Annotated in this window: 55 protein-coding genes and 1 pseudogene (1 of these 56 running past the window's edge); 32 read left to right on the forward strand and 24 right to left on the reverse strand. The window is 73.8% G+C overall.

Annotated features, from left to right (window positions below; genetic code table 11):
- Positions 1 to 78: 78 nt before the first annotated feature.
- From AB0H53_RS18845 to AB0H53_RS18870, 6 genes are all read right to left on the reverse strand, one after another.
- A complete protein-coding gene (locus tag AB0H53_RS18845) occupies positions 79 to 1,845 on the reverse strand; it encodes an AMP-binding protein (protein ID WP_362114101.1) in 1,767 nt (588 codons plus the stop codon).
- Entirely contained in the window at positions 1,842 to 3,872 is a 2,031-nt protein-coding gene (locus AB0H53_RS18850) for an FAD/NAD(P)-binding protein (RefSeq protein ID WP_362114104.1), read from the reverse strand. Before AB0H53_RS18850 ends, AB0H53_RS18845 begins: the two co-directional genes overlap by 4 nt.
- 75 nt (positions 3,873 to 3,947) lie before the next feature.
- Positions 3,948 to 5,222 (reverse strand): methylaspartate mutase, encoded by a 1,275-nt coding sequence (locus AB0H53_RS18855; RefSeq protein WP_362114399.1) that lies wholly within the window; start codon positions 5,220 to 5,222, stop codon positions 3,948 to 3,950.
- A gap of 56 nt (positions 5,223 to 5,278) precedes the next feature.
- Complete coding sequence (locus tag AB0H53_RS18860; protein ID WP_362114107.1) at positions 5,279 to 5,794, reverse strand: cobalamin-dependent protein; 516 nt, start codon at positions 5,792 to 5,794, stop codon at positions 5,279 to 5,281.
- A 276-nt stretch (positions 5,795 to 6,070) separates the two neighbouring features.
- Complete coding sequence (locus AB0H53_RS18865; protein ID WP_362114110.1) at positions 6,071 to 6,487, reverse strand: cupin domain-containing protein; 417 nt, start codon at positions 6,485 to 6,487, stop codon at positions 6,071 to 6,073.
- Positions 6,488 to 6,693: 206 nt separating this feature from the next.
- Complete coding sequence (locus AB0H53_RS18870) at positions 6,694 to 7,611, reverse strand: LysR family transcriptional regulator (RefSeq protein ID WP_362114113.1); 918 nt, start codon at positions 7,609 to 7,611, stop codon at positions 6,694 to 6,696.
- Between the two features lie 258 nt (positions 7,612 to 7,869).
- On the opposite strand from AB0H53_RS18870, the gene AB0H53_RS18875 reads away from it, so the two are divergent.
- Positions 7,870 to 8,481 carry a CGNR zinc finger domain-containing protein gene (locus tag AB0H53_RS18875; RefSeq protein ID WP_362114116.1) on the forward strand — a complete coding sequence of 204 codons (612 nt, stop codon included), beginning with the start codon at positions 7,870 to 7,872 and terminating at the stop codon, positions 8,479 to 8,481.
- A 390-nt stretch (positions 8,482 to 8,871) separates the two neighbouring features.
- On the forward strand, positions 8,872 to 10,269 hold the full coding sequence (locus AB0H53_RS18880) for a vanadium-dependent haloperoxidase (protein ID WP_362114119.1): 1,398 nt from the start codon (positions 8,872 to 8,874) through the stop codon (positions 10,267 to 10,269).
- A 28-nt stretch (positions 10,270 to 10,297) separates the two neighbouring features.
- Here the strand turns inward: AB0H53_RS18880 and AB0H53_RS18885 are convergent, their stop codons facing one another.
- Positions 10,298 to 10,927 (reverse strand): ABATE domain-containing protein, encoded by a 630-nt coding sequence (locus tag AB0H53_RS18885; protein ID WP_362114122.1) that lies wholly within the window; start codon positions 10,925 to 10,927, stop codon positions 10,298 to 10,300.
- Between the two features lie 93 nt (positions 10,928 to 11,020).
- Here AB0H53_RS18885 and AB0H53_RS18890 point away from each other — a divergent pair, with 93 nt between their 5' ends.
- The 3 genes from AB0H53_RS18890 to AB0H53_RS18900 are packed head-to-tail and all read left to right on the forward strand — an operon-like array spanning position 11,021 to position 13,212.
- The gene (locus tag AB0H53_RS18890; RefSeq protein WP_362114125.1) at positions 11,021 to 11,557 is read left to right on the forward strand and encodes an HPP family protein; all 537 of its coding nucleotides are present in this window, start codon (positions 11,021 to 11,023) and stop codon (positions 11,555 to 11,557) included.
- Between the two features lie 9 nt (positions 11,558 to 11,566).
- Positions 11,567 to 12,202 (forward strand): pyridoxamine 5'-phosphate oxidase family protein, encoded by a 636-nt coding sequence (locus AB0H53_RS18895; RefSeq protein ID WP_362114128.1) that lies wholly within the window; start codon positions 11,567 to 11,569, stop codon positions 12,200 to 12,202.
- On the forward strand, positions 12,199 to 13,212 hold the full coding sequence (locus tag AB0H53_RS18900) for a TIGR03571 family LLM class oxidoreductase (protein ID WP_362114131.1): 1,014 nt from the start codon (positions 12,199 to 12,201) through the stop codon (positions 13,210 to 13,212). Before AB0H53_RS18895 ends, AB0H53_RS18900 begins: the two co-directional genes overlap by 4 nt.
- Before the next feature lie 4 nt (positions 13,213 to 13,216).
- On the opposite strand, the gene AB0H53_RS18905 is transcribed toward AB0H53_RS18900, so the two are convergent.
- A complete protein-coding gene (locus tag AB0H53_RS18905; RefSeq protein ID WP_362114134.1) occupies positions 13,217 to 13,861 on the reverse strand; it encodes a vitamin K epoxide reductase family protein in 645 nt (214 codons plus the stop codon).
- Positions 13,862 to 13,866: 5 nt separating this feature from the next.
- Positions 13,867 to 14,370 carry a DUF5949 family protein gene (locus AB0H53_RS18910; protein WP_362114137.1) on the reverse strand — a complete coding sequence of 168 codons (504 nt, stop codon included), beginning with the start codon at positions 14,368 to 14,370 and terminating at the stop codon, positions 13,867 to 13,869.
- 194 nt (positions 14,371 to 14,564) lie between these two features.
- Here AB0H53_RS18910 and AB0H53_RS18915 point away from each other — a divergent pair, with 194 nt between their 5' ends.
- Complete coding sequence (locus AB0H53_RS18915) at positions 14,565 to 14,954, forward strand: tyrosinase family oxidase copper chaperone (protein ID WP_362114140.1); 390 nt, start codon at positions 14,565 to 14,567, stop codon at positions 14,952 to 14,954.
- Complete coding sequence (locus AB0H53_RS18920; RefSeq protein ID WP_362114143.1) at positions 14,938 to 15,804, forward strand: tyrosinase family protein; 867 nt, start codon at positions 14,938 to 14,940, stop codon at positions 15,802 to 15,804. The genes AB0H53_RS18915 and AB0H53_RS18920 overlap by 17 nt, the downstream gene beginning before the upstream one ends.
- Positions 15,805 to 15,879: 75 nt before the next feature.
- On the opposite strand, the gene AB0H53_RS18925 is transcribed toward AB0H53_RS18920, so the two are convergent.
- The 5 genes from AB0H53_RS18925 to AB0H53_RS18945 all read right to left on the reverse strand — a co-directional run bounded on the left by AB0H53_RS18925 (position 15,880) and on the right by AB0H53_RS18945 (position 18,921).
- On the reverse strand, positions 15,880 to 16,260 hold the full coding sequence (locus tag AB0H53_RS18925) for a chaplin (RefSeq protein ID WP_362114146.1): 381 nt from the start codon (positions 16,258 to 16,260) through the stop codon (positions 15,880 to 15,882).
- Between the two features lie 150 nt (positions 16,261 to 16,410).
- Complete coding sequence (locus AB0H53_RS18930; protein ID WP_362114149.1) at positions 16,411 to 16,920, reverse strand: hypothetical protein; 510 nt, start codon at positions 16,918 to 16,920, stop codon at positions 16,411 to 16,413.
- A 213-nt stretch (positions 16,921 to 17,133) separates the two neighbouring features.
- A complete protein-coding gene (locus tag AB0H53_RS18935) occupies positions 17,134 to 17,400 on the reverse strand; it encodes a hypothetical protein (protein ID WP_362114152.1) in 267 nt (88 codons plus the stop codon).
- A gap of 297 nt (positions 17,401 to 17,697) precedes the next feature.
- Complete coding sequence (locus AB0H53_RS18940; RefSeq protein ID WP_362114155.1) at positions 17,698 to 18,363, reverse strand: hypothetical protein; 666 nt, start codon at positions 18,361 to 18,363, stop codon at positions 17,698 to 17,700.
- A gap of 318 nt (positions 18,364 to 18,681) precedes the next feature.
- Entirely contained in the window at positions 18,682 to 18,921 is a 240-nt protein-coding gene (locus tag AB0H53_RS18945) for a chaplin (RefSeq protein WP_362114158.1), read from the reverse strand.
- A 324-nt stretch (positions 18,922 to 19,245) separates the two neighbouring features.
- On the opposite strand from AB0H53_RS18945, the gene AB0H53_RS18950 reads away from it, so the two are divergent.
- The 8 genes from AB0H53_RS18950 (at position 19,246) to AB0H53_RS18985 (ending at position 28,689) form a co-directional block, all read left to right on the forward strand.
- Positions 19,246 to 20,457, forward strand: a complete 1,212-nt coding sequence (locus AB0H53_RS18950) for a glycosyltransferase family 4 protein (protein WP_362114161.1) — start codon at positions 19,246 to 19,248, stop codon at positions 20,455 to 20,457.
- Positions 20,454 to 21,980 (forward strand): exopolysaccharide biosynthesis polyprenyl glycosylphosphotransferase, encoded by a 1,527-nt coding sequence (locus AB0H53_RS18955; RefSeq protein WP_362114164.1) that lies wholly within the window; start codon positions 20,454 to 20,456, stop codon positions 21,978 to 21,980. The genes AB0H53_RS18950 and AB0H53_RS18955 overlap by 4 nt, the downstream gene beginning before the upstream one ends.
- Complete coding sequence (locus tag AB0H53_RS18960; protein ID WP_362114167.1) at positions 21,980 to 23,413, forward strand: O-antigen ligase family protein; 1,434 nt, start codon at positions 21,980 to 21,982, stop codon at positions 23,411 to 23,413. The genes AB0H53_RS18955 and AB0H53_RS18960 overlap by 1 nt, the downstream gene beginning before the upstream one ends.
- Positions 23,406 to 25,091 (forward strand): lipid II flippase MurJ, encoded by a 1,686-nt coding sequence (locus AB0H53_RS18965; protein WP_362114170.1) that lies wholly within the window; start codon positions 23,406 to 23,408, stop codon positions 25,089 to 25,091. The genes AB0H53_RS18960 and AB0H53_RS18965 overlap by 8 nt, the downstream gene beginning before the upstream one ends.
- Complete coding sequence (locus tag AB0H53_RS18970) at positions 25,027 to 25,770, forward strand: polysaccharide deacetylase family protein (RefSeq protein ID WP_362114173.1); 744 nt, start codon at positions 25,027 to 25,029, stop codon at positions 25,768 to 25,770. Before AB0H53_RS18965 ends, AB0H53_RS18970 begins: the two co-directional genes overlap by 65 nt.
- Complete coding sequence (locus tag AB0H53_RS18975) at positions 25,767 to 26,858, forward strand: glycosyltransferase (protein ID WP_362114176.1); 1,092 nt, start codon at positions 25,767 to 25,769, stop codon at positions 26,856 to 26,858. Before AB0H53_RS18970 ends, AB0H53_RS18975 begins: the two co-directional genes overlap by 4 nt.
- Positions 26,855 to 27,541, forward strand: coding sequence for a lipopolysaccharide biosynthesis protein (locus AB0H53_RS18980; protein ID WP_362114179.1), 687 nt, complete (start codon positions 26,855 to 26,857; stop codon positions 27,539 to 27,541). The genes AB0H53_RS18975 and AB0H53_RS18980 overlap by 4 nt, the downstream gene beginning before the upstream one ends.
- Positions 27,542 to 27,615: 74 nt before the next feature.
- Positions 27,616 to 28,689 carry a GNAT family N-acetyltransferase gene (locus AB0H53_RS18985; RefSeq protein WP_362114402.1) on the forward strand — a complete coding sequence of 358 codons (1,074 nt, stop codon included), beginning with the start codon at positions 27,616 to 27,618 and terminating at the stop codon, positions 28,687 to 28,689.
- Here AB0H53_RS18985 and AB0H53_RS18990 read toward each other — a convergent pair.
- From AB0H53_RS18990 to AB0H53_RS19005, 4 genes and pseudogenes are all read right to left on the reverse strand, one after another.
- On the reverse strand, positions 28,677 to 29,990 hold the full coding sequence (locus tag AB0H53_RS18990) for a glycosyl hydrolase (protein ID WP_362114182.1): 1,314 nt from the start codon (positions 29,988 to 29,990) through the stop codon (positions 28,677 to 28,679). The two genes, AB0H53_RS18985 and AB0H53_RS18990, sit on opposite strands and share 13 nt — an antisense overlap.
- Before the next feature lie 252 nt (positions 29,991 to 30,242).
- A pseudogene (locus tag AB0H53_RS18995) lies at positions 30,243 to 30,368 on the reverse strand (chaplin); the annotation flags it as partial.
- 477 nt (positions 30,369 to 30,845) lie between these two features.
- Positions 30,846 to 32,189 carry a cytochrome P450 gene (locus AB0H53_RS19000; protein WP_362114185.1) on the reverse strand — a complete coding sequence of 448 codons (1,344 nt, stop codon included), beginning with the start codon at positions 32,187 to 32,189 and terminating at the stop codon, positions 30,846 to 30,848.
- A 75-nt stretch (positions 32,190 to 32,264) separates the two neighbouring features.
- On the reverse strand, positions 32,265 to 32,645 hold the full coding sequence (locus AB0H53_RS19005) for a DUF6479 family protein (RefSeq protein ID WP_362114188.1): 381 nt from the start codon (positions 32,643 to 32,645) through the stop codon (positions 32,265 to 32,267).
- Positions 32,646 to 32,878: 233 nt separating this feature from the next.
- On the opposite strand from AB0H53_RS19005, the gene AB0H53_RS19010 reads away from it, so the two are divergent.
- Together AB0H53_RS19010 and AB0H53_RS19015 are read left to right on the forward strand one after the other, a co-directional pair.
- Positions 32,879 to 33,271, forward strand: a complete 393-nt coding sequence (locus tag AB0H53_RS19010; protein WP_362114191.1) for a rodlin — start codon at positions 32,879 to 32,881, stop codon at positions 33,269 to 33,271.
- Between the two features lie 142 nt (positions 33,272 to 33,413).
- Positions 33,414 to 33,803 (forward strand): rodlin, encoded by a 390-nt coding sequence (locus AB0H53_RS19015; protein WP_362114194.1) that lies wholly within the window; start codon positions 33,414 to 33,416, stop codon positions 33,801 to 33,803.
- A gap of 460 nt (positions 33,804 to 34,263) precedes the next feature.
- Here the strand turns inward: AB0H53_RS19015 and AB0H53_RS19020 are convergent, their stop codons facing one another.
- Positions 34,264 to 35,940, reverse strand: a complete 1,677-nt coding sequence (locus AB0H53_RS19020; protein WP_362114197.1) for a bifunctional 3'-5' exonuclease/DNA polymerase — start codon at positions 35,938 to 35,940, stop codon at positions 34,264 to 34,266.
- A gap of 182 nt (positions 35,941 to 36,122) precedes the next feature.
- On the opposite strand from AB0H53_RS19020, the gene AB0H53_RS19025 reads away from it, so the two are divergent.
- The gene (locus AB0H53_RS19025; RefSeq protein WP_362114200.1) at positions 36,123 to 37,271 is read left to right on the forward strand and encodes a DUF2786 domain-containing protein; all 1,149 of its coding nucleotides are present in this window, start codon (positions 36,123 to 36,125) and stop codon (positions 37,269 to 37,271) included.
- An 862-nt stretch (positions 37,272 to 38,133) separates the two neighbouring features.
- On the opposite strand, the gene rpsN is transcribed toward AB0H53_RS19025, so the two are convergent.
- Positions 38,134 to 38,439, reverse strand: coding sequence for a 30S ribosomal protein S14 (gene rpsN / locus AB0H53_RS19030; protein WP_362114203.1), 306 nt, complete (start codon positions 38,437 to 38,439; stop codon positions 38,134 to 38,136).
- On the reverse strand, positions 38,439 to 38,675 hold the full coding sequence (rpmB, locus tag AB0H53_RS19035) for a 50S ribosomal protein L28 (protein ID WP_362114206.1): 237 nt from the start codon (positions 38,673 to 38,675) through the stop codon (positions 38,439 to 38,441). The genes rpsN and rpmB overlap by 1 nt, the downstream gene beginning before the upstream one ends.
- 63 nt (positions 38,676 to 38,738) lie before the next feature.
- Between rpmB and rpmG the strand changes: the two genes are divergently transcribed.
- The 5 genes from rpmG to AB0H53_RS19060 all read left to right on the forward strand — a co-directional run bounded on the left by rpmG (position 38,739) and on the right by AB0H53_RS19060 (position 41,142).
- Entirely contained in the window at positions 38,739 to 38,903 is a 165-nt protein-coding gene (rpmG, locus tag AB0H53_RS19040) for a 50S ribosomal protein L33 (protein ID WP_009719228.1), read from the forward strand.
- Between the two features lie 5 nt (positions 38,904 to 38,908).
- Positions 38,909 to 39,166: a type B 50S ribosomal protein L31 gene (locus AB0H53_RS19045; protein ID WP_362114210.1), complete on the forward strand. Its 258-nt coding sequence runs from the start codon at positions 38,909 to 38,911 to the stop codon at positions 39,164 to 39,166.
- Positions 39,166 to 40,290, forward strand: coding sequence for a GTP-binding protein (locus tag AB0H53_RS19050; protein WP_362114213.1), 1,125 nt, complete (start codon positions 39,166 to 39,168; stop codon positions 40,288 to 40,290). The genes AB0H53_RS19045 and AB0H53_RS19050 overlap by 1 nt, the downstream gene beginning before the upstream one ends.
- A gap of 3 nt (positions 40,291 to 40,293) precedes the next feature.
- Positions 40,294 to 40,539: a 30S ribosomal protein S18 gene (gene rpsR / locus AB0H53_RS19055; RefSeq protein ID WP_362114216.1), complete on the forward strand. Its 246-nt coding sequence runs from the start codon at positions 40,294 to 40,296 to the stop codon at positions 40,537 to 40,539.
- A gap of 363 nt (positions 40,540 to 40,902) precedes the next feature.
- Positions 40,903 to 41,142, forward strand: a complete 240-nt coding sequence (locus tag AB0H53_RS19060; RefSeq protein ID WP_362114219.1) for a DUF397 domain-containing protein — start codon at positions 40,903 to 40,905, stop codon at positions 41,140 to 41,142.
- 70 nt (positions 41,143 to 41,212) lie between these two features.
- Here AB0H53_RS19060 and AB0H53_RS19065 read toward each other — a convergent pair whose 3' ends face one another.
- Positions 41,213 to 41,752: an ATP-binding protein gene (locus tag AB0H53_RS19065; protein WP_362114222.1), complete on the reverse strand. Its 540-nt coding sequence runs from the start codon at positions 41,750 to 41,752 to the stop codon at positions 41,213 to 41,215.
- 288 nt (positions 41,753 to 42,040) lie between these two features.
- Between AB0H53_RS19065 and AB0H53_RS19070 the strand changes: the two genes are divergently transcribed.
- The 4 genes from AB0H53_RS19070 (at position 42,041) to AB0H53_RS19085 (ending at position 46,027) form a co-directional block, all read left to right on the forward strand.
- On the forward strand, positions 42,041 to 42,922 hold the full coding sequence (locus AB0H53_RS19070; protein ID WP_362114225.1) for a helix-turn-helix transcriptional regulator: 882 nt from the start codon (positions 42,041 to 42,043) through the stop codon (positions 42,920 to 42,922).
- A 60-nt stretch (positions 42,923 to 42,982) separates the two neighbouring features.
- On the forward strand, positions 42,983 to 44,440 hold the full coding sequence (locus tag AB0H53_RS19075; RefSeq protein ID WP_362114228.1) for an aldehyde dehydrogenase family protein: 1,458 nt from the start codon (positions 42,983 to 42,985) through the stop codon (positions 44,438 to 44,440).
- An 87-nt stretch (positions 44,441 to 44,527) separates the two neighbouring features.
- Positions 44,528 to 45,064, forward strand: coding sequence for a DinB family protein (locus AB0H53_RS19080; RefSeq protein ID WP_362114231.1), 537 nt, complete (start codon positions 44,528 to 44,530; stop codon positions 45,062 to 45,064).
- A gap of 270 nt (positions 45,065 to 45,334) precedes the next feature.
- Positions 45,335 to 46,027, forward strand: a complete 693-nt coding sequence (locus AB0H53_RS19085) for a VTT domain-containing protein (RefSeq protein WP_362114234.1) — start codon at positions 45,335 to 45,337, stop codon at positions 46,025 to 46,027.
- A 161-nt stretch (positions 46,028 to 46,188) separates the two neighbouring features.
- Here AB0H53_RS19085 and AB0H53_RS19090 read toward each other — a convergent pair whose 3' ends face one another.
- Positions 46,189 to 47,862, reverse strand: coding sequence for a threonine/serine exporter family protein (locus tag AB0H53_RS19090; protein WP_362114237.1), 1,674 nt, complete (start codon positions 47,860 to 47,862; stop codon positions 46,189 to 46,191).
- A 100-nt stretch (positions 47,863 to 47,962) separates the two neighbouring features.
- Positions 47,963 to 48,457, reverse strand: a complete 495-nt coding sequence (locus AB0H53_RS19095; protein WP_019888410.1) for an inorganic diphosphatase — start codon at positions 48,455 to 48,457, stop codon at positions 47,963 to 47,965.
- Positions 48,458 to 48,613: 156 nt separating this feature from the next.
- On the opposite strand from AB0H53_RS19095, the gene dacB reads away from it, so the two are divergent.
- The 5 genes from dacB to ftsH all read left to right on the forward strand — a co-directional run.
- Positions 48,614 to 50,062, forward strand: a complete 1,449-nt coding sequence (dacB, locus tag AB0H53_RS19100) for a D-alanyl-D-alanine carboxypeptidase/D-alanyl-D-alanine-endopeptidase (RefSeq protein WP_362114240.1) — start codon at positions 48,614 to 48,616, stop codon at positions 50,060 to 50,062.
- 140 nt (positions 50,063 to 50,202) lie between these two features.
- Complete coding sequence (locus tag AB0H53_RS19105; protein WP_362114243.1) at positions 50,203 to 51,318, forward strand: zinc-dependent metalloprotease; 1,116 nt, start codon at positions 50,203 to 50,205, stop codon at positions 51,316 to 51,318.
- A 237-nt stretch (positions 51,319 to 51,555) separates the two neighbouring features.
- On the forward strand, positions 51,556 to 52,617 hold the full coding sequence (tilS, locus tag AB0H53_RS19110; protein ID WP_362114246.1) for a tRNA lysidine(34) synthetase TilS: 1,062 nt from the start codon (positions 51,556 to 51,558) through the stop codon (positions 52,615 to 52,617).
- Positions 52,618 to 52,658: 41 nt separating this feature from the next.
- Positions 52,659 to 53,198, forward strand: coding sequence for a hypoxanthine phosphoribosyltransferase (gene hpt / locus AB0H53_RS19115; protein ID WP_362114405.1), 540 nt, complete (start codon positions 52,659 to 52,661; stop codon positions 53,196 to 53,198).
- A 169-nt stretch (positions 53,199 to 53,367) separates the two neighbouring features.
- On the forward strand, positions 53,368 to 54,545 hold the 5' portion of the coding sequence (gene ftsH / locus AB0H53_RS19120; protein WP_362114249.1) for an ATP-dependent zinc metalloprotease FtsH. It continues 865 nt past the right edge of the window; the window shows 1,178 of its 2,043 coding nt (coding positions 1-1,178); the start codon lies at positions 53,368 to 53,370; the stop codon falls past the right edge of the window.

The raw sequence follows: 54,545 nt of genomic DNA on the forward strand, positions 1-54,545 counted from the left end.
CGGCCGGGCGGCGCGGAGCGGCCGGGCGGGCCTTCCCGTACCGCGCCCGGGGGCGCCGCCCGGGCGGCGCCCCCGGCGTCAGCCCAGCTCCTGTGCCTCTTCCACGTGGTACTCGACGCCGTCACCGGCCGGCCGGTCGCGCAGTTCGGCGCGGCGGACCTTGCCGGAGGTGGTCCGGGGCAGGGACGGTACGAACTCGACCACCCGTACCCACTTCTCGGGCGGCAGCTCGGCCCGTACCCGGTCCAGGATCCGCCGGGCGGTCTCCTCACCCGCCGGGTGCTCCGCGGCGGGGACCACATAGGCCTTGGGGGCCCACAGGCCGACCGGGTGGGGGACCGGGACCACGGCGGCGTCGGCCACCGCCGGGTGGCGCAGCAGTACGTCCTCCAGCTCACGCGGCGAGATCCGGTGGTCGAACGCCTTGAACATGTCGTCCGCGCGCGCCAGATAGGTCAAGGCGCCGTCCGGCGCCCTGACCGCCAGGTCGCCGGTGTGGTAGAAACCGCCGGCCAGCGCCTTGGCGGTCCGGGCCTCGTCACCCACGTAACCGCGCATCACCCCCAGCGGACGGTCCGCCAGGTCCAGGCAGATCTCGCCCGGTTCACCGTCCGGGACGGGCCGGCCGGTCTCCGGGTCGAGCAGTACCACCGTGTAGCCGGGCAGCGGGAAGCCCATGCTGCCGGGGGCGGCGGGGCGGCTCGGTGGGTTGCCGATCTGACCGGTGGTCTCGGTCTGCCCGTAGCCGTCGCGCAGGTCGACCCCCCATTCCCGGGCGACCAGTTCGATCAGCGACGGCTCCAGCGGCTCGCCGGCCGCGACCGCCTCGCGCAGCGCGGGTGGCCGGGGGCCGAGACCGTGCGCCGCCATGCCGCGCCAGACGGTGGGAGGCGCGCAGAAGGTCGTGACCCGGCGGGTGCGCAGGACGTCGAGCACCTCCGCCGGGGTGCTGCGCGCCGCGTCCAGGGCGACGACGGTCGCCTCCGCGTTCCACGGGACGAACAGCGAGCTCCACGCGTGCTTGGCCCAGCCGGGCGCGGAGATGTTCAGGTGCACGTCGCCCGGCCGCACGCCGTTCCAGTACATGCCGGACAGGTGACCGACCGGGTAGCTGACGTGGGTGTGCTCCACCATCTTCGGCTTCGACGTGGTGCCGGAGGTGAAGTAGCGGAACAGCGGGTCGTCCGCGCGGGTGGGCCCGTCGGGCACGAAGTCCTCGGACGCGTCCGCCGCGCGCTCGTACGGCAGCCACCCCTCGGCAGGCCCGCCGACGCTGATGCCCGTCCAGCCGCCGGGCGCACCGGTGAAACGGTCCGTCAGGCCCGCCTCGGCGATCACGTACCGCACCCCGCCGCGCAGCAGCCGGTCGGCGATCTCGGCGGCGGTCGCCGTGGTGTAGGTGGGGATGACGATCGCGCCGAGCTTGATGGCGGCGAGCATCGTCTCCCACACCTCGGCCCGGTTGCCCAGCATCAGCAGCAGGGGGTCGCCGCGGCGCACACCCGTCGCGCGCAGCCAGTTGGCCACCCGCGCGGACCGCCGGGCCAGCTCCCCGTACCCGATCAGCCGGTCGGTGCCGGGGTCGCCGGGGCCGACGATCCGCAGCGCGGGCCTGTCCTGCCGGGCGGCGACGGTGTCGAAGTAGTCCAGCGCCCAGTTGAACTCGGTGGCGCGCGGCCAGCGGAACTCGGCGACGGCCTTGGCCAGGTCGGTGCGGTGCAGCAGCAGGACGTCCCTGGCGCGCAGGAACTCCTCCGCGGCCGGGACGGCCGGCCCGGCGGCGGGCGCGGGCCCGCTCACGGGCGCCGGTGCCGGTCCGGTCGGTTCCGTCGGTTCCGTGCTCATACCGCGTCACCCCGCCGTGCGCCGACCACGCCCGAGTCCGTGCCCGCCTGCCTCGGGATGAACACCGGCTCGTCCGAAGCGGGCACCGGGGCCTCGACCGGACGCAGCGCGTCCACCGCGATGGCGTCGGCGTCCCGGTAGAAGAGGGTGTTGACCCCCGGGCGGCTGCTGCCGACCTGGGTGAACCAGCGGGTGTGCTCGGTGGGGATGCCGATGGCGTACAGATCGCCGCGTACCCGGCCCTCCGCGTCCACGACGTGGAACGGGCTGACGGTGACGTCCATGCCACCGGTGACCACGCCGGTGCCGGCCGGTCCCTCGATCACGTACTCGCGCACCATGCCCTCGCCGACGAGCTGCCGGGTCAGCGGGGAGGTGTCACGGCGCAGGTCGGGGGTGGGGATACGGGCGTCGATCAGCGTGTGCACCAGCCGGCCCGAGCCGGCCACCTGCGGCGAGCCGACCCGGAAGGCGCCGGCCCGTTCGTCGGCCTCGAACCGCGTTCCCGGACCCGCCACCTCCACCACGCCCTGCCGGATCAGCGCCCGAAGCTGCTCGACCCGGGACATCGGGGGGCCGGCCGACAGCAGGGCGTTGACCGGCAGGAAGCGGCGGTGGAAGAAGTCGGTGTGCGACTCGGGCAGCAGCCCGCCGTAGTCGACGGCCTCCCGCACCACGTTGCGGATGTCGCGCAGCACGTCCAGCGCCGACTTCAGCGGACCGTCCAGCGTGCCCAGCTCGGCCGCCGCGAGGTCCTCGTCCATCACCTCCAGCAGCCGCTCGCGGAACCGCCCGGGCGACGCGAACCGCTCGTCACCGAACGGCCGGGCCAGCGCGTCGAGGTCGATCGGCGGTACCCCGTCGAGACCCGCCGAGGCCAGCAGCGGACGGCGGTCCAGGCCGGCGCGCAGCGCGGCGGCGTGCTCCTCGGCGAACGCCTCCGCGGCGGCCGGGCCGCGCGAGGTGCGCACGTGCGTGACGTAGTAGACGTGCTCGACCTCCTGCAGGAGCAGGGGAAGGACGTCCTCGGCGAAGTCGAGCTGGTCGTTCCCGGTCGCGGCCCGGCGGGCGGCCCGGGCCGCCAGGAGGGCGTCGCGGGTGAGGAAGAGCGCCTTGTGGCTGAAGTCGGGGCGTTTCTGGTTGCGGCCGCGCGCCGGGATCGGCAGACCGCTGCGCGAACCGGCGACGATCCTCGGCTCCCGGCCGCTCGCCCGGTACACCAGGGTCCCGTCCTCGCCGGTGTGGAACTCGCCGCCGCGGCCGACGGTCAGCGACAGCATCACGTCGTAGAAGGACAGGCCGAGGCCCCGGATGCCGACCGCGCTGCCGGCCGGGATGGTGTCCTCGCCGAGCGGCATGTCGGCCGCCGAGTCACCGCACAGGTAACGGGTGCCGGGGGTGCGCGCGGTGAAGTCGAGCATGTCGCGCTCGAAGTCGTCCGGCGCGTTGCGGGGGTGGCCGGTGGCGAGGACGACGCGGTCGGCCTCCAGCAGGTACGGAGCCGTGTCCAGGGTGAGCAGGTACCCGCTGCCGGAGCCGGTGCGCAGCGCCGTCACACGGCCGGTGACCGGGACGAGTTCGACGTGCGGCGGCAGGCTGTCGGCGATGGTCCGGTACACGTCGGCGAGGTACTCGCCGTAGCGCACCCGCGGGGCGTAGTCGTCGGGGCCCAGGGGCTCCTCGCCCGACTCGGCGGCGCGCTGGGCGATCCACTGGCCGAGTGACGGACCGGCGCCGGGGCGGGCGGGGCCGCCGTCCGGGTCCCCGGAGTACATGGTCACCTGGCTGATGACGGTGTTCATGGTGAACCAGTCGTCCTGGTCGGTGCGCCACACCCGGCCGGCGCCGACCTCCGTCGCGTCGATGAGGTGGACGCGCACCGGGCGGGGTGCGCCGCCGGCCGCCTGCCCGGCCGCGGCCTCGGCCGTCGCGTGGACGGCGAGCCGTTCCAGGACGGAGATGCCGCGCGGGCCGCTGCCGATGATGACGAGGACGAGTGGGCGCGTATCGGATGAGTATCCGGACACAGGAGCTTCCTAGGTGGTGAGGAGGAACGCGCGAAAGGGAGGGCGCACAGCGCGGGAATCGGGTGGCGGGCGCGGTCAGGCGGTCAGGCCGGGGGCGTGGTCGCCCGGTTCGCCGCCCTGGACCAGGGCGGCCCGGTCGAAGGACTCCTGGGTGTGCGAGAGCATGCCGAGCAGGTCGTCGGCGCGCAGCCGCTCGCGGCCCGCCGCCGGCACGGCGCGGATCGGCATGGCGCCGGTGGAGTGCCACTGCAGGGAGCCGCGCGAGTCGATGTAACTGCGCGAGCGGTTGGCGTTGTCGGCGTGGAGACAGTACGGAACGTCCAGCAGGCCCCGCCGGAACGCCTCCGTCAGCGCCCGGCCCGTGTCCGGGTGAAGCTCCAGGACGGTGTCGACGAGCGTCCGCGCCTCGGCCAGCACCCCGAACTCGTCGCCGGCCGGCGGCTGCTCGCCCCGGTGGGCGGCCGCGGCCAGCGCGGCCTCCTCCAGGGCGTGGATGTTGTCCTGGATGGTGGGGATGCGGTGCGCCTCGGCCGGGGTCTTGACGATCATGCGCTCGGTTCCGGTGAGCGCCGCCAGCCGGGCGCTGTCCCGCAGCAGCGCGAGCGCGCCGCCGGTGGTGCGCGGGAAGACGCCCATGTACGTGTAGAGCACGACGTGCCAGTCGAGTCCCGCCAGGTGCTCACCGGCGAGGGTGCGCAGCGCCAGCAGGGCCTCGACGTCCTGTCCGTGGTGGGTCTGCTGGGCGTAGCTGAGGGAGACGCTGCGCAGCCCGTGCTGCTTGAAGAAGATCCCCTCCAGTACCGACAGCGCGACCAGCAGGCTGGGCGGGCAGAGCTGGCCGAGCATGCAGCCGCCGAAGCTCTCCAGGTGCGTGCCGGGGCGGGACGCGAGCAGTTCGCAGCTGCGCGCCCAGGCGTCGACCGAGTCGTGGATCGGCGTCCTGCTGTAGGGCAGGCAGTACGAGACGGGGCCGCCCTCGGTGGCGTCGAGCCCGGCGTCCAGCAGGGCGCGGATGATGCCGGCCGGATTGGCCGAGCCGTGCCGCACCTGGACGGCGAAGCCGTCACCGGTGAGCCCCGCGACGAGGTCGCGGGTGGTGTCGGCGCCGTGGGCGACGATGGGGTAGCCGTTGAGGTCGGTGCCCTCGGCGAGTGCGAGGCGCGCCGACTCGTTGTCGCCGACGCGGGTGTAGCTGTCGATCGTCAGGGTGCCGACGGTGCGGGCACGGGCTTTCCTGACGGCGTGCAGCCCCTCGCGCATCCGGGGTATGTCGGCGAATCCCATCCGCGGCTGTACGACCAGTTCCCCGGCCCGGCCGGCGGCGGCGACCGCGGCGGCGAACGACCCCAGCGCGACGTCGGGCGCCGCCGTCACGGGAAGGCCGGCCGGGGCGGTGTCCGAGGCGGTCACCGCACACCCGAAGCGGCGAGCGCGGGCTGCGTCGACTGGGCGAGGTAGCGGCGGAACTCCGTGACGCCCGCCGCGTCCTCGAACACGGCGTCGAACCCGGCGGCCATCAGCTCGGGCCCGTAGGTGCCCGCCTCGGCACCGCGCACCCCGAGCTTGCCGCCGATGACGATACGCAGGTCGCGCAGGTCCGGCTGGTCGCGCAGGTGCCGCACCGCGCGGGCGCCGTCCAGGGCCCCGTGCCCGTTGACGCTGCTGATGACGACCAGCTCGGGCCGGACCCGCCGGCACTCCTCGACGAGCAGTTCGTCGGGGACGCAGGAGCCGATGTTGGTCACCTCGTGGCCCATCTCCTCCAACAGGAGCTGAAGGAAGACGAGGTTCCAGGTGTGGGAGTCGGAGGAGACGCTGGAGACGAGGACACGGCGGCCGCGGCGCTCGGCGGAGGCCCCGGTGGTCCCCTCCGGCGCTTCCCGCCGGTGGTCGTGGGGAGTCTGGACGCTGTACGAAGACAAGGCTGGCTCTTTCGATCGGCGGGTGTGTGGGTGCCCGGGAAGGGTGAAGGGGGCGCAGCCGGGGCGGTTCGGGGAGCACGGCTGGTGGGGGGTGCCGGTGGTGCCGGGTGCGAGTGGTGGGGGACTTCGCCGGTGCGGGGTGCCGGTGGCGCGGGGTGCGTGAGGAGCGGCGGGGTGGCGCGGGACTCGGCACGGCAGCGGTGCCGGGAGCGGGCGCCGGAGGGAGCGGGGCAGGGCGGCCGGTCAGGGCATGAAGGGCCGCTCTGCCCCGTCCGGTCAGGGGGCGGCGGTGACGCCGACGGGGCGGATCTCCTTCTGCGGCGTCCGGGCGGAGGCCGGCCGGGTGCGGATGGCGAGCACGGTGCAGCCGGTGCGGCTGGACATCTGGTGCTCGGTGCCCGGCCCCTCGACGACCAGGTCGCCCTTCACGTAAGAGATGCCGTCGCTGTGGTCCAGGACGCCGTCGAGGACCAGCATCAGCTCGTAGCCGAGGTGCTCGTGGAAGTCGCCGTGCGCGCCCGGGGGGAAGCGCAGCAGCAGACCGACCGAGTCCTCGCCCTTCGACTCGTCCGGCGCCCACAGGACGTGGTGCTCGACCCCGACCCGTCCGGGCTCGGCCCAGGTCACCCAGTCGAGGTTGTCGAGCTCGAACCCACTGCGGAACGCGTTCGGGATATAAGCGATGTCGGACACGTATTTGCCTCTCAGGGAATTCTTGGAATGCCTTGAGAAGGCTATGCGGATCCGTCGGGGGTAGTTGTGTGCTTCCGTCGATGGGCGGTATCACGATTCCCGATGGGGGCCTTCGGTGTTGTGCCGGAACAAAAAGAAGGCAGGCAAGGACACCGGACCGGTGAGGTCCGTCCGGTGTCCTGCCTGCCATGCTGGAATTGGCGCCGTCACGCCATTTGGTTCACCTTTTCCCGCCCGACGCGGATGGCCACGTCGCACACCGCCGCCACGGCCGACATGGCGAGTTCCCTGCCGACCCACAGGGCCCTCACGCCGAGCCGGACACGGGGCAGGTCCGGGAGCACCGTGAGGCCGCCGCTCTCCTCGGACGGGCGGATGGACTCGCACGGGAGCATCGCGATGCCGTAGCCGGCGCGGGCCAGCTCCCTGGCGCCGCCCGTCGACCCGGCCTCGATGACCTGCGGGTCGATGCCGTACCGGGTGCGCAGGGCGGTGACCAGGAGCTGGTGCGAGGCGCAGTCGGGGTCGACGGCCAGCACCCGGACCGAGGCGAGCGCCGCCGCGCGGTCGGTGGCCATGGCCAGCGCCGCCGAGCCGACCGGGACGACCTCCAGGTCGGGGAGCTCCTCCACCACGAGCCCGGTGGGCGCCGCCCCGGCGCGGGTGAAGTCGCCGTGGACCAGGGCCAGGTCCACCTCGCCGGCGCGCACCGCCTCCTGGGCGTCGCTGATGGCGAGCTGCCTGGGCGAGACCTGGACCTTGGGATATCGGTAGCGGCAGTCCCGGATCAGTTCGCCGACCCGGGTCTCCAGCAGGAGCGCGGAGGCGCCGATCGTCGTACGCCCCTCCATCTCGCCCGACGGATTAAGCGCGCCTGCCATTTCGTCGACGATGTGAAATATTCGCTTCGCGTATTCGTGGAATATTTCTCCGGAGGCCGTCAGGCGTACGCCGTGCGGCAGTCGCTGAACCAGCGGCATGCCGATGCGGGACTCCAGTGAGCGAATATGTGAGGTGACACTCGACTGGGCGTAGCCGAGGCTGCGGGCGGCTTTGGTGAAACTGCCGAGCCGGGCTACCTCCCGGAAGGTTCTCAGCTGGTAGAGCGCAAGATCTAACGTCACGTTTCCCCCCATGAACATGGCTCCCCCTGTGGTGTGCAGCCGGACCCGGGCCAGAGGCGGGCACTGGGAAGCCGCGCGACGGGTGCCCTGGGGTTCGGCTGCCCCCCGGCCGGAACGGCGTCTTCCCCTGACGCCGTCCCATGGGGGGTCACTCAAAGACTAACGGTTCGGTGAGCGATATTGCGTTAGGTTTAGATCCTGCCATGACGCGCGCTCCTCCGACAAGCCTTGTTCATGTACACCCCGTTAAGGACCGACATGCCCTTCGACGCCCCGGTTTCTCCACCCGCGGATGTGCCGCCCCTGCACGGCGAGCCCTTGCCGCTCGAGTTCGTCAACACCGTCTTCCCGGTGCGCGGCGCCCTCCGCGACGGTCTGCGCACCCCCGAGCACCTGGTGTGGTGGCTGCGCTCCTGCCGCGGCCGCCTGGCCACGCCCCTCTCCGACAGCGCGCTGGACGAGGTCGACAACGCCGACGCGCAGTGCTTCGTCATGCTGCGGGACGCGGGTCGAAGGCTGGTCGACGCCCTGGTGCACCAGCGCGACCCGGATCCCTGGGACGTGGCGCAGGTCAACCGGGTCGCGGGGGTCGGCCGTTCCTGGCCGCTGCTGCGCTGGGACACGGGCGGGCGTCCGGTGGCCCTGGAGATCAGCACGGCCCCGCCCGTCGTCGCCGCCCAGGCCGAGATCGCCCATGCGCTGATCGACCTCCTGACGGGCAGGTCCGGTACGGAGGCCCGGCGCTGTCCGGCACCGGGGTGCGTGTTCTTCTTCGACCACGCCCGCTCCCGGCGGGAGTGGTGCTCGGCCGGCTGCGGCAACCGCGCCCGGGCGGCCCGGCACTACGCGCGCCATCACCACAGCGCCTAGAACGCTGGCACCTTCTAACGCACTTCCGGTGGACATGGCGTTAGACAAGCGTGTCCGCCCAGTGAACCCACGGGACGGCGCCCGCGGCCGCGTGAGCCGCGCCGCGATCCCCACGGCGCCCCACGGGTGAGGACACGCCCCGGATCCCCGGGTCCGAGCGCGGTCCGAGCGGCGCCCGAGCGCGCCTCCAGCGGGACCCGAGCGCGGACCCGAGGCGCGGGGCCGAAACAGGGGGCCATCGGAATTGCCGATCCCTGCCATCTGCGAAGACACCGGTGACGGGGTGCGACGCCGCCATACGTTCCTTGGCGAGAACGCACCGCCGTGGCGACGACTCGTCGGACACCCCGACAGGCGAGTCGCCAGGCCCCGACAGACAGGGATCACCTCATGCTCCGCTCCGCACGTCAGGGCAGGACCGCCTTGCAGGCCGCCGTGGTCGGCCTCGCCCTCGCGGGAATCGCCACCCTGGCCCCCGCCACCGCCGCCACCGCCGAAGAGGCCCCCGACTACGAGACGGTTCCCGCGACCGCGCGTGGCTCCAACGACCACGTGCTGTACTGGAACAACGCGATCCTGGACGTGTTCCGCAAGACCGGCGGCACGCCCGGCCCGCTCTCCCGCGGCGGCGCGATCATGAACCTGGCGATCTACGACTCGCTCAACTCGATCCGTACGATCGGCAAGCCGTACCTCACCAAGGACACCACGGTGGCCGGCTCCTACGGCTCGGTGAACTCGGCCGTCGACTACGCCGCCTACACCGCGCTGCGCGGCGCGTTCCCGAACTACCCGGTCGCCGACCTGGACGCGAAGCTGAAGACCGCGCTCGCCCTGCCCGACCGCGGCACCGTCGCCCAGCGCGACCGCGGCCGGCTGCTCGGCACCAAGACCGCCGAGGCGCACCTGGCCAACCGTGCCAACGACGGTTCGAACGACACCACCCCGTACGTGGTGACCGACGCGCCGGGCCACTGGAAGCCCGCCGTCGGCAAGCCGGCCGGCGCCCCCAACTGGGGCAAGGTCAAGCCCTTCGCGCTGACCTCCGGCGCGCAGTTCCGCCCCGGCACGATAGGCGGCTTCACCTCGCCCGAGGCGCTCCTGAAGAGCCCCGAGTACGCCCAGCAGGTCAACGAGATCAAGCGGATCGGCGGCAAGAACTCCACCGCCCGCACCGCCGACCAGACCCAGCTCGCCCACTACTGGGCCAACGACCTGGACGGCACGTACAAGCCGGTCGGCCAGCAGTACGACCACACCTCGGTGATCTTCCGCAAGTACCGGCCCACCGCCAGCTCCTTCGAGAGCGCCAAGCTCTTCGGCCTGACCTCGGTGGCCCTGGCCGACGCGGCCATCGCGATCTGGGACTCCAAGTACAACACCAACTGGGACGTGTGGCGCCCGGCGGACGCGATCACCCGCGCCGGTGAGGTCCCGAACCCGAACATCGTCCCGGACCCGACCTGGCAGCCGCAGGAGCAGGACCTGGCGGGCAACAGCTTCAGCCCGAACTTCCCGACCTACGTCTCCGGCCACTCCGGTGTCGCCGCCGCCTGGGCCGGCATCGTGCGCCACTACTTCGGCACCGACAACCTGTCCTTCACCGCCGGCACCGACGACCCGCTGGCCAAGGGCGTCACCCGTTCGTTCACCACGCTGAGCGCCGCCGCGAAGGAGAAGGCGGACAGCCGCAAGTACATCGGCGTGCACTTCGAGTGGGACAACGCCGCCGCCCTGACGCTCGGCTACAAGGTCGCCGACCAGGTCCACCTCGGCATCCTGAACTGACCCCCCGGAACCGGGTGCGGGAGGCCGGTCAGTCGCCGCGGGCGCGGCGGCTGTGCCGCGCCACCCGCACCCGGTTTCCGCAGCCCGCCGTGCACCATTCGCGGCGGGCGTGGCTTTTGACGAAGTAGAGGATGCAGCCCGGCGCGGCGCAGGCCCGCAGCCGCTCCGCCCGGGCGCCGCTGAACAGCGCCACCGCCGCGGCGGCGACCTCCCCGAGGGCCACCCGCAGCGGGTCGGCCTCCAGCCAGCGCGGGACGGCCGCGAAGGACGTGCCGGGGGCCAGCTCCTGCCACTGCGCGGCCAGCCCGGCCGCCGCGTTCACCACCGCCAGGTGCGCCGGTTCGGGAACCCGGCCCCCGGTCCGTGCCGCGGCCAGGTGCCGCAGCGCCCCCCGCAGCTCCAGGTACGCCTCGACGTGCTCCGGCCGGGCCGCGGCGGCCGACTCCAGCGCCTCCGCCAGCGCGGGCGAGAACTGGGCCCCGTGCGCTCCCAGCCAGGCGTCGAGATCGGCCGGTCCGGCGAGCGCGTCCACCAGGTGACCGCGCACCCCTCCCTTGATGTACGTCGTGTTGACCAGCTCCAGTGGCAGCGGCTCACCGGACAGAGGGAGCTGGTCGACGGCCGACCGGCCGTGCTCCTGGTTCGTGCTCTCGCCCATCGTCCCATCCTGCCGCGCCAGAAGGCCGTGCACACAACTAATGCATGTGGCTATGATTCTCCCATTAGCTAAGCCTCTGTGGAAGGAACGCCTGTGTCCGACACCTCGGCGCCCGAGCTCACCCCCGCCAGTCGACTCGCCACCGTCCTGTCCGGCAAAGCCCCGGCCCGCGCGGCGACCTCGTTCATCTCGGTGGCCACCCTCGGCGGGGTGGCGGCACTCGTCCTGCTGGTGGCCATCGGCACGCTGCTCCACCAGACGGTGCTGATCCCGCCGCTGGCCGCCAGCGCCGCCCTCGTCTTCGCCGCCCCGGCCCTCCCGCTGGCCCAGCCCCGCAGCGTCATCGGCGGCCAGCTGGTCTCCGCCGTCGTCGGCTTCCTGTCGCTCGCGGTGGGCGGCAGCTCGATCTGGACCGCGGCCGTCGCCGGCGGCCTGGCCATCGGCGCGATGGCGCTGGCCCGCACGCCGCACTCGCCGGCCGCCGCCACCGCGGTCATCGTGGTCCTCACCCAGCCCTCGACGGCCATGTTCCTGATGCTCCTGGCACTGGCCACGCTGGTGATCGTCGGGGTCGGCATCGTGGCCGGGCGCAGCGGCAAGACCGCCCGCTACCCCACCTACTGGTGGTAGGCCCCAGCCATGACCAGCCGATACGGGCAACTGCTCTTCACCCCACCGGTCCAGCACCACCAGCGTGAGCACGGCAGCCGGCCCAACTACGCCGCCATGACCGCCGGCCCGGCCGACGCCGACCGGCTCACCGCGAGCGAGGCCGAGTTCGCCGCCACCCGCACCAGCTTCTACCTGGCGAGCACCGGCTCGACCGGCTGGCCCTACGTCCAGCACCGGGGCGGCCCCGAAGGTTTCCTGCGGGTCCTCGACGACAGGACCCTGGCCTTCGCCGACTACCGGGGCAACAAGCAGTACATCACCACCGGGAACCTCGACACCGACAACCGGGTCTCGCTGTTCCTCATGGACTACCCGACCCGCACCCGGCTGAAGATCCTGGGCCGCGCCCGCACCGCCGGCGTGGAGCAGTGGCCGGAGTCGGCCGGCGACCTGGTGCCGGGCGGCTACCGCGCCACCGTCGAGCGGGTCGTCCTGATCGACGTGGAGGCGTACGACTGGAACTGTCCCCAGCACATCCAGCCCCGCTACACGCCGGCCGAACTGGAGGAGGCGCTCGGCCCGATCCGCCGGCGCATCACCGAACTGGAGCAGGAGAACGCCCGGCTCAAGGCCGCCCTCCAGGTGGGCCGGGAACCGGCGTGAGGGCTGGGCCGACCACCGGTCCGGCACCCCGTCCGGCCGGCCTCGGCGCGCACCCGGGGATGGCGCGGGCCTTCCCCGGGGGCCGGGCCACCCTCGGACTGATCGCCCCGCTGGAGTCGTTCAGCGGGGACGTGCCCACCATGGCCGGCCACCTGGAGCTGGCCCGGGCCGCCGAGGACGCGGGGTTCGCCTCGCTGTGGCTGCGCGACGTCCCGCTCCTGGTGCCGGGCCAGGGCGACGGCGGCCAGCTCTTCGACCCGTGGGTCTACCTCGGGGCGCTGGCGGCCGTCACCCGGCGGATCACGCTCGGCACGGCCAGTACCGTCCTGCCACTGCGCCACCCCGTCCATGTCGCCAAGGCCGCCCTCTCCGCCGACCGGCTCTCGGAGGGCCGGATGCTGCTCGGCGTGGCCGCCGGGGACCGGCCGGGCGAGGTCCCCGCCTTCGGGCTGGCCGGGGCGGACCTCGGCGCCCGGCTGCGGGACAGCTGGGAGTACCTCCGGCACCTCACCGGGCCCGCCACCACCGGGTTCACCTCACCGCTCGGGGAACTGGCCCCGGGCGTCTCGCTCGTACCCCGGCCGCCCCACGGCCGGCTGCCCGTGCTGATGACCGGCCGTGGCGGGCAGCCCCTGGAGTGGACCGCCGAGCACGCCGACGGCTGGCTCTACACCGCGCTCGCGCCCGAGCAGCAGCGGATGAACACGGCCCGCTGGCGGCGCCTGACGGGCGAGCCGGGCGCCCCCGGGTACAAGCCGTACGCGCAGGCGGGCTACCTCGTCCTGCACGACGACCCCGGCTCGGCGCCCCGCCCACTGCCCCAGGGCTGGTCCATGGGGCGCGAGCCGCTGCTCGAACTGTTCAAGACGTACGAGGAGGCCGGGGTGGACCAGCTCATGGTCAACCTCCGCCACAACACCCGCCCGGCGGCCGAGGTCATGGCGGAGATCGCCGAGTACCTGCTGCCGCACTTCCCGGCCGGCGAACCGCCCGGGCAGCCGGCGCGCTGACGGGTCAGCTCATCCAGAAGTCCCACCAGCGGGTCAGGACCAGCATGCCGATGATCCCGATGTGCGCCACCGGCGCCACCCAGGTGAACTCCGCGAGGAACGCCCGCGTCCCGGCCGGTGCGGGCAGCAGCCCGGTGCGCACGTTGTGCGAGGTCACGTACCAGAACATGACGATGGTGGCGGCCCAGGCCAGGCAGCACCAGAGGCACAGCGCGTTGATGCGGTACAGCGACTGGTGCGTCAGCCAGGTGCAGAAGCCCACCCCGAACAGGGTGCCCGCGTTCAGGCCCAGCCAGTACCAGCGCCGGAAGCGCGCCCCCGACAGCAGCGCCAGGCCGATGGCGATCACCATGCCGTAGGCGACCAGGCCCAGCATCGGGTTGGGGAAGCCGAAGACCGAGGCCTGCTCGCTCTTCATGATGCTGCCGCAGCTGACGACCGGGTTGAGGCTGCAGCCCGGCTGGAAGTCCGGGTCGGCCAGCAGCTTGAACTTGTCCAGCGTGATCACCCACGCGGCCAGCAGCCCCGCGGCCCCGGTGACCACCAGCGTCCAGGCCAGGGCCCGGCCCCCGCCCGCGGCCGGGTCGTCGGCGGTGCCCCCGGCCGGTACCTCCGGGAGCACCTCGTTCTCCACGCGTGTCGTCGTCATGGCGGTCAGCCGCGCACCCTCATCACCGGCAGCAGACAGTGGACGCTGGAGGCCAGCAGTTCCTCGTCCGAGACGAACGCGCGCAGCCGGTCCGGGTCGATCTCCCTGCCCGGCACCGCCTCCGGCCACGGCCGCAGCGCGCAGATCAGGTAGACCTGCCCGCTCTCCTGGGCGGCCTTCTCCCACTCCACCGGGACCTGGCCCTGCACCTTCACGAACGGCGTGTTCAGCACCACCTGCTGGGCCTCGACCAGCAGCTTGACCGGCACCTGCGGCTCGCGCCCCAGGTCGATCAGTCTGTCGCCGACGGACAGGCCCAGCCTCTCCAGCTCGGCGCGCAGCGCCGCTTCCCCGGCCTCCGGGCCCTCGCGGCCGTCCCCGAGCGAGTACATCAGCAGGAACGGCGTCCCCGGGGAGCCGGAGGAGGCCTCGCTGGACCAGGGCAGGACGGAGAGGGTGCCCAGGGGGGAGCTCTGCTGGCCCGGGGACGCCACGGTGGAAGAGGTCATGGCGCCGGATGCTACTGGCGCCGCACTGGGCCGACCGGCCCCTTTCCACCCGTTCGGCCCAGTGGTGCGTGCCGTGATTCACCTGGCCGGGTAATGCATGAGGCGTCGCCCTTCACGACGCTTCCCCCATCGGGGCGTTGTGCCCGGCGGGAGTCCACCGCGTACCGGTCCACCACCAGCAGGGAGATCGATCGATGATCGCCGAGAGGCGGCGCCGCCCGCGCCGCGCAGTCCTGCGGGCGCTGTTCACGCTGTCGGTCGCCACGTTCACCGGCGGCGCGCTCGCCCGTATCACCACCGCGTCCGGTGAACGCCCGTCCGCCGCCGGGCCGGACGCCTTCGACGAGATGTACCGGGGGCGCCGGATCCAGGGCCGCCCCGCGCCCGCGTCCGGCGCCGGTGTCGAGGTCCTGGTCGACGGCCGGCCGCTGCACCTGATGCGGTGCGCCGACGGCGGCTACCTCAGTGTCGTGGACCACTACCAGTCCCAACCCACCCCTCTCGCGGCCACTCGCGCGGCCGTGGACGAGGTGGGCACCGCCGGACTGCGAGAGCTGCGAGGAAAGCATGGCGTACACGCGTAAGAACCAGCGGGACCTGACCAGGGCCGAGCGCAGGAAGTTCGTCGGCGCCGTCCTCGAACTGAAGAGGGGCGGGGTCTACGACGACTTCGTACGGACCCACATCGACTACTACAGCGCGGACGGCGACGCCGGTCTGCGGGTCGCCCACATGGCGCCGTCCTTCCTGCCCTGGCACCGCCAGTACCTGCTGGAGTTCGAGCGGTCCCTGCGAGAGGTCGACCCGACGGTGACCGTTCCCTACTGGGACTGGACCCGCGACAACACGCCCGCCGCGTCCCTGTGGGGCGAGGACTTCATGGGCGGCAACGGACGCCGCGGCGACCTGCGGGTCATGACCGGCCCGTTCGCCTACGCCACGGGCAACTGGACCATTCGGGTGGGCGTCACCGACCGGCCCTTCCTCACCCGGAACTTCGGCAACCCCGCCAACCCCATCGCCCTGCCGACGAAGAAGGAACTGGCCTGGGCGACCAACGACCGGGTGTACGACTCCGCGCCCTGGAACTCCACCAGCCGCACCGGTTTCCGCAACAAGCTGGAGGGCTGGACGCGCGCCTCCGGCAACGGGCGGTGGCTCAACCACAACCGGGTCCACCGGTGGGTGGGCGGCCTGATGCTGGGCGGCGCCGCCGTCAACGACCCGGTCTTCTGGCTGCACCACGCCTTCGTCGACCTGGTCTGGTCACGCTGGCAGGCCAAGAACCCCAAGTCGGCCTATCTGCCGGCCACCCCGCCCAAGCCGGGCACGGCGGGGACCGGCCGGGTGGTGGCCCGCCGGGAGCGCATGCCCCCGTGGAACGTCACCCCGGCCGATGTCGCCGCTCACCACCACATCTACCGCTACGCCTGACCGGCGTCCGGACGCGGCGCGGCCCCCCGGCGGAGAACCGGGGGGCCGTGGGCTGGGGCCGTACGGGCGGGGGCGTCAGCCGCCGTAACCGCTGCCGTTGTCCTTGCCGCCGTTGTGACCGTCGTCCTTGTGCCCCTTGTCGTCGTTGCGGCCGTCGTCCTTGTGGCCGTCGTCCGACTTGTGGCCCTTGTCCTTGTGGTCCTTGTCCTTCTCGCCGCCGATGTTGGCGCAGTAGTTGCCGAACGCCGGGTTGAGCACACCGATGATGTCGACGGTGTTGCCGCAGATGTTGACCGGGATGTGGATCGGCACCTGGACGATGTTGCCGGACAGGACGCCGGGGGAGTTGGCGGCGACGGCGTCTGCCGTCGCGTCGGCGACGGCCACACCGCTGGCACCAACGACGGACGCGGCAACGGCTGAGGTCAGGACGACTGCCTTCGCGATGCGAGACATCAATAACTCCTTGTGCCTGGAAACTCGACCGCGGACCTGCGGTCGTCACTCCCCTATAACGCGGTTATTCACGCGGGGTAACGGGCATCCTCTTTGTCCGGGAGTGTCGAACGCCTATTGTCGCTCATTCGGACGCGGTAATTCGGTAATTCATTTTTCGGACTCGTCGAGACCGAGGTGCGATTTCATGCCTCCGGACGCCTTCGGGGCCAGGACGGCGACCTCCGGGGGCACCACGTCGGGCACGCCCTGTGCCTCGGCGCGCGGCAGGGTGATCGGGGCGCCCAGGGAGGCGCCGGGCGTGACGGCGGCCAGGTCCGAGCCCGGCGCGGTGAGCAGCGCCTGCCCCAGGGGCCGTCCCCCGAGGAGGTCCGGCAGCGGAGCGGCCACCCGGGTCTCCGGGAACTCGGTGGTGAACGGGACCTGAGGCAGGGACGCCTCCTGCACCCGGCCGCTCGCGGGCGCCTCGACGACGGGCGTCCCCGGCATCGGGAGGGGCACCCCCGTGCGTACCGTCGGGGGCTCCATGGGGAGTACGGTTCCCAGGGTCCGCAGCGGCAGCTCCACGGGGGCCTCCATGGCCGACGCGGAGGACGCCATCGCCGCGGAGGCGAGGCACGTGGCGAAAATCCCGATACCGGCCTGAGATTTCAGGTTCATTGCTGCGTATGCCTTCCGGGGCTTGTGGGGTGTTGCCGTCTGGCTGAACGACCACGCGCCGGGAAGAGCGTCAGAATTCGCCCGAATGCAGCAGCGCGTGGCAATGGGGGAGCCCATGGCGTGACCCTGGGAGAGGAAAAGGAGAAGGCCCGGCGGGGAACGTGTCGTCGTTCCCCGCCGGGCCCCGGGACGGTGCCCGGCGCGTACCGCGCGTTACTTGCCGAGCGGAAGCCCGCCGAGCAGCTGGGCGGGGCCCTCCTTCTTCAGCCCGGTCGCGGTGTCCTTCACCTTGCCGACGTTGTCGGTGGTCCTGCTCACCGCGTCGGAGGGGACCGCCTCGGCCAGGCCGCGCTTGCCCAGCGTGTCGAGCCCGCCGTTGAGGCTGGAGGGGGTGAGGCTGCCGGCGGCAAAGGCCGGGGCAGCCACACCCAGAGCCATCACAGAACCGGCAATGACCGCGGCGACCTTGGTGGGCTTCATGGGGAGTGGGTCCTTCCTCGACATACGTCATCCGTGCAACTGGCGACCCGTACCGGACACTTGACGGTCCCGTGCGGTGCCCTCCCCTTGGTAACGAGCCCTCCGCGCGGCGGAAACCCCGGACGGCGGGAATTCTCACCACTGCACCCGAACGATGAGGCCGGGCGGTCGTATCCTCCGACGAACGGACCGCTCCCGCTCCCCCTTCCGGTCCCGCTCTCTCCCGGGGAATGGCGGGAGCGCGCGGAAGGCCGTACCGGCGGGGGGCCGGCACGGCCTTCGGGTGGCGCGCGTCCGTCAGAGCTCGGAGGCCGGCATCTGGGGGACGGTGACCGGCGTCTGCGGCACGGCCGGCGCCTGTGGCATCGTCGGAGTCTGCGGCCTGGCGGGCGACTCGGCCGAACCGGCCGGCGGCAGGCTCGTGGCGGGCCTGTTCACGGCCTCGGCGCTGGCCGTCATCAGGTCGGCCACGGACTTCAGCGTCGCCTGCACCTGCGGGCCGACGGTGGCGGCGTCGCCCTTGGTGGAGGCCTGGGCCAGCGCGTCGACCGACGTGTCGAGGGCGTCGAGGGCCTGCTCCATCCCGGCGTCGTTCCGGGCTGTGCCGCTGCCGGTGCTGCCGGGGGTCATGGGCGACTGCGCCGTGAACTGCCGCGCCGCTTCCATCGCGGCCGCGATCTCCTTGGCGTACTTCGCGGCGTCGGCCTCGGCCAGCCTTCCGCTGTCCGCGCTCAGGACGGCACCGAGCATGTCGGTGACCGAGGAGAGGACGCCGGCCACGCCGTCCACGTCCTTGACCTGCTGGAGCATGGCCGCGGCCTGGGGCAGCGGCGCGTGGGCGCGGCTGGCGGCGGTCTCGCGCGGGTCGTCGTGGGTGTGGGCGGCGGCGGTGCCCGCCGTTCCGAGGGCGAGGGCGGCACAGACCATGCTCGCCGCCACACGGCGGGATGTCAGGAGACGCATGTCTTTCCTTTCGGTGCTGCGTCGGGGGATGTGTGACATCACCGTGTGTCGGCCGGTCGCAGGGCGCAAACGTTTCCGCTACGCGGAGTGACTGCTTCCGGCGAGTGAAACAACCGCTCTGACCTGGGCCGGAGGCATCCCGTGCGCCCCTCGGCGGGATGTGCCGGCCCGCCGCCGATAGGGTGGCGCGCCCGCCCCGGGCGGCGCCCCGTACGGCGCCCGGACGCGACGCGGTGCGCCACGCCCGGACGCGACGCGGTGCGCCACCCCCGGGGGATGGCGCACCGTGCGGCGGCTGGAGGTCCGGCTCGCGCTGCGTCAGTCGTTGATGCAGACGTTGCCGAAGGTCGGGTTCAGCAGGCCGACGACGTTGATGGAGTTGCCGCAGAGGTTGACCGGGATGTGGACCGGCACCTGCAGCACGTTGCCGGACAGGACACCGGGGGAGCCGACGGCGGCGGCGTCGGCGGTCGCGTCGGCGACGGCCACACCGGTGGCACCAACGACGGACGCGGCAACGGCTGAGGTCAGGACGACGGCCTTCGCGATACGGGACATGGTGAAGAGCTCCTAGTTCGATGGTGCGCTGCGGGCCTGCGTGGCCGGCTACATGAAGAACGCCGCACCTATTCCCCGGTTGCGCATCGAATGGGTGAACCGGGCCGGTGGCGGACCCGCGACATGTCGCGGGCGAACACGGCAGACGGACAAGGACGTTGCTCTGACGGTGTTTCATCTGCTTCATGCCGTAGTTGTCCGTTATAACGTTTCTGTCGGTTAAGTCGGGTTGTCCCGCCTCTGCCGGTCACGTTCTGTTCCGTATCGCCGGGCCGGCGACTCGCTCCGCAGCAAGCCCCGTGAAACCCCGTGGAAAGGGTGCGTGTGCGCTTCCCATTCACCGCGTTGCATGTGGTCCAGCCGGGTGACGGCGGGGTCGCCCGGGTCGTCGCCGACATGGTCGGCGCGCAGGTGGCGCAGGGCGCGCGGGTGGCCGTGGCGTGCCCGCCCGGTACCCCCCTGGCGGCGGCCGTCCGGGAGCGGGGCGGCGAGGTCCACCCCTGGCGGGCCGGACGCCAACCGGGCCCGCGGCTCGCGGCGGAGACCCGCCGTGTCGTGGAGCTGGTCCGGCTGGTGGGCCCCGACCTGGTGCACGCCCACAGCGCCAAGGCCGGACTGGCCGTCAGGCTCGCGGTGCGCGGGCGGGTCCCGACGGTGTACCAGCCGCACGCCTGGTCGTTCGAGGCGGTGGGCGGGGTGACCGCCGTGCTCGCCCGGAGCTGGGAGCGCTGGGCCGGCGCCCGTTGGACCGACCGGATCGTCTGCGTCAGCGAGGCGGAACGGCTGCGGGGTGAGCGCGCGGGCGTACGGGCGCGCTGGTCCGTGGTCCGCAACGGCGTCGACACCACCCGCTTCCGCGCCGAGGCGGATCGTTCCGCCACCCGGGTCCCGGGCCCGCCCCGGGCGCTGCCGCCGGCCCGGGTCCCGGCGCCGGGTACGGCGGCGGAGACAGCGACGGCGGCGGCGCCGGTGTCCGCGCCGGTCGTCCTGTGCGTGGGGCGGCTGTGCCCGCAGAAGGGGCAGGACACCCTGCTGCGGGCCTGGCCCTCGGTGGTCGCCCGGGTGCCGCTCGCCCGGCTGGTGCTGGTCGGTGACGGACCGTCGGCCGCCGCCCTGCGCGCCGCCGCGCCCCCGTCGGTGGTGTTCGCCGGCGCCGTCGAGGACACCGCGCCCTGGTACCGGGCCGCCGACCTGGTGGTGCTCCCCTCCCGCTGGGAGGGGATGGCGCTGGCCCCGCTGGAGGCCATGGCCAGTGGGCGCCCCGTCCTGCTCAGTGACGTGGACGGCGCCCGGGAGAGCCTGCCCCCGGGGCACGAGGCGCACTGCCTGGTCCCGCCCGACGACCCGGACGCGCTGGCCGCCGCCCTCGTCCGGCTGCTGCGGCGGCCGGTCCTGCGGTGGGCCCTGGGCCAGCGGGCCCATCACCACGTACGCAGCCGATTCGACGTCCGGCACACCCAGGAGGCCCTCGCGGACGTGTACCGCCAGGTGGCCGCCCCTCGGGGCCGGGACGTCAAGGAGCCGATCGCCCAGTGACCACGGAAAGCACCAGCGCCCGTCCGGCGCCCGGGTCCGTCCCGGCCCCCGGGTCCGTCCCGGCGGCGGACCGGACCGCCTCCCCCGCCACCGCGTCCGGCCCCGCGCCCAGCGCCGTGCCCTGTGTGGCGCCGCCGCGCGGCTCCGCCGGCCGGACGGCCCTGGCGCCGCGCCGGCCGGCGCCCGGGCCGCCGTTCGTCTCCTCCCTGGTCGCCGTCGACTGCGTCGCGGTGCTGCTCGCCGCCCTGGTGCTCGACGGCGAGCAGCGCTCCGCCGCCCTGCTCCTCCAGCTCAGCGCACTGCTGGCGGCCCTCGACGCGTACGCCGGTCTCTACCGGCCCGGCGGCCCCGCCCCCGGGCCCGCCTCGGTACCGGCCTCCGTCCTGGACGAACTGCCCCGGATCGCCTCCCGCGCCGCGATCGCCTGGTGCGCCGCCGCCGCCCTGCTGGCCGCCCAGACACCGCACCGGGCCCTCGGGCCGGCGACGCTGGCCACCGCGTTCGCCGTGCACCTCGCCCTCGTCTGCTGCGGCCGGGGTGCCCTGCACCACCTGCGGCGCGCGGCCCTGCGCGGCCGGCCGCGCTCCGCGCTCGTCGTCGGCCCCGCCCCGGCCGCGCAGCGGCTGGCCGGCACGCTGGCCCAGCACCCCGAGTACGGCGTCCGGCCGGTCGGGATCGTCGGCGCCCGGCCCGGCGGGCCCCGGCCGGCCGCGGCCGGACCCGCGCTGCCGGTGCTGACGACCACCGAGGAGATCCACCGGGCGGTGGTCCAGAACAGCGTGACCGAGGCGGTCTTCACCGGCACCGACCGGCCCGACCTGGTCACGCTCCTCGGCCACTACGGCTGCGCGAGCTGGCTCGTCACCACCGAGCCCGGGCCCGGACCGGCGGGCCGGCACCTGTGGGGGTACGGCTGCCGGCGGCTGGACCCGCCGGACGTGCCGCGCCGGCGCCCGGCCAAGCGGCTGTTCGACCTCACCGCCGCCGGGCTGCTGCTCGCGGCGGCCTCCCCGCTGCTGCTGCTGTGCGCCCTGGCCGTCCGGCTCTCCGACGGGCCCGGCGTGCTGTTCCGCCAGGAGCGCGTGGGCCAGGACGGCCGGCTGTTCACGCTGCTGAAGTTCCGCACCCTGCGCCCGGCCGACGACCGGGAGGCGGCCACCCGCTGGAGCGTCGCCCACGACGACCGGATGAGCCGGGTCGGCACCTTCCTGCGCCGCACCTCGCTGGACGAGCTGCCGCAGCTCTGGAACGTCCTGCGCGGCGACATGAGCCTGGTCGGCCCACGGCCCGAACGGCCCTACTTCGTCGCGCAGTTCAGCCGGGCGCACCCCGGGTACGCGGCGCGCCACCGGATGCCGGTGGGGCTGACCGGGCTGGCACAGGTGCACGGGCTGCGCGGGGACACCTCCATCGAGGACCGCTGCCGCTTCGACAACCACTACATCGACCACTGGTCCCTCTGGCAGGACGTGTGCATCCTGCTGCGCACGGCGGTCTCGCTGGTCCGCCCGGCGGGCAGCTGATGGCGGTCCCCGGGTGGCTGCCCGCGCCGGCCCTCGCGCCGGGCCCCTCGCGCGTGCCCGCGCCCGGCCCCGGGCCGGCCGCCGCGACCGCCCCGTCCCCGCTCGCCCCGCTGCGGCCCCTGCTGCCCCTGGTGCCGGTGCTGGCCGTGGTCGCGCTGCTCGCCGTGCCGGCCCGGGGGGCCGCCGGCACGGGCACACCGGCGGACGCGGCGTCCGCCGTGCTCGTCGTGTGCTGCCTGGCGCGGCTGCTGCGGGACGGTGCCCGGCCGCTGAGCCGGACGGCGGCCGTGGTGCTGGGCCTGCCGGTGCTCGGCGTCTGCGCCTCGGCCGTGGCGGCCCAGGACCCGGCCGCCGGCCTGCCCGGCGTGGTGCGCCACCTCCAGACCTTCGTCCTGGTGCCCGCGGCCGTGGTGCTGCTGGTGCGCGACCGGCGGGACTTCGCCCTGGTCACCTGGGCGGTGATCGGCCTGGCCCTGGTGCAGGGCGCGATCGGGGTCGTCCAGTACGCGACCGGCACCGGCGCCTCGTACATGGGCGAGGACGTCCGCGCGGTCGGCACGTTCGGGGCCGGCGACGTGATGGGCATGGCGACGGTCGTCGCGTACGGGCTGGTGGGAGCGGTGGGCATCGCGCTCACCGCCACGGGCAGGGCCAGGAGCGCGGCCGCCGGCTGCGCCGCGCTGCTGGCGGTGCCGCTGGTGGTGTCCTTCAGCCGTGGCGCCTGGATCGCCACCCTGCTGGCCTGCGGCCTGCAACTGGCGCTGTCCGGGCCGCGCCGGGCGCTGCGGGTGGCGCTGGCCACCGGGGCGCTCGGGGTCGTCCTGGTCGCGGGACTCGGCATCGGTTCGCAACCCGTCCAGGAGCGGGTGGCCAGCATCTCGCGGGTCACGGCCGCCCCGGACCGGTCGGTCACCGACCGGTACGCCATGTGGGCCGCGGCGGTCGCCATGTGGCGGGCCGAGCCGGTGACCGGCGTCGGGCTCAAGGGCTTCCCTCGGCACCGGGACGGCAACGCCTCGCTGGCGCTCTCCTCCGGCAGCGACACCGCCGGAGCCGGACAGGGCTTCCAGCGGCAGCCGCTGCTCTCCCCGCACAACATGTACCTGCTGGTCCTGGGCGAGCAGGGACTGCTGGGCGCGCTGACCGTCGTCGGCGGCTGGCTGGCCCTGCTGGTGTGCGCGCTCGGCCGGCTGCCCCGCGTCCGCCGCACCGCCCCGGGCGCCGACTGCGCGCTGGTCGCGGTCGGACTGCTGGTCTGGCAGCTCACCGACTTCGTGTACGCGGACATCGGCGGCCCCGCGACGGTGCTGACCGCGCTGGTGATGGGCCTGGCAGCCTGGTGGGCGCTGGCGCCGGACCACACCGCCGGGGCCGTGTCCGGGGGCGCCGCCCGCGCCGGGGCCGGAAGGGCGGCGAGCCCCGCCCATGGCTGACACCCCGCTGCTCGCCCGGCGGCCCGCCGGCTCCGCCACCGGCCTTCCCGGCCCGGCGGCCGGCGCCCCGCCGGGGCGCTTCCTGGCCCGGGCCGCCCTGGTCACGGCCGCCCTGACGGCGGCGGGCGCCTTCCTGGGCCTGCTCCGCGACCAGTTGCTCGCCCACTCCTTCGGGGCCGGCGGCGAGACGGACGCGTTCCTGGTCGCCTGGACGGTGCCCGAGTTCGCGGCCACTCTGCTCATCGAGGACGCGATGGCGCTCATCCTGGTGCCCGCGTTCAGCGCCGCGCTCGCCCGGCGCACCCCGGCCGGCGACCCGGTACGCGCGCTGGTGCGGGCCACGCTGCCCAGGATGGCGGTGGCCGCCGCCCTGGCCGCGGGCCTGCTCGCGCTCGCCGCGCCCTGGCTGGTACCGGCGCTGGCCCCCGGGCTGCCCCGGCAGCGGCTCGCGGTCGACTGCACCCGGCTCGCCGCGACCTGCGTGCTCTCCTTCGCGCTCGCCGGGTACTGCTCCGCCGCGCTGCGCGCCCATGGACGGTTCCTGGCGCCGGCCGCGGTCTACGTGGCGTACAACACCGGCATCATCTCGGCGGTCGTGCTGCTCGGGCCCGGCTGGGGCGTGCGCGCGGCGGCGGCCGGGGTGGCGGCGGGCGGTGTGCTGATGGTGCTGGTCCAGGCGCCGTCCCTGTGGCGGCGGCTGCGGCGGCCGGGCGGCGGCACGGCGGCCGGGGCGGCCGGGGCCCGGCCGGCGCTGCTCATCGGACTGCTGGCCCCCGTGATCGTGTTCGCGGTGAGCCGCCAGTCCCAGGTCCTGGTCGAACGGTTCCTCGCCGCGCCCCTGCCGGCCGGTGCCATCTCGCACCTCAACTACGCGCAGAAGGTCGCGCAGTTGCCGATGGTGCTCTCCCTGATGCTCTGCACGGTGAGCTTCCCGGCCGTGGCCCGGGCCCTCGCGGCGGGCGACACCGCCGCCGCCCGGCACCGCGCCGGGCGCGATCTGCTGCTGGCCGCCGTCGTCGTCCTGGCCGGCGCCGCCGTCGTGGTCGCCGCCGCTCCGCGACTGGTGGAACTGCTCTTCCAGCGCGGCGCGTTCGACCGGGCCGACACCGCCGCCACCGCCGCCGTCATGCGGGTGTACGCGCTGGGACTGCTCGGCCAGACCCTGGTGGGTGCCCTGGTCCGCTGCTACTTCGCCGCCTCCCGCCCACTGTGGTACCCGGCCGCCGCCATGACCTGCGGCGTGGCCGTGACCGCCCTGGCCGGCTCGCTGTGGGCCGGGCGGTGGGGCGCCCCCGGCATCGCCGCCGCCAACGCGCTCGGCATCACGCTCACAGCGGGCCTGCTGCTGGCCGGCGTACGGGGACAGAGCGTCCCGCTGCGCGTCGGCGAGGTGGCCGCGGGCCTGGCCCGGCTGACCGCGGCGGCCACCGCCGCCACCGCCGCCGCCACCGCCGCCGGCCTGCTGTGCGCGGCCGGCCCACCGCTCCTCGCCGTCCTCGCGGTCCTCGCCGCGGTGGCCGTCGTCTTCCCCGCCACCGCGTGCGCGCTGCGGGCGCCGGTGGTGCCCTCCCTGCTCCGCTCCCTGTTCCGATCCGCTGTCCGAAGGCGCGCCCATGCCCCTGCCGAAACCGCCCCTGTGGGTGGCGATGTACCACTCGATCGACGACCCCGCGGATGACCCGTACCGGGTGACCGTGGACCCCGCCCGTCTCGACCGGCAACTGCGCTGGCTCCGGGCGCGCGGGCTGCGCGGCGTCGGTGTGGGCCGGCTCCTGGACGCCGCCCGCCGGGGCGGGGCGCGCGGGCTGGTCGGCCTGACCTTCGACGACGGGTACGCCGACTTCCTCGACCACGCGGTCCCCCTGCTGCGCCGCCACGACTGCACGGCCACCGTCTTCGTCCTGCCCGGCCTGCTCGGCGGGACCAACGCGTGGGACCGGCCCGGGCCGGTCAAGCCGCTGCTGACCGAGGACGGCGTCCGCCGCTGCGCCGCCGCCGGGATGGAGGTCGCCTCCCACGGGCTGCGGCACGTCTCCCTGCCGCCCGCCGACGACCACGTCCTGCGCGAGGAGACCCGGCACAGCCGGGAGCTGCTGCGCGGCATCACCGGGACCGCCCCGGCCGGTTTCTGCTACCCCTACGGCCATCTCGACGCCCGGGTGGTGGCGGCCGTGCGCGAGGCGGGCTACACCTACGGCTGCGCCATCGACCCCGGGCCGCTGAGCGGCGAGTTCGCGCTGCCGCGGGCGCACATCGGGCAGCGGGACACCGGCTGGCGGCTGTACGCCAAGCGCCGGCTGCACCTGCTGCGGCGCCCCGGTGCCGACCTGGAGCCACGGCCGGAGCCGGTCGCGTGAAGGTCCTGCACGTCATCACCGGGCTCGGCATCGGCGGCGCCGAACAGCAGCTCCGGCTGCTCCTGCGCCACCTGCCGGTCAGCAGCGCCGTGGTCACGCTCACCAACCCGGGCGCCGTCGCCGACGGTCTGCGCGCCGACGGCGTCCCGGTCGCCCACCTGGGCATGCGCGGCAACCGCGACCTCTCCGCGCTGCCCCGGCTGACCCGGCTCATCCGGCACGGCGGCTACGACGTCGTCCACACCCACCTGTACCGGGCGTGCGTGTACGGGCGGCTCGCCGCCCGGCTGGCCGGGACGCGCACCGTGATCGCCACCGAGCACTCGCTGGGGGCCGCGCAGATCGAGGGCAGGCCGCTGAGCCCGGGGGCCCGCGCCCTGTACCTGGCCACGGAACGGCTGGGCACGGCGACGGTCGCCGTGTCCGGCACGGTGGCCCGGCGGCTGACCGGGTGGGGAGTGCCGCCCGCGCGGATCCGGATGGTGCCCAACGGCATCGACGTGGCGCGCTTCGCCCACGACCCGGAGGCGGGCCGGGCGGCGCGGCGGCGGCTGGGGCTGGCGCCGGACGACGTCGTGGTGGGCGGGGTGGGGCGGCTGGCGGCCGGCAAGCGGTTCGACACGCTGATCCGCGCGGTGGCCGGGCTGCCCGGGACCCGGCTGCTCCTGGTCGGTGAGGGGGAGGCGCGCGGGCGGCTGGCGCGGGTGGCCGCCGAGTGCCGGGTCGCGGACCGGGTGGTGTGGGCCGGGGCGGTCGACGAGGGGCTGCCGGCCCTGCTGTCGGCGATGGACGTGTTCGTCTCGCCGTCGGCGGACGAGGCGTTCGGGCTCGCGATCGTCGAGGCGCTGGCCGCCGGGCTGCCCGTGCGGTACGCCGCCTGTCCCGCGCTGGAGGACCTGCCGCCCGGCGAGGCCCCGGGGGCGCGGCGGATCGGCGGCTCCGTCCACGACGTGGTGTCGGCGCTGCGCGAGGTGTGCCGCGGCGGACGGCCCGAACGGCTCCCGGTGCCCCCCGCCGCACGCCGGTACGACATCGCCCGCAGCGCCCAGGAACTGCTGTCCCTCTACCACGAAGCGAGTGCCCGATGAACGCCCCGCTGACGACGCCGCGGATCGCCCTGCGCCTCACCGGCGTCCTGTTCACCCGCCTCACGTCGCCCCTGACCCGGCTGAAACGGCTGCCCCGCGGGTGGTTCGTCCCGCTGGCCGCGCTGGCGGGCGCGCTGGGCGGCGCCGCGTACGGACTGTCGGTCACCCCCCAGTACGCGGCGACCAGTTACGTCATCGTGGTGCCCGCGGGGAAGGCCGACCCGGCCGCCGCGATGGGCCTGGCCCAGGCGTACGGGCGGGTCGCCACCGACATCGCGGTCACCGGCGACGCCCAGGTGGCGGCCGGCGTCTCCACCGCCGCCCTGCGCGCGGGCGTACGGGCCGCCACCTCGCCGGACGCCCCGATGATCGCCGTCACCGCCCGGGCGCCGCGCCCGGGGACCGCGGCGGACATGGCCGACAGCGTGGCCAGGGCCCTGGTGCTGAAGGGCGCGCACACCCAGCGGAGCACGGGCGTGAAGGTCCTGCCGTTCTCCCGGGCCGGCGAGCCCACCAGCCCGGTCTCCCCGTCGCTGCCGCTCGCCGTGCTCGTCGGCGGCAGCGGGGGCGGACTGCTGGGCGGGCTCGCGCTGCTGGTCCGCCCCCGGCGCGAGCCACCGGAGCGGTACGCCGCCGTGCCCGGCCCGGCCGCCTGCGCCACGCCCCAGCGGGAGCGGGTGTGACCGGCGGGCCCGCCCCGGCCGGCGACCCGGGCGTGGACGTCACGCTCTGCCAGGACGGCGCGGAGTTCGGCCGGCTGGCCGCCGAGTGGACGGACCTGTACCGCCGGTGCCGGACGGCCACCCCGTTCCAGTCCCACTCCTGGCTGCACTCCTGGTGGCTCTCCTACGGCACCCCCGGCGACCTGCGGGTCGTCCTGGTGCGCCGTACCGGCACGCTCGTCGCGGCCGCCCCGCTGCGCCGGGTGCGCGGGGCGGTACCGGTACTGGCCCCCCTGGGCGGGGCCATCACCGACTTCTGCGACGTCCTGCTGGACGACACCCGCGCCGACGAGGCCGCGTCCGCGCTGGCCGGCGCGCTGCGCGAGCTGGCCCGTACCGCCCTGATCGACCTGCGCGAGGTGCGCCGGGGCGCCGCCGTGGAACGGGTGTACGCGCACTGGCGCGGCCCGCGCCGCCGGCTGGCGGACTCCACCTGCCTGGAACTGCCCGTCCGCCCCCTGGACGAGCTGGTCGCCCGCCTGCCGTCGGCACGGGCCCAGAAGGTGCGCGCCGGGCTGCGCCGACTGGACCGGCTGGGCATCGAGGAACACGCCGTCCCCGCCCCGGAGGTGCCCGGGGCGCTGCGCCGGCTGCTCGACCTGCACCGGCGCCAGTGGGCCGGGCGGCCCGTCACGGCGGAACACCTCAGCGAGCGGTTCGCCGAGCACCTGGAGCGGTCGGTGCGGTCCATGGTGGAGTCCGGGGAGGCGCGGCTGACGGAGTTCACGATGGCCGGTGACGTGGTCGCCACCGACCTGCGGCTGATGTCACCGCGGCTGTCGGGCGGTTACCTGTACGGGGCCGACCCGGTGCTGCGCGCCCGCAAGGCGGACGTGGCCACCCTGCTGATGCGCAGCGGGGTGCGGGAGTGCGGCGCGAACGGGCGCGGCACGCTGAGCCTGCTGCGCGGCGACGAGGCGTACAAGCACCACTGGCGCCCCGAGCCGGTCACCAACCAGCGGCTGCTGCTGGCCCGGCGCCGGCTGGCGGTGGCGCTGTGGCTGCGCGCGGCGTACGCCGGCGGGCGCCAGTGGGCGGCCCGGCGGCTGCGGGACCGGCCGTGGGCGCGGCGGCTGCGCCACGCCCTCGCGGCGGCTCACCGGCGCTGACGGGTCCACCCGTCGGACCGGACGCACAGGGCGCCGCCCAGCCAGCGCTCCACCCAGGCGCCGAGCTGGAGCGGCCGGCACACCTGCCCGGCGCCGGGTTCCCCACCCGGTTCCGTACCCTCACCCGGCTCCGGCTCCGGCTCCGGCTCCGGCTCGGGTTCCGGCTCGGGTTCCGGTTCGGGTTCCGGTTCCGGCTCCGGAGTGGGCCGCCCGGGGACGTCCCGCGGGGGTGCCGGCGGGGTGTTCCGGCCGGACAGCATGGCGCGGAACACCTCGGACGACCTCGGGTTCCCGGCGCACTGCCACACCCCGTGCGGGCAGTAGTCGGTGATGGTCTGGTACAGCGGCTTGTGCCGGTCCATCCACTCCAGCATCCGCCGCATGTACTCGGGGTTGTCGCCGTTGCGGAACAGGCCCCACTCCGGGTACGAGACGGGCTTGCCGTGCGCGGCGGCGAACTCCACGTGCGCGCGCAGCCCGTAGGGCTGCTCCACCTGCTCGTCGAAGCTCTCGCCCGGCGGCTGGTCGTACGAGTCCATGCCCACGATGTCGACCACGTCGTCACCCGGGTAGCACTCCGTCCACGGGACGGCGTCCCGCCCCCGGTTGGGCGCGAAGTCGAAGCGGAACCGCTGGCCGGGCACGGACCGCATGGTGGTGACGATGCGGCGCCAGTACGTCTTCCACGCCTCCGGGTCCGGTCCGCATCGGTGCGTGTAGGTGGTGCCGTTCATCTCCCAGCCCAGGACGACCACCGTGTCGGGCACCTCCAGCCCCACGAGGCGTTCGGCGAGGGCCCGGAAGTGGTGGTCGAAGCGCCCGTCGGCGCCCAGCCGCAGGAGCTGGCGCACGACGCCGTCCGGCAGGTGGCTCTCATTGGCCTCCAGCATGGGGACGTTCAGGACGAACAGCCGGTCGGCGTCGGCGCGTCGCCAGGCCGCCCAGTCCTCCAGGAAGCCCGGCCTGCCCTCGATGTTGCTCCACACGTCACCGGGGAGGTAGGTGTGGCCGGCGCGCAGCTCGGTGCCGCCGAGCCAGGCCTGCAGCTCCGCCATGCGGCTGATCCCGGGCGGGCCGTAGTGCAGGTAGGCGCCCAGCGCGGTGGGCCGCGACGGGACGGTCTCCCCGGCCGGGGCCGGCTCTTCGGCCGCCACCGACGGGTGGCCGGTGGGCGCGGGCTCACCGGCCGCCGGGCGGGCGGCGGCGCCGGCCAGGGGCGGGGCGGCGGCGCCCGCGACCAGCAGCCCGGCGGTGAGGGCCCCCAACCAGGCGCTGGTCCTGTGCCGTTTCCGGTCGGCCATCTCGACTCCTTCGCCACGCTCCGGCAGTGCCCGTCACCTGGCTCGAAAGTATTCTTAATGGTCCGATCGGGAATTCCGGCCCGGCTTTTGTTGGGCCATCGGGGAAATGTGTCGCCCGCTTGGCGCACGATGCGCACGGTGCGGGCGGTGCGGGCCGACGTACCGCCGGGAATCCGGCACGGAACGCGAAGAGCCGGCCCCGGAGGATCCCAGGGGCCGGCTCGTGGGTGGCCGAGGCCTTCACATGTCAGATCACTTGTTGAGGCACACGTTGCCGAAGGCCGGGTTCAGCAGGCCGATCACGTTGACAGTGGTGCCGCACAGGTTGACCGGAACATGAATCGGCACCTGGACGACATTGCCGGACAGGACGCCCGGGAGCCGACAGCGGCCCCGTTCGCCTCGGCGTCCGCCATCGCCTCGGCTTCCTTTCCGCAGAGGAAGTCCTGCCACGTGTTTCGTGGCGAACGGGCCCCTGGGAGGCGGCCCGGCTTCCGCTGGGAAAATCCCAACGAACACGAAAGCGAAAGGACACCGTCGAGGGATTTGTTGCCCGTCTTTCACTCGAACGCGGAGAGGTCGGGCGGTGCGGACGGTTCAGCGGTACGGCCAAACCGGACGGGACATCAGCACGTCCCATTCGTGGTCCGGCACTCCCGGTACTGTTCGGCCCAGTGCCTTCCACTCGCGCATCAGCGCGGAATGAACGGGTGAGGGGTCGACGGCCCCCGTCTCCTGTCTGCTCTGCGGGATGAGGGGCACGCGCTGCCATTTTCCGGAGCGAGGAGCCATGCCAAACCTTTCCGTTCACGGCCTTGGCGAGGCTCTCGCATCATGACACAGCGACCGGCGGCGTCAGCGGGAAAGCGCCGTGAAGCGCAGCCGGAAGTGGTCGAGGGTGGGTGGCAGGGGCCGGTCGGGCCGGAGCCGGGCGGGGTCGCCGGGCAGGTAGGTGTGGCGCTCCAGCAGCGCGGCGAGCGCCGTCGAGGTGACCAGGAGCACCAGGTCCTCGCCCGGGCACTCCGCCGGGCCGGCGCTGAACGGCATCAGCGCCTCGGTGTCCTGGGCCGTGCCGTCGAGCCAGATCTCCGGTACGAACCGGTCGGCGTACGGCAGTTCCGCGTCCCGGTGGAAGAGCGGGGCGTGGATCAGGATCGCGGTACCGCCCGGCAGGACCTCCTCGCCCCAGGTGGTGGCCCGGACCGACTCGCGCAGCAGGAAGGGGGTGGTGGGCCAGAGGCGTACCGACTCCAGGACGCAGGCACGGGTGTAGGGCAGCAGCCGCGGTTCGGTGAGGTCGGTGACCGCCAGCTCGTTGCGTACCTGGGTCTCCTTCGCCGGGTGCGTGGCCAGCAGCGCCAGGGTGCGGAACGCGGCGACGCCGGCCGCGTCGAAGGCGGCCAGCCAGTGCGGTACCTGCCCCGCCGGGTCGGTGCCGGGCCGCGCCGGAGTGGTGGCGAGGGCGGCGGCGAGGCTGCCCGGCCCGCCCCGGGCCAGGTGCGCGCGCAGTCGGCGGTCGAACCGCCGGCGGGGCCCGGCGCGGCGGGGTCCGGCGGCGGACCGGTCGGCGGCGGAGCGCAGCCGCCCGAGCATCGCGGTGAGCGCGGTGTCGTCGCGGGCGGTGTCGCCCAGCACGACGCGGCGCACGGCGCGGTCCCAGGCGGCGGAGAAGGCGGCCCAGTCGAGCTCGCCGTCGCCGCCGGCCGTCGCCCCGAGGAGCCGGCCGGCCTCCTCGCGCACCGTGCGCACCAGCCGGGGGGCCGAGCTGTGCAACTGGTAACCGTACTCCAGCACCGCCTCGTTGAACGCGCGCCGTTCGTCCCGCCGTCCACCGGACGGGGCCAGTACCCCGTGCGGCCGGAAGCGGTCCGGCGCGGCGTGGTCGTCCCGGGCCGCCGGGGAGTACGGGTCGGGTGTGCCGGCCAGGACGTGCGCCGCGTCGCCCGCGTCCAGGACCACCGCGAACCGGCGCCCGGCCAGGTCCAGGCGCAGGGGTCCGGGGCCGTAGCGGTCACGCAGCTCGGTGAGCAGCCCGGTGGCACGCCGGTCGCCCGCGCACCCGGCGGGGGCCCGGCCGGGGCGGCGGTGGGTGGCCGGGCCCGGTGCGAGGGCGGGGGCGAGGACCTGGACGGCCACCCGGGCCGCGTCCGGCGCGGAGAGTCGCGCGGGAGTGTGCGTCACCGCGTCCGTACCGGTCATGGCGCCCGAGTGCCCATGGGGTGGTGCGCGAAACGGGGCGCGGGGTCCCGGAGCGGCGCGGCCGGCCGGGGCGCGTCAGCTGCCGGTGGTGGGGCCGCCGCTGCCGAAACCGCCGCTGGGAGCGCCGCGCCACTTGTCGTCCTTCTCGGTGCGCGGGGAGGTGTCCGGCTCGGTGTTCTCGTGCCGCAGCTCGTAGGGCATCATCCGGTCCTCCCGCTCGGTGATCTCCGCGGGCCTGCGGTGCCCCTCCACCTCGCCGGGCAGTCCGGCGTCCGCCGGCCGGTGCGGCTGCTCCTCCGGGGAGGGAGGTGCGGGCTCCCGGTTCCTGATGCGCCGGCCGAGCAGGAAAGCGCCGATCAGGAACCCGACGACGAGGATTCCCGCGACCAGCGGACCAATGCCGACAACATGGTCTTTCGCTGCCAATTCACCGGTTTCCGTGATGAGAGAGTTCATACGAGGCGTGTACCCGCGTTCGCCCCCGTCAGACACCCTCCGCCGCCCGCCCGGCGCCCACGAGGATCCGGGGTCCCCGCATTCCCGGGCAATGCCAAAACGACCATCATAAAAAAGATGAATCCGTCTTTTACGGATTGAGCTCTTCGGGTGACCTGGCGCAACCTAAACGGCGCTGCGCTGTTGATCAGACCGACCCCGAGCACCGGGTCTCTCGACGAGAAGGATGGACCATGATCAAGAAGGTTCTGGCTACCGCCGGCGTGGCTGCGGCCGTCCTTGGCGCGTCCGCGCCGATGGCCGCGGCGGTGGGCGACCGGGGAGTCGACACGCAGAACGGCAACTTCGCTTCGCAGGCGTACGGAAACACCGTCACCGGTGGCTACATGAGCCCGCAGATCGGGCTCATCCAGGGCTCGCTCAACAAGCCCTGCATCGGTCTGCCCGTCCAGGCCGACGTCCAGAACATCGTGGCCCTGGTCAACGTCGGTGTTCAGGACATCCTGAACGACACGCAGAACCAGCAGTGCGCGGAGAACTCCACCGCGGTCAAGGGCGACAGCGCCCTGTCGCACCTCCTGGAGGACGTCCTCTCCGAGAACGGCGCAGCTGCCATCGACAACTGATCACGAAGCGGCCGGCCCGCATGACCGCGGTGTCATGCGGGCCGGTTTCTCGTACACCCCCATGAGGACCGAGTGGCGCGCCCATCGGTCGGGCGCGGCAGGACGACCCGAGCGCCGGGTCTCTCGACGAGAAGGATGGACCATGATCAAGAAGGTTCTGGCTACCGCCGGCGTGGCCGCGGCCGTGCTGGGCGCGTCCGCGCCGATGGCCGCGGCGGTGGGCGACCGGGGAGTCGACACGCAGAACGGCAACTTCTCCGGGCAGGCCTACGGCAACACCGTCACCGGTGGCTACATGAGCCCGCAGGCCGGGCTGGTGCAGGGCACGCTCAACAAGCCCTGTGTCGGTCTGCCGATCCAGGCCGACGTCCAGAACATCGTGGCCCTGGTCAACGTCGGTGTTCAGGACCTCATCAACGACACGCAGGACCAGCAGTGCGTGGAGAACTCCACCGCGGTCAAGGGTGACGCCTTCCTCTCCCACGTCCTGGAGGACGTCATCTCCGAGAACGCCGCCCTCTCCGTCGACTGACGGGCGAGCCGCGTGGAGCGACCGCAGCGGCGGGCCCCGCATCCGGAACACGGACGCGGGGCCCGCCGCTGTGTGCCCGCCCCCTGTGCGGCATCTCGGCGGCGACGGCGCCACCGGGTACCTGACCGCCTACGACGTCGGGACCGAGACGCTCGGCTTCATGCGGGCCACCCCGACGCCGCGCGGGGAGGCCGGCGGGCAGCCGGAGTGGAGCGGGACACTGCCGGACGGCACCAAGGTGGCCATCTCGCGGCGGCCCGCCCGGGGCAAGGGCGTCACCGAGTGGCGGGTCGACGCGCTGCGGCCGAACGGACCGCGCGCCACCAGCACCTCGTACAACGCGCACTACCCGCGTCGCGCGGCCGGCCGCGCGACGCCATCCGCGACGACTGCCCAGCTCGGGGCCGTGGCGCCGGACCCCTCCTGGCTGACCGCGATGAAGCCCGCTCTCCGCCCCGGGTCACTTGGCGTCGGAGTACCGCTCCACCGTCGCCACGGTGAACGGGAAGCGCACCGGCGTGTCCCCGAAGGTGATCCGCCCGGCCGTGTCCCCGGCCGCGCGGATCGCCTCGGTGACGGCCGCCGCCTCCTCGGCCGGGCAGTGCACGATCACCTCGTCGTGCTGGAAGAACACCAGCTCCGCCCGCATCCCGGCGAGCGCCCGGCGCAGTGCGGCCAGCATCAACAGCGCCCAGTCGGCGGCGCTGCCCTGGACCACGAAGTTCCGGGTGAACCGGCCGCGGGCGCGGGCGTCCACCGACGCGTACCCCGGGGCGGGGCCGTCGTCGGCATCGGCCCCCTCCTGGGGGATGCCGGCCTCCTCCGCCTCGCCGGCGGCCGGCGCGCGGGGACTGGTCCGGCCCAGCCAGGTGCGCACCAGCCGGCCCTCCTCGCCGGCCTTCGCCGCGTCGTCCACATACGCCACCGCGAGCGGGAAGCGGCGGCGCAGCGCCGCCAGGTTCTTCAGGCCGTCACCGCTGGTCTGCCCGTAGATCGCGCCGAGCAGCGCGAGCTTGGCGTGCGCGCGGTCACCGGAGAACGCCCGGTCCGACAGCCGCGCGTACAGGTCGTCCGGATGGCCCGCGACCTCCATCAGGCCCGGGTCGCGGGAGATCGCGGCCAGCACCCGGGGTTCCATCTGGTCGGCGTCCGCGACGACGAGCCGCCAGCCGTCGTCGGCGATCACCGCCCGCCGGATCACCTTGGGGATCTGCAGGGCGCCCCCGCCATTGGCCGTCCAGCGCCCGCTGACGGTGCCGCCCGGCACGTACTCCGGCCGCAGCCGCCCCTCGCGCACCCAGTCCTGCAGCCAGCTCCAGCCGTGCGCCGTCCAGATCCGGTACAGCGTCTTGTACTCCAGCAGCGGCTCCACGGCCGGGTGGTCGATCCGGGCCAGCTCCCAGCGCCGGGTGGAACGCACCGTGATGCCGGCCCGGGCGAACGCCTTCACCACCTCGGCGGGCAGGTCGGGCCGCACCCGGTGCCCGAAGGCGGCCGACACCTCGTCGGCGAGCCGCGCCAGCCGGCGCGGCTCGCCGACGCCCGCGTACCGTTCGCCCAGCAGCTCGGTCAGCAGCGCCCGGTGCACATCGGCACGCCACGGCAGGCCGGCCCGCCGCATCTCCTCGGCCACCAGCATCCCCGCCGACTCGGCCGCGGTCAGCAGCCGCATCCGGTCGGGGTGCTCGGCGGCGTCGTGCCTCCGGCGCTGGTCGGCGTACACCTCCAGCAGGCCCTCGAAGGGGACGGCCATCGGGCGGGGCTCGAACAGCGAGGACTGCGAGCCGGGCTCGGCGGCCCTGGCCGGCGGGTCGGGCGGCACCGGGCGGTGGTGCAGCCGCGCCCAGGCGGCGGCCGCCGAGCGCGGCTCGCCCAGCCGCCCCTCGTGTCCCAGCAGGAGCTGCTCGGCGTCCTCGATGTCGTAACACCGCTCGACCCGCACTCCCGCGGCCAGCAGCCGCGGATAGACCTCGGCCGTGGACCGCCACACCCCCCGGCCCACGCCGGGCCGCGCCCGCACGGCCTCGACGAGGTCCGGCTCGCTCAGCACCGGACCGGCGGGCAGCCCGTCCCGCCCGAGGGGGACGAGCCGCGCGCCACCGCCCTCGGTACCGTGCAGAGCCCACCTTCCGTTCACACCCGCGAGTCTGGCACCCGGCACTGACAGCGGCGTGCGCGGACGGGACGGCGGCGTGGGCGGACCACGCCTGCGGGGCGGGTGCCGGTACCTGTCGTTGGCGTACAGGTGTGCGCGCACGCTCACAGCGGCCACTGACACACTCGGGGGTGGTGGTTCCGTACGGACGAGGGAGGCTTCTCATGCCGGTGCACGACTCGGTGGGCGGCGCGGGGACGACCGTCGAGCGGGCGCTGGCGGCCGCGCTGTACGCCCAGGACGACACCGCCCTCGACGCGGGTGCCTCGCTGCTCGCCGCCGACCCCGGCGCGGACGCCGAGCTGGCCCGGCGGGGCGAGGAGCTGGTGCGCCGGGCGTGGGAGCGGGGCTGGCAGCCGGCCGATGTGGCCCGGCTGGTCCGGCGGGAGCTGGAGGACCACCACGTGCGGCTGGCCGCCGGCCTGATCACCGGGCAGGTACGGGCCTACGACCGGCTGCCGCCCCGGTGGGCCGCCCAGCTCGCCGAGCTGCCGGCCGGGCCCTGGCGCGCCGACCGCTTCTCGTACGCCACGGCCGTGCTGGAGCTGTACCGGCTGCTGGCCCGGCTGCCCGCCCTGGAACCGGCCGGCCCGGTTCCGGGCTCGCCCCTGCACGCCCCGCCGGCGCACGGCGAGCCGCGCGTGCTCGCCCGGATCAGGGCGCTGCTGGCCAAGGCGGAGGGGACCGGCTACCCCGAGGAGGCGGAGGCGCTCACCGCGAAGGCGCAGGAGCTGATGGCCCGGTACAGCCTGGACGAGGCGGCCCTGGCGGCGCGCACCCACAGCCCGGACGAGCCCGCCGCGGTACGGATCGGGATCGACGCCCCGTACGAGACGACCAAGGCGATCCTGCTCGACGCGGTCGCGGGCGCCAACCGGTGCCGCGCGGTGTGGAACGAGGCGTTCGGCTTCTCCACCGTCGTCGGGTTCGAGCCGGACCTGGAGGTGGTGGAGCTGCTCTACACCTCGCTGCTGGTCCAGGGGACGAGCGCGATGACCGGCGCGGAGGCGGAGCAGCAGCGGGGCGGCCGGAAGCGGACGAAGACGTTCCGCCAATCCTTCCTGCTCGCCTACGCCCAGCGCCTGGGCGACCGGTTGGCGGCCACCACGCGGCGCGTGAACGCCGAGGAGCCGACCCTGCTGCCGGTGCTGGCCGCGCGGGACGTGGCCGTCACGTCGCGGACGGAGCGGATGTTCCCCGAGACGACCACCACCCGGGTCCGCGGCGCGACCGACCGGGCGGGCTGGGAGCAGGGCACGGCCGCCGCGGACCGCGCCGAGGTCCGGGCCGGCCGGGACCGCATCGGCCGCTGACGGCCACGAGGCTGGACCTGGCGCGGGTGCGGGCGCGGGTGCGCCCGGCGGGGCACGGTGACGGGCCGGGGCCGTCGGGGCGCTGGCCCGGGCGACGCGGGGGCGTGTCCGGGCCGGCCCTCGCGCCGTGCGTCGCGTACGGCGGCGGCCGGGATCGGAGGCACACCTCCCGGACCGGGCCGCCGCCCCTGCGGCGTACGCCACCGGGCGCGGCTGCCGCCGGAGAACCTGGACGCGCTGGCCCGGGCCCTGGCCGACGACGGTCCGGAGGCGGCTGGCGGCGGCCCGCGACCGGGCGGCGGCGGGCCCGGCCCGGTGCGGGCGTGCGGGACTGGCCGGTCAGGGCCTCGGGGACGGCCCCGGCGGGCTCGTGGGCACCGCCGGGGCGAGGTTCAGGGGCGACCTGCGCAGGGTCTCCCTGGTGCCGCTCGCCCAGGTGACGACGGCCTGCCGGCCGTCGCCGGAGCCCTTGACGCGGTCGGTGCCGTCGTCGTCGTTGGGTGAGCGAGAGGGCCATGGTGTCGGCGCCCCGGGCCGTGCCCTGGCACAGGCGGGAGCCGGCGAGGAGCACGGCACGGCCCTCCTGGACGGTCGGGCTGACCGGTCCGCCGTCGGTGACGCCCGGCCAGGAACCCTCCAGCCGGCCGGCGCCGCCGGGGGTGGCCGGGCCGCCCCCGCCCGGCGCTGCGCGCCCGCCACCGCCGCCGCCCCTGTCGTCGTGGCCGCCGCCGCAGCCGGTCAGGGTCAGGGCGGCGGCGAGGCCGGCCACCGCGACGGTCCAGGTCCGTACGGGCTCACGCACGTTCCAGTCCCCCTTGCCGGTGTCAGGACCGCGCCGAGCTATCAGGCGGTCTCCCCGGTTTCACCAGGACGACTTGGTCACCCCGGGCAGGAATCCGGCGTGCGCCTGCTCGCGCATCCGCACGCGCGACAGCCCGAACTTCCGCAGATGCCCCCGGGGCCGGCCGTCCACGCTGTCCCGGTTGCGTACCCGGGTGGCGCTGGCGTCGCGGGGCTGGCGCCGCAACTCGGCCTGCGCGGCCAGCCGTTCGGCCTCCGGAGTGCCCGGGCGGCGGATGAGCTCCTTCAGCTCCGCACGGCGCCCGGCGTACCGCTCGACCACGGCCCTGCGCCGCTCGTTGCGCGCGATCTTGCTCTTCTTGGCCATCAGACCTTCACCCCCCGGGCGCGGATCCGCGCCACGGCGGCCTCGACGCCGATGCTGTCGACGGTCTTGATCGCCTTGGTGCTGAGGGTGAGCCGCACGTGCCGGCCCTCACTCGGCAGCCAGTAGCGCTTGCGCTGGACGTTGGGGTCGAAGCGGCGCGAGGTGCGCCGGTGCGAGTGGGAGACGCGGTTGCCGAAGCCCGGCTGGGCGCCGGTCAGCTGGCAGTGGGCGGACAAGGGTGACCTACCTCTCGGGACACTGTCTTGGAAATGGAAACCATTTCCATCTACTCTAACCCCATGGCCCGCAACGAACTCCGACCGATCATCAAACTCCGGTCCACCGCCGGCACCGGCTACACCTACGTCACCCGCAAGAACCGCCGTAACGACCCCGACCGCATGACGCTGCGCAAGTACGACCCGGTCGTCGGCCGCCACGTCGACTTCCGAGAGGAGCGCTGAGCGCCATGAAGCCCGGCATCCACCCCCCGTACGAGCCCGTCGTCTTCCGTGACAAGGCCGGCGGCTTCGCCTTCCTCACCCGCTCCACCGCGACCAGCGACAGGACGGTCGAGTGGGAGGACGGCAACACCTACCCCGTCATCGACGTCGAGATCTCCTCCGCGAGCCACCCCTTCTACACGGGGCAGGCCCGCGTGCTCGACACGGCCGGGCGCGTGGAGCGGTTCGAGCAGCGGTACGGCCGGCGACGCGAGGCCCGCTGATGCTGTCCGTCGCCCTCGTCGGCGGGCTGCACGCCGAGGCCCGGGCCGCCGCCGTGGAGCGCCTGCTGGCCTCCGTCCCCGGCAGTGTGGCGCTCCACCACGACCTGTCCACCGCCACCACGGGCACCGTCCGGCGCACCGTGCGCGACGCCACCGGCGTCCTGGCCACGGGTGAGGCCCCGCTGGTCAACGACTGCGCGTGCTGCGCGCTCCGCGAGGACCTGGTCCCCGAGCTGGAGCGGCTGGCCGACGCCGGACTCACCCGGCTCGCGGTGGTCGAACTGTGGGACTCGGTCGAGCCGAAGGCGATGGCCGAGGTCGTCGCGGCGGCCGGGCTCACCGTCACCTCGGTGATCACCGCCGTCGACCCCGCCCTGCTGCTGCCCTTCCTCGGCAACGGCGAGGACCTGATGGACGCGGGTCTCGCGGCGGCCACCACCGACCAGCGCACGGTCGCCGACACCTGGGCGCGCCAGCTGGAGTACGCCACCGTGCTCGCCGTGGCCGACGGCCCCGGGGCCGACGACGAGGACCGCGCGCTGCTGGACCAGCTCCACCCGACGGCCCGGCGGGTGCCGCTGGCGGACGGTGACCTGGCGGCGGCCGCGCTCGCCGGGTTCGACGTGGAGGCCGCGGCGGCCGCCCAGCACCCGTCCTGCGCGCGGCTGCCGCAGGAGGCGGACGCGAGCGGGGTGGCCACGTACGTGTGGCACCGGCGCCGGCCCTTCCACCCGGAGCGGCTGTACGCCGCGCTGGAGGACCTGTCCTGCGCCGCCGCCCGCAGCCGCGGCCGGTTCTGGCTGGCCGACCGGCCCGACACGCTGCTGGGCTGGGACGCGGCGGGCGGCGCCCTGTGCGTGGAGAGCGCCGGCCCCTGGCTGGCCTCGCTCCCGGACGCCGCCTGGGAGATGGTCCCGCCGGAGCGCCGGGCGGCTGCCGCGCTGGACTGGGACCCGGAGTACGGGGACCGCTGCCAGCACCTCGTCTTCACCTCGCCCGGCCTGGACCGCGAGGGGCTGACCGAGCTCCTCGACTCCTGCCTGCTCACCGACGCGGAGTACGCCGCCGGCCGCGAGGCCTGGCAGCGGCTCCCGCACGCCTTCGACGCCCTCCTGGAGGTCTGACCCATGTCCCCGCGCCGCGCCCCGGAGCGCAAGCCGGCCACGTCCCGTCCCAACCCGCTGGAACGCGACGGCATCACGTACATCGACTACAAGGACACCGCCCTGCTGCGGAGGTTCATCTCCGACCGGGGCAAGATCCGCAGCCGCCGGGTGACGCGGGTGTCGGCGCAGCAGCAGCGCGCGCTGGCCCGCGCGATCAAGAGCGCCCGCGAGATGGCGCTGCTGCCGTACGCGTCCTCCCCGCGCTGACCCGCGCCGGCCCGCGCCGGCCCGCGCCCGCGCCGGCCCCCGCCGGCCCGCGCGCCGGCCCGGGACCACCCGCGCCGGTCTCCCCGCCGGCGTTCCGGCCCGCGAGGGCGGCCCCTCCCCGCCGCCCCCCGCGGGCGCTCGAAGCCCCCGTGGCACCCGACGGTGCCACGGGGGGCTTCACTCATGGGCGACGTGAGGCATCCGGACCGGCCGGATGTGCGTCTGTACTCGTGAACGGGGCGTTTTTGCGCTGTAATCAGGGAGCCACCCGGCGTGCACGTGCATCTGCTCATGCAGTTGCAAATGAACACAGCTATGATCCGACATAGTTGACACCTGCACCATGTATCTCGGGAGCGTCCTGTGCACCACGTGTACAACGGCATGGCGGCCACGGAGCTGCACGGGGTCGTCTGGCAGAAGAGCAGGCACAGCAACTCGCAGGGTTCCTGTGTCGAGTTCGCCAAACTGCCGGGCGGGGACGTCGCCGTACGCAATTCCCGGCACCCCGAAGGTCCCGCCCTGGTGTACACGCCCGCCGAGATAGAGGCCCTGCTGCTGGGCGTGAAGGACGGCGAGTTCGACCACCTGGTGAGCGGCTGACCGTTCGCCCGGCCACGCCGGCCCGGCGAACGGCCGTGGGCCGTACGCGGCCGGGCGGCCGCCCGCGCCGCTACGGTGCCGGCGAGTCGGTCAGGCGGAACAGCGCCCAGACCACCTTGCCGCGCAGCGTCCCGGCCAGCGGGTGCCAGCCCCAGCCGTCGCTGAAGGACTCCACGAGGAACAGCCCCCGGCCCGACTCCGCCGAGAAGTCCTCCTCGGCCTCGCGCGTCGCCGGGCTCTGCGGGCTCGGGTCGCGTACGGCGCACACCAGCCGGCTCGCCCAGCGCATCAGGTGCAGCCGCACGGGCGGGTCGTACGGATCGTGCCCCGCGGGCCGCCCCGCACCCGTGCGGCCGTCCGGCCGGGGGTCCTCGGGCAGCGCGTGCCGCAGGGCGTTGGTGACGAGCTCCGACACGACCAGGGCCACGTCGTCGAACCGGTCGCTCAGCTCCCACTGGGCGAGCGTCACGCTGGTGAACTGCCGTGCCCCGCGCACCGCTTCGTACTGCGCGGGCAGCGCGCAGGAGGCGGAGCTGGAGACGGAGGCGGCATCGATCGGAGGAAGCCCCTGCCTTAACGGCTCGAGCATGGTCGATCCATTCGTCCCCATGCGAGGCACTCCCGGGATTCGCGGCTGTGGCGCTACAACACGAACGAGTACGCAGGTGCGCGGGCACCATGGTTCCCAATGCGACCACCGGATGCAAGGGCAGATGCACGTGCACGCGCCCGAAGTGTTCCCCCGCGTGTCGGTTCCTGGCCATATCTTCCGCCGACGACTTTCACGGCGTTCGGCCAAGCCTTCCCCTTGTGTAACCGCACGAGTACGGGGTGAAGCTTTTTGGTGGCAGAATCCGGCACCTCGGGGCTCGGGGGGGCTCCGTCGTACACATCAGCGATGGGGAGGGTGGAAGACGTGACCCCAAGTGAATCGAGCGGCTCGGTGGTGCGACGCATCCTGCTGGGCTCGCAGCTGCGCAGGCTCCGTGAGTCGCGCGGCATCACCCGGGAGGCGGCCGGTTACTCGATCCGGGCCTCGGAATCCAAGATCAGCCGCATGGAGCTGGGCAGGGTGAGCTTCAAGGCGCGGGACGTCGAGGACCTGCTCACCCTCTACGGGGTGACCGACGAGACCGAGCGCGCGTCCCTGCTCGGGCTGGCCCGCGAGGCCAATGTCGCGGGCTGGTGGCACAGTTACGGCGACGTGCTGCCGGGCTGGTTCCAGACCTACATCGGCCTGGAGGGCGCCGCCTCGCTCATCCGCATCCACGAAGTGCAGTTCGTCCACGGCCTGTTGCAGACCGAGGCGTACGCGCACGCCGTGGTCCGTCGCGGTATGCCCGACGCCCCGCGCGCCGAGATCGAACGGCGGGTGGCGCTGCGCCTGGAGCGCCAGAAGGTGCTCGTGTCCGAGCGGGCGCCGCGCTTTCACGCCGTTCTCGACGAGGCCGCCCTGCGCCGCCCCTACGGCGACCGGGAAGTGATGCGCGAGCAGCTCAAGCACCTCATCGAGGTCTCCGAGCGCCCCAACGTCACCCTCCAGGTGATGCCGTTCAGCTTCGGCGGGCACGCGGGTGAGAGCGGCGCCTTCACCATGCTGCGCTTCCCGGAGTCCGACCTCTCCGACCTGGTCTACCTGGAGCAGCTCACCAGCGCGCTGTACCTGGACAAGCGCGAGGAGGTGGCCCAGTACGAACGGGTGATGGAGCGGCTGCATCAGGACAGCCCGGGCCCCGAGGAGAGCCGGGACGTGCTCCGGGGACTCCTCCAACTCATCTGACCCGCCAGTAGGATGACGTCTCGTCAAACCGATGTGCGCGCGCCCCCGGGAAGGGATGGCATGTCCTACTTCACAGATCTGGCCCTGCAGTACATAGACGGTGAGTGGCGGGCCGGCGGCGGCTCGTGGGACATCATCGACTTCAACCCGTACAACGAGGAGAAGCTCGCCTCCATCACGGTGGCCACGGTCGACGAGATCGACCAGGCCTACCGGGCGGCCGAGCGGGCCCAGCGCGCCTGGGCGGAGACCAACCCGTACGCGCGCCGAGCCGTCTTCGAGCGGGCCCTGCGGCTGGTCGAGGAGCGCGAGGCCGAGATCACCGAGACGATCATCGCCGAACTCGGCGGCACCCGGACCAAGGCGGCCTTCGAGCTGCACCTGGCCAAGGAGTTCCTCCGCGAGTCCGTCCACCTGGCCCTGCGCCCCGAGGGCCGTATCCTGCCCTCGCCGGTCGACGGCAAGGAGAACCGCCTCTACCGGGTCCCGGTCGGTGTCGTCGGTGTCATCAGCCCGTTCAACTTCCCCTTCCTGCTGTCGATCAAGTCCGTCGCCCCCGCGCTGGCCCTGGGCAACGCGGTCGTCCTCAAGCCGCACCAGAACACGCCCATCCTCGGTGGCAGCCTGGTCGCCAAGCTCTTCGAGGACGCCGGTCTGCCGGCCGGCCTGCTCAATGTCGTGATCACCGACATCGCGGAGATCGGTGACGCGCTGATCGAGCACCCGGTGCCCCAGGTCATCTCGTTCACGGGCTCCGACCGGGTGGGCCGGCACGTGGCCACGGTGTGCGCCGCCAACTTCAAGCGGGCCGTCCTGGAACTGGGCGGCAACAGCGCGCTCGTCGTGCTGGACGACGCCGATCTCGACTACGCGGTGGACGCGGCCGTCTTCAGCCGGTTCGTGCACCAGGGGCAGGTCTGCATGGCCGCCAACCGGATCCTGGTGGACCGGTCGGTGGAGCGGGAGTTCACCGAGAAGTTCGTCGCCAAGGTGCGCACGCTCAGGGCCGGCGACCCGGCCGACCCGGAGACGCACATCGGCCCGCTGATCAACGCCACGCAGGCGGAGGCCGTCGCCACGCTGGTGGAGCAGACGGTCGCGGCCGGCGCCACGGCGCTGGTCCGCGGTGGCCTGGAGGGCAATGTGGTGACACCGTCCGTCCTGACCGGCCTGCCCGCGGGTTCGCCGGTGCTGTCCCAGGAGATCTTCGGCCCGGTGGCGCTGATCGTGCCCTTCGACGGGGAGGACGAGGCGGTCCGGATCGCCAACGACACCCCGTACGGGCTGAGCGGCGCCGTTCACACCGGTGACGTCGAGCGGGGGGTACGGCTCGCCCGGCGGGTCCGCACCGGCATGATCCACATCAATGACGGCACCGTGCACGACGAGCCGATCGTGCCGTTCGGCGGCGAGAAGCACTCGGGCGTCGGCCGGCTGAACGGCGACGCCACGGTGGACGCCTTCACCACCCAGAAGTGGATCTCGATCCAGCACGGCCGGACCGTTTTCCCGTTCTGACGCCGGGAGTTGAGGACAGTACCTGACCGCAAGGGTCCGTAGTTTGGGTGGTGTCAGGAAGGCACTGCTGAAGAAGGCGGACACATCATGGTCACTCACGTTCCCGCGGAGGCCCCCGGCGACGAGCGCGGCGCGCTGCTCTCCTTCATCGAGGCGCAGCGCGGCGCCGTCCGCCGTTCGGTCCTCGGACTGACCGAGGAGCAGGCGGCGTCCCGGCCCAGCGCCAGCGAACTGTCGCTGTCGGGGCTGCTCAAGCATGTCGCCGAGACCGAGCACGGCTGGCTGCTGATGGCGCGGGGTGAGCCGGACGAGACCGCGCGCTCCGCGGAGGACCGGGCGGACGGCTTCCGTCTGATGGAGGGCGAGACGATCCAGGGGGTGCTGGACTACTGGGACGGCGTGGCGCGGCGGACCGAGGAGCTGATCCGGTCGGTGCCGAGCCTGGACGACACGTTCGCGCTGCCCGACGCGCCGTGGTTCCCGAAGGAGGGGCGGGTCTCGATGCGCTGGCTGGCGCTCCATCTGATCGAGGAGATCGCCCGGCACGCCGGGCACGCCGATGTCGTCCGTGAGTCGCTGGACGGCCGGACCGCCCTCGATCTGGTGCTGGCACAGGGCGCGTGACCTGGTCGGTCGGTGTGCTGGCGGAGGGCGAGCGGAACCCGTACGCCACGGGAACACCCCGTCCCGGGGACGCGTGCCGGCCCGCTTCGCCGGGCGGGCACGGACGGCCGACGGCCCCGCCGGGGCGGGGACCCCGGTCCGTACGGACACGGCTTGATACCGAAAACCCCCTCCGCGCAGGCCGGAGGGCCGTGGAACCGGGGGTCCGCGGAAAGCGTTGATAGCTTTGGGCAGCCGTCCCCGCCCACCGACCCAGGAGCCCCGGAACCCGTGAATACGCTTGCGCTCGGACCGAGCTGGCTGGACCCGGACCATCTGATCCAGAACTTCGGCCTGATCGGCGTCCTGGTCATTGTCTTCGCCGAGTCCGGCCTGCTCATCGGATTCTTCCTGCCCGGAGACTCGCTGCTGTTCACCACGGGCCTGCTGGTCACCACCGGCAAGCTGCACCACCCGCTGTGGCTGGTGTGCACCCTGGTGGTGCTGGCCGCGATCATCGGTGACCAGGTCGGCTACCTCTTCGGCCGCAAGGTGGGTCCCGCTCTCTTCAAGCGCCCGGACTCCCGGCTGTTCAAGCAGGAGAACGTGGAGAAGGCGCACGCCTTCTTCGAGAAGCACGGCCCCAAGTCGCTGATCCTGGCCCGTTTCGTTCCCATCGTCCGGACGTTCACGCCGATCATCGCGGGCGTCAGCCGGATGAACTACCGCTCGTTCATCACCTTCAACATCATCGGCGGCGTGCTGTGGGGTGCCGGTGTCACCCTGCTCGGTGCCTCCCTCGGCAAGGTGCAGTTCGTGCACGACCACATCGAGACGATCCTCATCGGCATCGTGCTCATCTCGGTCGTCCCCATCGTCATCGAGTTCCTGCGCGCCCGGTCCCAGGGCAAGAAGGAGGCCGCGGCGGTGCAGGGCCCCGACGGCCTGCCCCCGGCCCAGCGCGGCCGCCACGCCAAGCGCTGACCCCGGCCCGCCCGGGTCCCGGCCCGGGCGCCCCGGCCCGCACCGTCCTTCGGGCAGCGGGCAGCGGGCAGCGGGCAGCGGGCAGCGGGCACGGATGCCGGGGCCGCGTTCCCGCCCCGCCCCGCCCCGCCGCCGGGCGGGCCGGGCGGCGTCCCCGTACGTCAGAAGCCGCGCGTCCGCTTGGCCGCGCGGCGGGACGCCGCCGAGCCCGGCGCCCGGATGAACATCCGGGCCATCTCGCCGCCCAGGTTCACCCCGATCGCGATGGCCAGCGCCAGCGCCGCGGCCCGCGCCAGTGAGGTGAAACCGGCGTCCATGTTGTTCTGGGCGATGTTCAGCACCCCGAGGTAGGTGGCGCTACCCGGCAGCAGCGGCCCGATGGCGGCCGTGACGTACGGCAGCGACGAGGTGTGCTCGTACCTGGCCATGAGCTGTCCGAACAGGCCCACCACACCGGCCGCGACCGCCGTGGCCATCACCGTGGAACCCTCGGCCGTCACCGCTATCGACGCGTAGATCACCCACGCCACCGCGCCGTTGAGCGCGGCGAACAGCACGGTGGAACGTTCCTGCTGGAGCAGGACCGCGAAGGTCACCGACAGCACCACCGCGGCCAGGATCTGCAGGGCGGGCCGTTCGACCGCGCCCAGCACCCCCTCCGGGTTGAGCTTGGCGCCCAGCTGCACACCCCCGTACAGGACGGACAGCACGCCCACCACGATGGCGACGAAGAAGTACCCGACCTCCAGCAGCCGCGCCGACGCGGTGATGTAGAAGCCGGTCAGGCCGTCCTGGACGGCCGCCACCAGGGCCCGCCCCGGGATCAGCGCGAACAGCCCACCCGTGATCACCGCGTTCGGCTGGAGCCCGGCGTGCAGCAGGCTCACCACCACGCCCATCGCGGCCGGCGGCACCGCCGCCACCGCGAACTGGTAGAACTCCGGCAGCCCGCGCCCGGCGCAGAACCACGCGAGCCGGTCGCCCAGCATCGCTCCGGCCGCCGCGATCAGGAACACCCGGAGATCACCGCCCAGCAGCATCGAGGCCGCACCGGCCAGCCCGCCGGCCGACACCGTCAGCACCCAGCCCGGGTAGGGGTGCCGGTTGCGCCGGATCTCCGCCAGGCGCCGGTAGGCCTCCTCCAGGGTGACCTCGTAGTCGTCGGCGTTGATGTCGGCCACCAGGGTGTACACGGCGGCCAGCCGGGTGTAGTCGGTGCCGCGCCGCCGCACGGTCCGGTTCGCCGTGACCGGGTCGTCCACCAGCGAGGGCTGGTACGTGATGGACAGCAGCGTGAAGGTGACCGTCGGCTCGCAGCGGTCCAGGCCGTACGAACGGCAGATGGCGAACATCGCCGCCTCCACGTCCTCGGCGCCCTCGCCGCCCGCCAGCAGCAGCTCGCCGATACGCAGCGTCAGGTCCAGCACGCGCGGCACGGCGGGAGCCGAGTCGCCCTGCCGCTGCACCGGCTCGGGCACCGGCCGTTCGCTCACCGGCATCCGCAGCATGGTGCGCATCCGGTCCTGCCACGGCGCGTCCTCCGACAGCCGTATGGCCGGCATCCCGTGGGAGGGCGTGAACGCGGGCGGCGACTGCTTCGCCGCGTACGTCGACGGAGTCGCGAACGCCGAACCCCCGGGCTCGGCCGAGGTCTCCGGCGCCAGCCCCTCCGGCAGGGCGAACTCCGATGTGGGGTGGTCCTCCTCGGGGGGCGGCGGCTGCTCCACTCCCGGCGGCGGTGCGAAGGCGCTGTGTGCCTCGTCCGACTGAGGCTTGCGGTCCTCAGGACCGGGACCGTCCGTCTCCGGCGCCACTGTGCTCGTCCTCACTCCCATCCGACCCGTCTGCCCAGTATGAACATGAGCAAGGGGCGCCACGCGCGGCGGGCGGCGCACCCGTGGGGTGCACCGCCCGCCGTCGTGCCGGAAGAGCCGCTCAGTGGGCGCCGCCCTGCGCCTCCAGGCGCTTGTAGGAGGCCTCGATCTCGGCCTCGGCCTCGGCGCGGCCCACCCAGTTGGCGCCCTCGACGGACTTGCCGGGCTCCAGGTCCTTGTAGACCTCGAAGAAGTGCTGGATCTCCAGGCGGTCGAACTCGGACACGTGGTGGATGTCGCGCAGGTGCTCCACCCGCGGGTCGGAGGCCGGGACGCACAGCAGCTTGTCGTCGCCGCCCGCCTCGTCCGTCATCCGGAACATGCCGATGGCGCGGCACTTGATCAGGCAGCCGGGGAAGGTCGGCTCGTCCAGGATGACCAGCGCGTCCAGCGGGTCGCCGTCCTCGCCGAGGGTGTTCTCGACGAAGCCGTAGTCGGCCGGGTAGCTGGTCGAGGTGAAGAGGCGACGGTCCAGGCGGATCCGACCGGTCTCGTGGTCCACCTCGTACTTGTTCCGCGACCCCTTCGGGATCTCGATGGTGACGTCGAACTCCACGGGTGGCTCCTCCAAGATCAACACAAAATGTCGGGTGTCATGCGCCCCCCGGCGGGATCGGACCGCCGCGCTCACCGGGGGTGCCGTGCTCGGGGCACAGCTCAGTGGTTAAGTGTCCCTCACGCCAATGTGTGCTCGCGAAAGGGGCTGGTCAGCGTGGGGGAGCCGAAGCTGCTGCGGCTCACCGCGGGCTCCGCCGTGCTCGGCCTGCTCCTCGCGGGCGGGGCGGCGGCCGCGGCGGGTCCCTGGGACGGGGGTCAGCGTACGGCGGAGCGCGCCCTCGCCGCCGCCCCTCACGCCACAGGTGGCGCACATCACGGCGGGGCGCGCCCGGGACCGGGAGGGGACGGGTCCGGGAGCGACCGGGCCGGGCAGCCGGACGGACCGGGCCGCCAGGCACCCGCGCCCGCCCCCAGCGCGCCCGGAGTGCTCGCCGCCCTCGGCGAGGCCCCCGCGCCGCCGGCCAGGAGTCTCGCGGGCACCCTCACCCCGCTGCTCGCCGCCCCCGGCCTGGGCCCCGTGCGCACCGCGGCCGTCGTGGACGCCCGGACCGGGCAGCGGCTGTACGGGAGCGGCGCCGACTCCCCGATGACGCCCGCCTCCACCATCAAGATCGCCACTGCCGCCGCCGCGCTCACCGCGCTGGGCCCCGCCCACCGCCTGCGCACCACGGTCGTGGCCGCCCCCGACGCCCGCCGCGTCACCCTGGTCGGCGGCGGCGATCCCACCCTCGACCGGCCCCGGCTGCGCGCGCTGGCCGCCGACACCGCCCGGGCCCTGCGCGGACGCGGTGTCGAAACGATTCAGCTCTCCTACGACACCTCGCTCTACTCCGGCCCCGCCCGCCACCCCATCGGCGTCAACGACAACATCGCCCCGGTCAGCGCCCTGATGACCGACGAGGGCCGGCTGGACTCCTCGACCAGCGGCCCCGCGCCCCGCTCCGCCGACCCCGCCGCGGACACCGCGCGTGCCTTCGGCGCACTGCTCGCCGGCCACGGCATCGCCACCCGGGGCGCGCCCGCCCCCGGCCGCGCCCCCGAGAAGGCCACCGGCATCGCCAGGACGTACTCCCAGCCGCTCTCCGCCCTGGTCGAACGCACCCTCACCAACAGCGACAACGACCTCGCCGAGGCCCTCGCCCGTCACACCGCGATCGCCACCGGCCGTCCCGCCAGCTTCACCGGTGCCGCCGAGGCGATCCGCACCCGCCTCGGCGAGCTCGGCGTCCCGCTCACCGGCGTCCGCCTCGCCGACGCCAGCGGACTGGACCGGCGCGACCGGATCTCGGCGGCCACCCTCACCGCGCTGCTCGCCCGCGCCGCCGCCCCCGACCGCCCCGCGCTGCGCCCCGTCCTCACCGGCCTGCCCGTGGGCGGCTTCAGCGGCACCCTCAAGGACCGGTACGCCGCCACCTCCCCGGGCGCCGGCCTGGTCCGGGCCAAGACCGGCACCCTGAGCGGCGTGAACACCCTGGCCGGCACGGTCGTCACCGCCGACGGCCGGCTGCTGGCGTTCGCCTTCCTCGCCGGGCGGACCCCCTCCCCGTACGACGCCCAGTCCGCCCTCGACGCCCTCGCCGCCGCCCTCGCCCCCCGCGCCTGAGACTCCCTGCCCGACCGCGCCCGACCAGCCTCACCGCGCCCGGGATTCCGCGTCCGGAGTCCCGCGCCGGAGAACCGCGCGCCCACCCGCCTGCCACCGCACCCTCACCCTCCGCGGCGCCGAGCACGTACGGTTGACGCATGACGAGCATCGGTGGTGCCGAGATGGTCGACTGGAACCTCGCGGTCGCGACCGCGACCCGACTGGTACGCCCCGGGCCCGAGGTGAGCCGCGAGGAGGCCCGCGCGGTCGTGGCCGAGCTGCGCCGGCACGCCAAGGCGTCCGAGGAGCACGTCCGCGGATTCACCCGGATGATCCCCGAGGGACACGAACCGGAGGACACCCCGGTCCTGGTGGTCGACCGCGCCGGCTGGATCAGGGCCAACGTCGCCGGCTTCCGCGAACTGCTGAAGCCGCTGCTGGCGAGGATGAGCGAACGCCGCGCGGGCACGCCCGGGGGCGCCGTGTTCGGCGCGGTCGGCGGCAAGGTGACCGGCGTCGAGCTGGGCATGCTGCTGTCGTTCCTGGCCTCCAGGGTCCTGGGCCAGTACGAGACGTTCGCCCCCGCCACCCGCGAGCTGCCCGCCGGTGAGGACGGCGGCGGCCGGCTGCTGCTGGTCGCGCCGAACATCGTCCACGTCGAGCGGGAACTGGACGTCGACCCGCACGACTTCCGGCTCTGGGTGTCCCTGCACGAGGAGACCCACCGCACCCAGTTCACCGGTGTGCCCTGGCTGCGCGACCACCTGCGCGGCGAGATCCAGTCATTCCTCGCCGCGACCGACGTGGACCCGATGACCGTCCTGGAACGGCTGCGCGAGGCCGCCCAGACCCTCGTCGGCGCCCGCCCCGAGGGCGAGGAGGACGAGGGCCGCTCGATCGTGGAGCTGGTCCAGACGCCCGAGCAGCGCGAGATCCTCGGCCGCCTCACCGCCGTGATGTCCCTGCTCGAAGGGCACGCCGACTTCGTGATGGACGGCGTGGGACCGCAGGTCGTGCCGTCGGTGGCCGAGATCCGCGAGAAGTTCCAGCAGCGCAGGGCGCGCGGCGCCTCCCGGCTCGACCAGGCGCTGCGCAAGCTGCTGGGCCTGGACGCCAAGCTGCGCCAGTACCGCGACGGCGAGCGGTTCGTACGGGCGGTGGTCGATGAGGTCGGCATGGACGGCTTCAACCGGGTCTGGACGTCCCCGAACACACTTCCCACCAAGGCGGAGATCGCCGCCCCGGCGGACTGGGTCACCAGGGTCCACCGGTAACCCGGCGAACAGCGGGTGCACCGTAGAGCAGAGTGATGATCCGGATCCGGCCGAGGGCACAAGCACGCCCCTCCAATCACCCATCCGAGGGACCGTGGGCGGTGGGTAGGCGTGCAATGCTCGGGGAACGGCGAGGTTCTGTCACCATCGACGCACGCTGAGTGACCGAACCTCCCGTTCCGGCCGTTAAGACTCCGACCGAGGCACCCCCCAAACTTCACACGAAGGGCACCGGACATGGGTCCCCATCCTGCGGTCGCGGCGATACGCCTGGCGGTCCGCCGCGTCCTCCACGACGTACTCACCCAGACCGAGCAGTACGCCACGACCGGCAACGGCCGCGGCGGACATCCCCCGGCCGGGCATCCCCGCACCGGCGCCGACGAGCCCCCGCTCGTCCTGGCCGCCGTCTCCGGCGGCGCCGACTCCATGGCGCTCGCCTCCGCCCTCGCCTTCGAGGCCCGCAAGCTCTCCGTGCGCGCCGGGGCCGTCACCGTCGACCACGGCCTCCAGCCCGGCTCCGACCTCCGCGCCGCCGAGGTCGCCGTCCGGCTGACCGCGATGGGCCTCGACCCCGTCGAGGCCGTCACCGTGACCGTCGGCCGCGCCGGCGGACCCGAGGCCGCGGCCCGCGACGCCCGGTACGCCGCGCTGGACGAGGCCGCCGAACGGCTCGGCGCCACCGCCGTCCTGCTCGGCCACACCCGCGACGACCAGGCCGAGACGGTGCTCCTCGGCCTCGCCCGCGGCTCCGGCATCCGCTCCCTGTCCGGCATGGCGGCCGTCTCCGGCACCGGCGACCGCTACCGCCGCCCCTTCCTCCAGCTCGACCGGCAGACGGCCCGCAAGGCCTGCATGGTCCAGTCGCTGCCCGTCTGGGACGACCCGATGAACGCCGACCCGGCCTACACCCGGTCCCGGCTGCGCCACGAGGGCCTGCCCGCCCTGGAGAAGTCGCTCGGCAAGGGCGTCGTGGAGGCCCTCGCCCGTACGGCGCAGCTCTGCCGGGACGACGCGGACGCGCTGGACGCCTGGGCGGCCGACGCCGAGGCGACCGTGCGCGACGAGGCCGGCCGGCTCGTCTGCGCCAAGCTGTACGCCCTGCCGCCCGCCGTGCGCCGCCGGGTGCTGCGCCGGGCGGCCATCGCCGAGGGCGCCCCCGCCGGCTCCCTCTTCGCCCGTCACATCGAGGAACTGGACCGCCTGATCACCGGCTGGCGCGGTCAGGGGGCCATCAATCTGCCCGGCCGCGTCGTCGCCCGGCGGCAGGGTGGCAGACTGGTCATCCGGCAAGGCTGACGCAGGCTGCAACGAAAGTGACCCGGGTGAACGAGAAAGACATGGGCACCGACCTCAAGTCGGTGCTCATCACCAAGGAAGAGATCGACGCGAAACTGGCGGAGCTGGCCGCGAAGATCGACGCTGAGTACGCGGGCAAGGACCTGCTCATCGTGGGGGTCCTCAAGGGCGCCGTCATGGTGATGGCGGACCTGGCGCGCTCGCTGTCCACCCCCGTCACCATGGACTGGATGGCCGTCTCGTCGTACGGCGCGGGCACCCAGTCCTCCGGCGTGGTCCGGATCCTCAAGGACCTGGACACCGACATCAAGGGCAAGCACGTCCTGATCGTCGAGGACATCATCGACTCCGGGCTGACCCTGTCCTGGCTGCTGTCGAACCTCGGCTCGCGCGAGCCGGCCTCCCTGGAGGTCTGCACGCTGCTGCGGAAGCCCGAGGCGGCCAAGGTCGCGATCGATGTGAAGTGGATCGGTTTCGACATCCCGAACGAGTTCGTCGTCGGGTACGGGCTGGATTACGCGGAGAAGTACCGCAACCTGCCCTTCGTCGGCACGCTGGCGCCGCACGTCTACGGCGGCTGAACAGCTGAAGCCCCGGCGCGGTACGGGAACCCATACCGCCTTCCCGCCGTTGGAGGCATGGGAAGGCGGTCGCGGGTGACAATGCTGGGGTACCGTCCGAAGAACAGTCTTAACTCATAGCAGCATTTACCTACGGGCAGGAGGGACGGGGCGTCATCGCTCCGTATGGATGGACGTGAAGCGATACTTCCGTGGGCCGGTCATGTGGATCGTGCTGGCCGTCCTCGCCGTGGTCGTGTTGATGCAGGTCGTCGGCTCGTCGGGCGGCTACAAGACGGTGGACACCGGCAAGGTCGTCCAGGCGATCGACAAGAACCAGGTCGAGCAGGCCAAGCTGACGACCGGCGACGAACAGATGATCAAGATCGACCTGAAGGGTGACTTCAAGGTCGACGGCTCGGACAAGGTCCAGGCGAGCTACATCGGCACGCAGGGCTCCGACCTGGCCACCAAGCTGCAGCAGAAGTTCGAAGCCGGTGAGATCGACAAGAGCTACACGGTCTCGCCCTCGAAGCAGAGCCCCTTCGTCTCGGTGCTCCTGTCTCTGCTGCCCTTCGTGCTCATCGTCGTGGTCTTCCTGTTCCTGATGAACCAGATGCAGGGCGGCGGCTCCCGAGTCATGAACTTCGGGAAGTCCAAGGCCAAGCTCATCACCAAGGACACCCCCAAGACGACCTTCGCCGATGTGGCCGGGTCCGACGAGGCCGTCGAGGAACTCCACGAGATCAAGGAGTTCCTGCAGGAACCGGCGAAGTTCCAGGCGGTCGGCGCCAAGATCCCGAAGGGTGTGCTGCTCTACGGCCCGCCCGGTACGGGCAAGACCCTGCTCGCGCGTGCCGTCGCGGGCGAGGCGGGCGTCCCCTTCTACTCGATCTCGGGTTCCGACTTCGTCGAGATGTTCGTCGGTGTCGGCGCCTCCCGGGTGCGTGACCTGTTCGAGCAGGCCAAGGCGAACGCCCCGGCGATCGTCTTCGTCGACGAGATCGACGCCGTCGGCCGGCACCGCGGCGCGGGCCTCGGCGGCGGCCACGACGAGCGCGAGCAGACCCTCAACCAGCTCCTGGTCGAGATGGACGGCTTCGACGTGAAGGGCGGCGTCATCCTGATCGCCGCCACGAACCGCCCCGACATCCTCGACCCGGCGCTGCTGCGCCCCGGCCGCTTCGACCGGCAGATCGCCGTCGACCGCCCGGACATGCAGGGCCGGCTGGAGATCCTCAAGGTCCACCAGAAGGGCAAGCCGGTCGCCCCGGACGTCGACCTGGCCGCCGTGGCCCGCCGTACGCCCGGCTTCACCGGTGCCGACCTGTCGAACGTGCTCAACGAGGCGGCGCTGCTCACCGCGCG

The sequence above is a fragment of the Streptomyces sp. NPDC050856 genome (genome assembly GCF_040653855.1).
Classification (GTDB): domain Bacteria; phylum Actinomycetota; class Actinomycetes; order Streptomycetales; family Streptomycetaceae; genus Streptomyces.

What these genes read in the sequence shown, in the direction of transcription:
- AB0H53_RS18845 (WP_362114101.1), bottom strand. Translation starts at nt 1,845, where the DNA reads ATGAGCACGGAACCGACGGAACCGACCGGACCGGCACCGGCGCCCGTG.
- AB0H53_RS18875 (WP_362114116.1), top strand. Translation starts at nt 7,870, where the DNA reads ATGCCCTTCGACGCCCCGGTTTCTCCACCCGCGGATGTGCCGCCCCTG.
- AB0H53_RS18880 (WP_362114119.1), top strand. Translation starts at nt 8,872, where the DNA reads ATGCTCCGCTCCGCACGTCAGGGCAGGACCGCCTTGCAGGCCGCCGTG.
- AB0H53_RS18885 (WP_362114122.1), bottom strand. Translation starts at nt 10,927, where the DNA reads ATGGGCGAGAGCACGAACCAGGAGCACGGCCGGTCGGCCGTCGACCAG.
- AB0H53_RS18895 (WP_362114128.1), top strand. Translation starts at nt 11,567, where the DNA reads ATGACCAGCCGATACGGGCAACTGCTCTTCACCCCACCGGTCCAGCAC.
- AB0H53_RS18905 (WP_362114134.1), bottom strand. Translation starts at nt 13,861, where the DNA reads ATGACGACGACACGCGTGGAGAACGAGGTGCTCCCGGAGGTACCGGCC.
- AB0H53_RS18910 (WP_362114137.1), bottom strand. Translation starts at nt 14,370, where the DNA reads ATGACCTCTTCCACCGTGGCGTCCCCGGGCCAGCAGAGCTCCCCCCTG.
- AB0H53_RS18915 (WP_362114140.1), top strand. Translation starts at nt 14,565, where the DNA reads ATGATCGCCGAGAGGCGGCGCCGCCCGCGCCGCGCAGTCCTGCGGGCG.
- AB0H53_RS18920 (WP_362114143.1), top strand. Translation starts at nt 14,938, where the DNA reads ATGGCGTACACGCGTAAGAACCAGCGGGACCTGACCAGGGCCGAGCGC.
- AB0H53_RS18925 (WP_362114146.1), bottom strand. Translation starts at nt 16,260, where the DNA reads ATGTCTCGCATCGCGAAGGCAGTCGTCCTGACCTCAGCCGTTGCCGCG.
- AB0H53_RS18930 (WP_362114149.1), bottom strand. Translation starts at nt 16,920, where the DNA reads ATGAACCTGAAATCTCAGGCCGGTATCGGGATTTTCGCCACGTGCCTC.
- AB0H53_RS18935 (WP_362114152.1), bottom strand. Translation starts at nt 17,400, where the DNA reads ATGAAGCCCACCAAGGTCGCCGCGGTCATTGCCGGTTCTGTGATGGCT.
- AB0H53_RS18940 (WP_362114155.1), bottom strand. Translation starts at nt 18,363, where the DNA reads ATGCGTCTCCTGACATCCCGCCGTGTGGCGGCGAGCATGGTCTGTGCC.
- AB0H53_RS18945 (WP_362114158.1), bottom strand. Translation starts at nt 18,921, where the DNA reads ATGTCCCGTATCGCGAAGGCCGTCGTCCTGACCTCAGCCGTTGCCGCG.
- AB0H53_RS18960 (WP_362114167.1), top strand. Translation starts at nt 21,980, where the DNA reads ATGGCGGTCCCCGGGTGGCTGCCCGCGCCGGCCCTCGCGCCGGGCCCC.
- AB0H53_RS18965 (WP_362114170.1), top strand. Translation starts at nt 23,406, where the DNA reads ATGGCTGACACCCCGCTGCTCGCCCGGCGGCCCGCCGGCTCCGCCACC.
- AB0H53_RS18970 (WP_362114173.1), top strand. Translation starts at nt 25,027, where the DNA reads ATGCCCCTGCCGAAACCGCCCCTGTGGGTGGCGATGTACCACTCGATC.
- AB0H53_RS18980 (WP_362114179.1), top strand. Translation starts at nt 26,855, where the DNA reads ATGAACGCCCCGCTGACGACGCCGCGGATCGCCCTGCGCCTCACCGGC.
- AB0H53_RS18990 (WP_362114182.1), bottom strand. Translation starts at nt 29,990, where the DNA reads ATGGCCGACCGGAAACGGCACAGGACCAGCGCCTGGTTGGGGGCCCTC.
- AB0H53_RS19000 (WP_362114185.1), bottom strand. Translation starts at nt 32,189, where the DNA reads ATGACCGGTACGGACGCGGTGACGCACACTCCCGCGCGACTCTCCGCG.
- AB0H53_RS19005 (WP_362114188.1), bottom strand. Translation starts at nt 32,645, where the DNA reads ATGAACTCTCTCATCACGGAAACCGGTGAATTGGCAGCGAAAGACCAT.
- AB0H53_RS19010 (WP_362114191.1), top strand. Translation starts at nt 32,879, where the DNA reads ATGATCAAGAAGGTTCTGGCTACCGCCGGCGTGGCTGCGGCCGTCCTT.
- AB0H53_RS19015 (WP_362114194.1), top strand. Translation starts at nt 33,414, where the DNA reads ATGATCAAGAAGGTTCTGGCTACCGCCGGCGTGGCCGCGGCCGTGCTG.
- AB0H53_RS19025 (WP_362114200.1), top strand. Translation starts at nt 36,123, where the DNA reads ATGCCGGTGCACGACTCGGTGGGCGGCGCGGGGACGACCGTCGAGCGG.
- rpsN (WP_362114203.1), bottom strand. Translation starts at nt 38,439, where the DNA reads ATGGCCAAGAAGAGCAAGATCGCGCGCAACGAGCGGCGCAGGGCCGTG.
- rpmG (WP_009719228.1), top strand. Translation starts at nt 38,739, where the DNA reads ATGGCCCGCAACGAACTCCGACCGATCATCAAACTCCGGTCCACCGCC.
- AB0H53_RS19045 (WP_362114210.1), top strand. Translation starts at nt 38,909, where the DNA reads ATGAAGCCCGGCATCCACCCCCCGTACGAGCCCGTCGTCTTCCGTGAC.
- AB0H53_RS19050 (WP_362114213.1), top strand. Translation starts at nt 39,166, where the DNA reads ATGCTGTCCGTCGCCCTCGTCGGCGGGCTGCACGCCGAGGCCCGGGCC.
- rpsR (WP_362114216.1), top strand. Translation starts at nt 40,294, where the DNA reads ATGTCCCCGCGCCGCGCCCCGGAGCGCAAGCCGGCCACGTCCCGTCCC.
- AB0H53_RS19065 (WP_362114222.1), bottom strand. Translation starts at nt 41,752, where the DNA reads ATGGGGACGAATGGATCGACCATGCTCGAGCCGTTAAGGCAGGGGCTT.
- AB0H53_RS19070 (WP_362114225.1), top strand. Translation starts at nt 42,041, where the DNA reads ATGGGGAGGGTGGAAGACGTGACCCCAAGTGAATCGAGCGGCTCGGTG.
- AB0H53_RS19075 (WP_362114228.1), top strand. Translation starts at nt 42,983, where the DNA reads ATGTCCTACTTCACAGATCTGGCCCTGCAGTACATAGACGGTGAGTGG.
- AB0H53_RS19080 (WP_362114231.1), top strand. Translation starts at nt 44,528, where the DNA reads ATGGTCACTCACGTTCCCGCGGAGGCCCCCGGCGACGAGCGCGGCGCG.
- AB0H53_RS19090 (WP_362114237.1), bottom strand. Translation starts at nt 47,862, where the DNA reads ATGGGAGTGAGGACGAGCACAGTGGCGCCGGAGACGGACGGTCCCGGT.
- AB0H53_RS19105 (WP_362114243.1), top strand. Translation starts at nt 50,203, where the DNA reads ATGACGAGCATCGGTGGTGCCGAGATGGTCGACTGGAACCTCGCGGTC.
- tilS (WP_362114246.1), top strand. Translation starts at nt 51,556, where the DNA reads ATGGGTCCCCATCCTGCGGTCGCGGCGATACGCCTGGCGGTCCGCCGC.
- hpt (WP_362114405.1), top strand. Translation starts at nt 52,659, where the DNA reads ATGGGCACCGACCTCAAGTCGGTGCTCATCACCAAGGAAGAGATCGAC.